The sequence below is a fragment of the Streptosporangium saharense genome (assembly GCF_014203715.1).
Lineage (GTDB): Bacteria > Actinomycetota > Actinomycetes > Streptosporangiales > Streptosporangiaceae > Streptosporangium > Streptosporangium saharense.
In genome coordinates, this window is sequence record NZ_JACHJP010000002.1 from 1,316,119 (window position 1) to 1,372,830 (window position 56,712).

General features: G+C 72.2%; 51 protein-coding genes (2 of these 51 cut by a window edge). 34 read left to right on the forward strand and 17 right to left on the reverse strand.

Going from position 1 to position 56,712, the window contains the following annotated elements; translation table 11 throughout:
* Window positions 1-564: the 5' portion of a 6-phosphofructokinase gene (locus tag FHS44_RS14840; RefSeq protein WP_184714692.1), read on the reverse strand. It extends 462 nt beyond the left edge of the window; only the first 564 of its 1,026 coding nucleotides appear in the window; its start codon is at window positions 562-564; its stop codon lies beyond the left edge, outside the window.
* Window positions 565-711: 147 nt separating this feature from the next.
* On the opposite strand from FHS44_RS14840, the gene glpK reads away from it, so the two are divergent.
* Window positions 712-2,193: a glycerol kinase GlpK gene (glpK, locus tag FHS44_RS14845; RefSeq protein ID WP_184714694.1), complete on the forward strand. Its 1,482-nt coding sequence runs from the start codon at window positions 712-714 to the stop codon at window positions 2,191-2,193.
* Here glpK and FHS44_RS14850 read toward each other — a convergent pair.
* Together FHS44_RS14850 and FHS44_RS14855 are read right to left on the reverse strand one after the other, a co-directional pair.
* Window positions 2,159-3,862, reverse strand: a complete 1,704-nt coding sequence (locus tag FHS44_RS14850) for a N,N-dimethylformamidase beta subunit family domain-containing protein (protein ID WP_184714696.1) — start codon at window positions 3,860-3,862, stop codon at window positions 2,159-2,161. The genes glpK and FHS44_RS14850 overlap by 35 nt on opposite strands.
* A 110-nt stretch (window positions 3,863-3,972) precedes the next feature.
* Complete coding sequence (locus tag FHS44_RS14855; RefSeq protein ID WP_184714698.1) at window positions 3,973-4,926, reverse strand: lactonase family protein; 954 nt, start codon at window positions 4,924-4,926, stop codon at window positions 3,973-3,975.
* A gap of 186 nt (window positions 4,927-5,112) precedes the next feature.
* Between FHS44_RS14855 and FHS44_RS14860 the strand changes: the two genes are divergently transcribed.
* The 5 genes from FHS44_RS14860 to FHS44_RS14880 all read left to right on the forward strand — a co-directional run bounded on the left by FHS44_RS14860 (window position 5,113) and on the right by FHS44_RS14880 (window position 9,836).
* Window positions 5,113-6,012: a bifunctional helix-turn-helix transcriptional regulator/GNAT family N-acetyltransferase gene (locus tag FHS44_RS14860; protein ID WP_184714700.1), complete on the forward strand. Its 900-nt coding sequence runs from the start codon at window positions 5,113-5,115 to the stop codon at window positions 6,010-6,012.
* Between the two features lie 72 nt (window positions 6,013-6,084).
* Window positions 6,085-7,167, forward strand: a complete 1,083-nt coding sequence (locus tag FHS44_RS14865; protein ID WP_184714702.1) for an LLM class flavin-dependent oxidoreductase — start codon at window positions 6,085-6,087, stop codon at window positions 7,165-7,167.
* Window positions 7,164-8,000: an ABC transporter permease gene (locus FHS44_RS14870; protein ID WP_184714704.1), complete on the forward strand. Its 837-nt coding sequence runs from the start codon at window positions 7,164-7,166 to the stop codon at window positions 7,998-8,000. The genes FHS44_RS14865 and FHS44_RS14870 overlap by 4 nt, the downstream gene beginning before the upstream one ends.
* Before the next feature lie 38 nt (window positions 8,001-8,038).
* A complete protein-coding gene (locus tag FHS44_RS14875) occupies window positions 8,039-9,082 on the forward strand; it encodes a taurine ABC transporter substrate-binding protein (protein WP_184714706.1) in 1,044 nt (347 codons plus the stop codon).
* Window positions 9,063-9,836 carry an ABC transporter ATP-binding protein gene (locus FHS44_RS14880; protein ID WP_184714708.1) on the forward strand — a complete coding sequence of 258 codons (774 nt, stop codon included), beginning with the start codon at window positions 9,063-9,065 and terminating at the stop codon, window positions 9,834-9,836. The genes FHS44_RS14875 and FHS44_RS14880 overlap by 20 nt, the downstream gene beginning before the upstream one ends.
* A gap of 3 nt (window positions 9,837-9,839) precedes the next feature.
* Here FHS44_RS14880 and FHS44_RS14885 read toward each other — a convergent pair whose 3' ends face one another.
* Window positions 9,840-10,910, reverse strand: a complete 1,071-nt coding sequence (locus tag FHS44_RS14885; protein ID WP_184714710.1) for an alkaline phosphatase PhoX — start codon at window positions 10,908-10,910, stop codon at window positions 9,840-9,842.
* Between the two features lie 199 nt (window positions 10,911-11,109).
* On the opposite strand from FHS44_RS14885, the gene FHS44_RS14890 reads away from it, so the two are divergent.
* Window positions 11,110-14,046, forward strand: a complete 2,937-nt coding sequence (locus FHS44_RS14890; RefSeq protein ID WP_184714712.1) for a KAP family P-loop NTPase fold protein — start codon at window positions 11,110-11,112, stop codon at window positions 14,044-14,046.
* A gap of 7 nt (window positions 14,047-14,053) precedes the next feature.
* Here FHS44_RS14890 and FHS44_RS14895 read toward each other — a convergent pair whose 3' ends face one another.
* Both FHS44_RS14895 and FHS44_RS14900 read right to left on the reverse strand, forming a co-directional pair.
* Entirely contained in the window at window positions 14,054-15,271 is a 1,218-nt protein-coding gene (locus FHS44_RS14895; RefSeq protein ID WP_184714714.1) for an MFS transporter, read from the reverse strand.
* A 113-nt stretch (window positions 15,272-15,384) separates the two neighbouring features.
* Window positions 15,385-15,837, reverse strand: a complete 453-nt coding sequence (locus tag FHS44_RS14900; protein ID WP_184714716.1) for a hypothetical protein — start codon at window positions 15,835-15,837, stop codon at window positions 15,385-15,387.
* 163 nt (window positions 15,838-16,000) lie between these two features.
* Here FHS44_RS14900 and FHS44_RS14905 point away from each other — a divergent pair, with 163 nt between their 5' ends.
* From FHS44_RS14905 to FHS44_RS14995, 19 genes are all read left to right on the forward strand, one after another.
* Window positions 16,001-16,564, forward strand: coding sequence for a TIGR03086 family metal-binding protein (locus FHS44_RS14905; RefSeq protein WP_184714718.1), 564 nt, complete (start codon window positions 16,001-16,003; stop codon window positions 16,562-16,564).
* A gap of 407 nt (window positions 16,565-16,971) precedes the next feature.
* Complete coding sequence (locus FHS44_RS14910) at window positions 16,972-17,163, forward strand: streptamidine-related RiPP repeat protein (RefSeq protein WP_184714720.1); 192 nt, start codon at window positions 16,972-16,974, stop codon at window positions 17,161-17,163.
* An 86-nt stretch (window positions 17,164-17,249) separates the two neighbouring features.
* Complete coding sequence (locus FHS44_RS14915; protein WP_184714722.1) at window positions 17,250-18,005, forward strand: bacteriocin biosynthesis cyclodehydratase domain-containing protein; 756 nt, start codon at window positions 17,250-17,252, stop codon at window positions 18,003-18,005.
* Complete coding sequence (locus FHS44_RS14920) at window positions 18,002-19,807, forward strand: CocE/NonD family hydrolase (RefSeq protein ID WP_184714724.1); 1,806 nt, start codon at window positions 18,002-18,004, stop codon at window positions 19,805-19,807. Before FHS44_RS14915 ends, FHS44_RS14920 begins: the two co-directional genes overlap by 4 nt.
* The gene (locus FHS44_RS14925) at window positions 19,804-21,144 is read left to right on the forward strand and encodes a YcaO-like family protein (protein WP_184714726.1); all 1,341 of its coding nucleotides are present in this window, start codon (window positions 19,804-19,806) and stop codon (window positions 21,142-21,144) included. The genes FHS44_RS14920 and FHS44_RS14925 overlap by 4 nt, the downstream gene beginning before the upstream one ends.
* Before the next feature lies 1 nt (window position 21,145).
* A complete protein-coding gene (locus FHS44_RS14930) occupies window positions 21,146-22,480 on the forward strand; it encodes a SagD/YcaO family ATP-dependent cyclodehydratase (protein ID WP_184714728.1) in 1,335 nt (444 codons plus the stop codon).
* Between the two features lie 12 nt (window positions 22,481-22,492).
* Window positions 22,493-23,530 carry a FecCD family ABC transporter permease gene (locus FHS44_RS14935; RefSeq protein WP_246435421.1) on the forward strand — a complete coding sequence of 346 codons (1,038 nt, stop codon included), beginning with the start codon at window positions 22,493-22,495 and terminating at the stop codon, window positions 23,528-23,530.
* Window positions 23,530-24,309, forward strand: a complete 780-nt coding sequence (locus FHS44_RS14940; protein ID WP_184714730.1) for an ABC transporter ATP-binding protein — start codon at window positions 23,530-23,532, stop codon at window positions 24,307-24,309. Before FHS44_RS14935 ends, FHS44_RS14940 begins: the two co-directional genes overlap by 1 nt.
* Window positions 24,306-25,292 (forward strand): ABC transporter substrate-binding protein, encoded by a 987-nt coding sequence (locus FHS44_RS14945; protein WP_184714732.1) that lies wholly within the window; start codon window positions 24,306-24,308, stop codon window positions 25,290-25,292. Before FHS44_RS14940 ends, FHS44_RS14945 begins: the two co-directional genes overlap by 4 nt.
* The gene (locus FHS44_RS14950; RefSeq protein WP_184714734.1) at window positions 25,292-26,479 is read left to right on the forward strand and encodes an MFS transporter; all 1,188 of its coding nucleotides are present in this window, start codon (window positions 25,292-25,294) and stop codon (window positions 26,477-26,479) included. The genes FHS44_RS14945 and FHS44_RS14950 overlap by 1 nt, the downstream gene beginning before the upstream one ends.
* A gap of 187 nt (window positions 26,480-26,666) precedes the next feature.
* Entirely contained in the window at window positions 26,667-27,011 is a 345-nt protein-coding gene (locus FHS44_RS14955; protein WP_184714736.1) for a CU044_2847 family protein, read from the forward strand.
* A gap of 3 nt (window positions 27,012-27,014) precedes the next feature.
* On the forward strand, window positions 27,015-28,772 hold the full coding sequence (locus tag FHS44_RS14960) for a trypsin-like peptidase domain-containing protein (protein ID WP_221460697.1): 1,758 nt from the start codon (window positions 27,015-27,017) through the stop codon (window positions 28,770-28,772).
* Window positions 28,772-30,751 carry an SPFH domain-containing protein gene (locus FHS44_RS14965; RefSeq protein WP_184714740.1) on the forward strand — a complete coding sequence of 660 codons (1,980 nt, stop codon included), beginning with the start codon at window positions 28,772-28,774 and terminating at the stop codon, window positions 30,749-30,751. Before FHS44_RS14960 ends, FHS44_RS14965 begins: the two co-directional genes overlap by 1 nt.
* Window positions 30,748-32,331, forward strand: coding sequence for an Hsp70 family protein (locus FHS44_RS14970; RefSeq protein WP_184714742.1), 1,584 nt, complete (start codon window positions 30,748-30,750; stop codon window positions 32,329-32,331). The genes FHS44_RS14965 and FHS44_RS14970 overlap by 4 nt, the downstream gene beginning before the upstream one ends.
* 9 nt (window positions 32,332-32,340) lie before the next feature.
* Complete coding sequence (locus FHS44_RS14975; RefSeq protein ID WP_184714744.1) at window positions 32,341-34,893, forward strand: hypothetical protein; 2,553 nt, start codon at window positions 32,341-32,343, stop codon at window positions 34,891-34,893.
* A 126-nt stretch (window positions 34,894-35,019) separates the two neighbouring features.
* A complete protein-coding gene (locus FHS44_RS14980) occupies window positions 35,020-36,192 on the forward strand; it encodes a hypothetical protein (protein ID WP_312863662.1) in 1,173 nt (390 codons plus the stop codon).
* 4 nt (window positions 36,193-36,196) lie between these two features.
* Window positions 36,197-38,404: a GAP1-N2 domain-containing protein gene (locus tag FHS44_RS14985; RefSeq protein ID WP_184714748.1), complete on the forward strand. Its 2,208-nt coding sequence runs from the start codon at window positions 36,197-36,199 to the stop codon at window positions 38,402-38,404.
* A 3-nt stretch (window positions 38,405-38,407) separates the two neighbouring features.
* The gene (locus tag FHS44_RS41750; protein ID WP_184714750.1) at window positions 38,408-40,084 is read left to right on the forward strand and encodes a TRAFAC clade GTPase domain-containing protein; all 1,677 of its coding nucleotides are present in this window, start codon (window positions 38,408-38,410) and stop codon (window positions 40,082-40,084) included.
* A gap of 62 nt (window positions 40,085-40,146) precedes the next feature.
* Entirely contained in the window at window positions 40,147-40,710 is a 564-nt protein-coding gene (locus tag FHS44_RS14995) for a GNAT family N-acetyltransferase (protein WP_221460698.1), read from the forward strand.
* On the opposite strand, the gene FHS44_RS15000 is transcribed toward FHS44_RS14995, so the two are convergent.
* Genes FHS44_RS15000 through FHS44_RS15015 form a run of 4 tightly spaced genes read right to left on the reverse strand, consistent with a single transcriptional unit; the run spans window position 40,667 to window position 42,513 of the window.
* Entirely contained in the window at window positions 40,667-41,209 is a 543-nt protein-coding gene (locus tag FHS44_RS15000; RefSeq protein ID WP_184714754.1) for a hypothetical protein, read from the reverse strand. The genes FHS44_RS14995 and FHS44_RS15000 overlap by 44 nt on opposite strands.
* Window positions 41,184-41,411: a DUF397 domain-containing protein gene (locus FHS44_RS15005; RefSeq protein WP_184714756.1), complete on the reverse strand. Its 228-nt coding sequence runs from the start codon at window positions 41,409-41,411 to the stop codon at window positions 41,184-41,186. The genes FHS44_RS15000 and FHS44_RS15005 overlap by 26 nt, the downstream gene beginning before the upstream one ends.
* Before the next feature lie 2 nt (window positions 41,412-41,413).
* A complete protein-coding gene (locus FHS44_RS15010) occupies window positions 41,414-41,641 on the reverse strand; it encodes a DUF397 domain-containing protein (RefSeq protein ID WP_184714758.1) in 228 nt (75 codons plus the stop codon).
* A gap of 17 nt (window positions 41,642-41,658) precedes the next feature.
* Window positions 41,659-42,513 (reverse strand): helix-turn-helix domain-containing protein, encoded by an 855-nt coding sequence (locus FHS44_RS15015; RefSeq protein ID WP_184714760.1) that lies wholly within the window; start codon window positions 42,511-42,513, stop codon window positions 41,659-41,661.
* A 227-nt stretch (window positions 42,514-42,740) separates the two neighbouring features.
* Here FHS44_RS15015 and FHS44_RS15020 point away from each other — a divergent pair, with 227 nt between their 5' ends.
* Window positions 42,741-43,052 carry a hypothetical protein gene (locus tag FHS44_RS15020; protein WP_184714762.1) on the forward strand — a complete coding sequence of 104 codons (312 nt, stop codon included), beginning with the start codon at window positions 42,741-42,743 and terminating at the stop codon, window positions 43,050-43,052.
* A 105-nt stretch (window positions 43,053-43,157) separates the two neighbouring features.
* On the opposite strand, the gene FHS44_RS15025 is transcribed toward FHS44_RS15020, so the two are convergent.
* From FHS44_RS15025 to FHS44_RS15045, 5 genes are all read right to left on the reverse strand, one after another.
* Entirely contained in the window at window positions 43,158-44,027 is an 870-nt protein-coding gene (locus FHS44_RS15025; RefSeq protein WP_184714764.1) for a bile acid:sodium symporter family protein, read from the reverse strand.
* A gap of 35 nt (window positions 44,028-44,062) precedes the next feature.
* Window positions 44,063-45,385: a Dyp-type peroxidase gene (locus FHS44_RS15030; RefSeq protein ID WP_184714766.1), complete on the reverse strand. Its 1,323-nt coding sequence runs from the start codon at window positions 45,383-45,385 to the stop codon at window positions 44,063-44,065.
* A gap of 22 nt (window positions 45,386-45,407) precedes the next feature.
* Complete coding sequence (locus FHS44_RS15035) at window positions 45,408-46,418, reverse strand: hypothetical protein (RefSeq protein WP_184714768.1); 1,011 nt, start codon at window positions 46,416-46,418, stop codon at window positions 45,408-45,410.
* A gap of 45 nt (window positions 46,419-46,463) precedes the next feature.
* Complete coding sequence (locus FHS44_RS15040) at window positions 46,464-46,997, reverse strand: hypothetical protein (RefSeq protein ID WP_184714770.1); 534 nt, start codon at window positions 46,995-46,997, stop codon at window positions 46,464-46,466.
* Window positions 46,998-47,124: 127 nt separating this feature from the next.
* Complete coding sequence (locus tag FHS44_RS15045; RefSeq protein WP_184714772.1) at window positions 47,125-47,592, reverse strand: MarR family winged helix-turn-helix transcriptional regulator; 468 nt, start codon at window positions 47,590-47,592, stop codon at window positions 47,125-47,127.
* A 90-nt stretch (window positions 47,593-47,682) separates the two neighbouring features.
* Here FHS44_RS15045 and FHS44_RS15050 point away from each other — a divergent pair, with 90 nt between their 5' ends.
* Window positions 47,683-48,522 carry an NAD(P)H-binding protein gene (locus FHS44_RS15050; protein ID WP_184714774.1) on the forward strand — a complete coding sequence of 280 codons (840 nt, stop codon included), beginning with the start codon at window positions 47,683-47,685 and terminating at the stop codon, window positions 48,520-48,522.
* A 59-nt stretch (window positions 48,523-48,581) separates the two neighbouring features.
* Here the strand turns inward: FHS44_RS15050 and FHS44_RS15055 are convergent, their stop codons facing one another.
* Entirely contained in the window at window positions 48,582-49,049 is a 468-nt protein-coding gene (locus FHS44_RS15055) for a Dps family protein (protein WP_184714776.1), read from the reverse strand.
* A 113-nt stretch (window positions 49,050-49,162) separates the two neighbouring features.
* Between FHS44_RS15055 and FHS44_RS15060 the strand changes: the two genes are divergently transcribed.
* The 4 genes from FHS44_RS15060 (at window position 49,163) to mmuM (ending at window position 54,693) form a co-directional block, all read left to right on the forward strand.
* Window positions 49,163-49,714, forward strand: coding sequence for a helix-turn-helix domain-containing protein (locus tag FHS44_RS15060; protein WP_184714778.1), 552 nt, complete (start codon window positions 49,163-49,165; stop codon window positions 49,712-49,714).
* On the forward strand, window positions 49,711-51,996 hold the full coding sequence (locus tag FHS44_RS15065) for a VIT domain-containing protein (protein ID WP_184714780.1): 2,286 nt from the start codon (window positions 49,711-49,713) through the stop codon (window positions 51,994-51,996). The genes FHS44_RS15060 and FHS44_RS15065 overlap by 4 nt, the downstream gene beginning before the upstream one ends.
* A 141-nt stretch (window positions 51,997-52,137) precedes the next feature.
* Complete coding sequence (locus FHS44_RS15070) at window positions 52,138-53,769, forward strand: DUF885 domain-containing protein (protein WP_184714782.1); 1,632 nt, start codon at window positions 52,138-52,140, stop codon at window positions 53,767-53,769.
* A 63-nt stretch (window positions 53,770-53,832) separates the two neighbouring features.
* Window positions 53,833-54,693 carry a homocysteine S-methyltransferase gene (gene mmuM / locus FHS44_RS15075; RefSeq protein ID WP_184714784.1) on the forward strand — a complete coding sequence of 287 codons (861 nt, stop codon included), beginning with the start codon at window positions 53,833-53,835 and terminating at the stop codon, window positions 54,691-54,693.
* Window positions 54,694-54,700: 7 nt separating this feature from the next.
* Here mmuM and FHS44_RS15080 read toward each other — a convergent pair whose 3' ends face one another.
* Window positions 54,701-55,420, reverse strand: a complete 720-nt coding sequence (locus FHS44_RS15080) for a lysophospholipid acyltransferase family protein (protein ID WP_184714786.1) — start codon at window positions 55,418-55,420, stop codon at window positions 54,701-54,703.
* 148 nt (window positions 55,421-55,568) lie between these two features.
* On the opposite strand from FHS44_RS15080, the gene FHS44_RS15085 reads away from it, so the two are divergent.
* Together FHS44_RS15085 and FHS44_RS15090 are read left to right on the forward strand one after the other, a co-directional pair.
* Window positions 55,569-56,333: an alpha/beta hydrolase gene (locus tag FHS44_RS15085; RefSeq protein WP_184714788.1), complete on the forward strand. Its 765-nt coding sequence runs from the start codon at window positions 55,569-55,571 to the stop codon at window positions 56,331-56,333.
* Window positions 56,334-56,379: 46 nt separating this feature from the next.
* Window positions 56,380-56,712, forward strand: the 5' portion of a protein-coding gene (locus FHS44_RS15090; protein WP_184714790.1) for a hypothetical protein. Its footprint extends 141 nt past the window's final position; only the first 333 of its 474 coding nucleotides appear in the window; the start codon lies at window positions 56,380-56,382; the stop codon falls past the right edge of the window.

Sequence of the window (56,712 nt, forward strand, 5' to 3'; positions counted from 1 at the left end):
GACGTTCGCCCCGCCCGCCATGCCCGCGTGCAGGGCGATCCAGCCCGCGTGACGGCCCATGACCTCGCAGATCAGGGCGCGATGATGGGACTCGGCGGTGGTGTGCAGCCGGTCGATCGCCTCGGTGGCGATGTTGACCGCGGTGTCGAAGCCGAAGGTGTAGTCGGTGGCGTTGAGGTCGTTGTCGATGGTCTTGGGCACGCCGACGACGTTGACGTCCTTGTCGAAGAGCTGCTTGGCCACGCCGAGGGTGTCCTCGCCGCCGATGGCGATCAGCGCGTCGACCCCGGTGGCGACCAGGTTGTCCTTGATCCTCTCGACACCGCCGTCGATCTTGATCGGGTTGGTCCGCGACGAGCCGAGGATCGTCCCGCCGCGCGGCAGGATGCCACGGACCGCCTGGACGTCCAGGGGCATGGTCTCGCCTTCGAGTGGCCCTCGCCACCCGTCGCGGAAGCCGACGAACTCGTGGCCGTAGACACTCACGCCCTTGCGCACGACGGCGCGGATAACGGCGTTGAGGCCGGGGCAGTCGCCGCCCCCGGTAAGCACTCCAATACGCATGGCATCCTCCGGTGGTGGTTCCGAGGCAAGCGGCCAGACTTTAATGGGGTGACGCGGCCGGCGATCGAGGGATTTTCGGACGCCGACGCAAGGCATTCTGCCTGTCGACAAGCCAATGGTCTAGACCAAAACGAAGGAGTCCCTCATATGTCGGTTCTCGCCATCGACGCCGGGACGACCGGGGTCACCGCGCTGGTCGTGACCGAGGACGGCCGCGTCGACTCCCGTGGCTACCAGGAGTTCCCCCAGTACTTCCCCGAACCCGGCCGGGTCGAACACGATCCCGGGGAAATCTGGCGGGCCACCCTGGCGGCCTGCCGTACGGCGTTGGAGGGGGCGGGGGCGAGGCCGAGCTGTGTGGGGATCACCAACCAGCGCGAGACCGCGGTGGTGTGGGATTCGGACACCCTCGACGCGCCGCGCCCGGCGATCGTCTGGCAGGACCGCCGCGGTTCGGCGATCTGCGCGCGGCTGCGCGAGGCCGGGCACGAGCCGCGCGTCAGCGAGTTGACCGGGCTGCGGCTCGACCCCTACTTCACCGCGACGAAGCTCACCTGGCTGGCCGAGAACGACCCCGGCACCTGGGCGCGGGTGCTGTCCGGCGAGGCCGTCGTGGGCACCGTCGACTCCTATCTGGTGGCGCGGCTGACCGGTGGGGCCCGGCACGTGACCGACGCCTCGAACGCCTCGCGCACGCTGCTGTACGACCTGGAGGCGGGCGGCTGGTCGGCGGAGCTGTGCGGGCTGTTCGGGGTGCCGCGCGAGGCTCTGCCGGAGATCGTGCCCAACCACGGGGAGATCGGGGTGACCGACCCCGACGCCTTCCTCGGCCTGGCCCTGCCGATCGGCGGCATGGCGGGCGACCAGCAGGCGGCGCTGTTCGGTCAGGCGTGCTTCTCCCCCGGCGACGTCAAGTGCACCTACGGCACGGGGTCGTTCGTGCTGATCAACACCGGGAGCGAGCCGGTACGGCCCGGCGGGGGGCTGCTGACGACGGTGGCGTGGCAGGCGCCCTCCGGGGAGATCACCTACGCCCTTGAGGGCTCGATCTTCGTCACCGGGGCCGCCGTGCAGTGGCTGCGCGACGGGCTCGGGCTGATCGGCCAGGCCGCGGAGTCGGAGGCGCTGGCCCGTACGGTCCCCGACAGCGGCGGCGTGGTCTTCGTGCCCGCGCTGACCGGGCTGGGCGCGCCGTACTGGGACCCGGACGCGCGGGGCGCGATCCTCGGCCTCACCCGGGGCACGACCGCCGCCCATCTGGCCAGGGCGACGCTTGAGGCGATCGCGTTCGAGGTGCGCGACGTCGTCGAGGTCATGACGGGCGCGGCGGGCCTGCGGATGCCCGTGCTGAAGGCGGACGGCGGGGCCAGCGGCAACGACCTGCTCATGGAAACGCAGGCCGCCCAGCTCGGCGTGCCGGTCGAGCGGCCCGCGATCCAGGAGACCACCGCGCTCGGGGCGGCCTTCCTCGCCGGGCTCGGCACCGGTGTCTGGTCGTGCGCGGACGAGCTGCGCGAGACCTGGACCCTGGACCGGCGCTTCGAGCCCGGCGGGCGGGACGAGAAGGCTGTCGAGGAGAGCTACGCCCGATGGCTCAAGGCCGTCGGCCGTGCCCGTTCCTGGGCTTGACCCGGTGCCGGTCGTGGCGGGCGCCGCGCGCCACGGGACGGTGCCCGGCCCGCTGACGCTTCCAGCGGCCCATGGGCACGCGGCTCTTGGCAGCGTCGCGGGCGCGGTCCTGGACGTGGCCCCTGACCCGCTGCAGCGGGCTCAGGCCCAGGGCGGCGAGGTTGTCCCTGGCCGGGTGCGTGAGGGCGGCGGGGCCCTCGGCGAAGACCTTCAGCACGTTCGTCGTGGCGGCGCGGACGAAGAGCGCGGCCCGGTCGGTGACGCCGTGGCCGCAGGCGGAGCCGCGCATCGCGCAGACCCAGCGCATCGTGCCCGTGCTGAACACGCCCGCGCCGCTCGGCGCGTTGTAGTAGGCGGTGTGCGCGGTCGTCGGCCGTCCGCTGCAGTCGACAGGGGATATGGACAGAACCTCCATGGGTCGTGGCAGCGGCATGGTCGGCAGCACCTCGTCGGTCTCCACCCCCGCCAGGCCGGGGAAGGAGGTGCCGCGCCGTACGCCGGTGCCCTCGAAGACCCAACTGTCGGGGGTGTGGACCACGTAGGTCGCCTCCGCCGGGAAACAGGTATACATCGGGCCGGTCAGTGAGCTCTCCGGCTCCGTCACCCGCCAGCGGTCGGTGGTCGGGTCCACCCGGCCGTCCTTGTGGCAGATCACCATACGGTTGTGGCCCAGCGGGGTGGAGGCGAAGCGGATGCGCCAGTAGACGGCGTTCGCGCCGAGGAAGGCGAGGTTGACGCCGCGGTCGCGGGCGGCCTCGACCGTACGGCGCATGCCGACCGACCAGTACTCGTCGTGCCCGAGGGAGACGAGTCCCCTGGCGCCGTCGAGGATGTGCGGGTCGTCCTCAAGTTCGAGGTTGGTGATGTAGGCCAGCGGGACACCGCTCTTCTCGGCGACCTCGATCGCGGGGCGCTCCATGTCGAGGAAGAGTCTGGCGCCCGAGGTGTCGTAGGGCCGGTCGAAGCTGACGGCCGTGGACCTGTCCTCGAAGCCGCCGGGGCCGAGGTAGAGGCTGCGCCCGCCCCAGAGGTTGTACGCCTGCCAGGTGGTGACCCCGTTGACGACGACCAGGCGGCCCTCGGTCGAGGCCGACCTGACGGTGATGGGGACGAACCTCCTGGCGCCGGTGGAGGCTTCGAGCCGGATCAGGTAGGAGCCCTCGGGCCAGTCCGCGGTCTCGACGGCGGGGCCGGGCTTCCAGTGGACGGCGGTGACCATGCGGGTCTCGGGAACCGTCCTGGCGGGCTCCTGGACGATCCCGGGCAGCTTGGGCGACTCCCAGACCTTCCTGGCCCCGGCGCCGCCGTACCAGCCCATCCTGAAGGCGGTCGCGGTGTAGTGGGCGGCCGTGGTGGACACCCGCAGCCTGAAGGTCTCGCCGGGCAGCACGCTCACCTTGTCGGCGTAGCCCTCGATCTCGTGCTCGCCGCCCCTGGGGGTGGCCTGCCAGTGCGGGTCGCCCGGTTTCGCGTTCTCGGCCTCGGTGGTGTTGGGATCCTCCTGGGGCGCCGTGACGGGCAGGGTCGCGGCGACGGGCCGCGCTCCACCGTCCAGGGTGGCGCCGGGGGCGACGGCCACGGTGCCGGTCGCCGGGGCGCACCCGGCGACCGCCGCGGCCGTGATGGTCACGGCCAGCGTGACCGTCAGATGAGTGAACGCTCGGAACATGGCCCCAGCATGATCACCGGCACCGTTCTCACCGGGGAGGCCCGTCCGTGGCTGTCCGGGGACTTGGCCGGATCTTGGTCCTCGCGCGCCTCACGACCCCAGCGGGGCTCTCAGGGCAGGGTGAGCACGCATGAAGGGGTTCCGGTGGCGAAGACCACCGGGTCCGGCTGCGGGATGCCGTCCTTGAGCACCAGTACGGCCACGCCGTCGGAGCGCTGGTTGGCCACGTACAGCCGGTCGTCGGCGATGGCGAAGTGCCTGGGCCACGATCCACCGCAGGCGACCTCGGCGACCGGCTCCAGGGTGTGGGGGGAGAGGACGGAGACGGTGTCGGGTCCCCGGTTGGCGACGTAGAGGAAGCCTCCGGCGACCTCCAGGTGCGAGGGGTAGTTCGTGCCGGGCGCCGAGCTGGCCGGGGCCGCCACGAGCTCGTTCCAGGCGTCGTCGTAGACGCGCACGGTGCCGTCGAGCTCCCCGACCACGTACCAGCGGTCCGCGAAGCGGGTCATGTGCCGGGGCCCCATGCCCGGCGCCAGCCGTACCGGACCTTCGGGGTGGGGCACGACCCTGTCGTCGGCGGGGTCTGTGAGGTAGCGGCGCACCTCGTCGGCGCCCAGGTCGGGCACGTGGAGCACGCCGTCGGGGCCGAAGACGGCCTGGTGGGCGTGGGAGCCCTTCCGGTAGGGGAAGGAGCACAGCTCGGTCAGCAGGCCCGCCTGGCTGACGTGGTGCACGCTCACCGTGCCGTCGCCGTAGTTGGCGACCGCCAGCAGGCGCCCCGTCGGATCGACGGCCAGGTGACAGGGGGATGAGCCGCCGCTGGGGCGCTGGCCCAGGGGGGTGGGGGCTCCCTCGCCGAGGGCGTAGACGCCGACCGTGCCGCGCTCGCTCTCTCCCACGGTGTAGAGCACCGGGAGCCGGGGGTGGACCGCGAGGAACGACGGCCCGCTCGCGGGCGTGGTGCCGAGCCTGGTGAGGCTGCCCAGCTCGACCACGGTGATCCCCGTGCCGGTTCCTCCGGTGTCGGGGGTGTATCCGCCGATGTACGCGACCTCAGCCATCATGCTCCCGTCCCTGGGTCGGACGGCGCGCCGCCCGAAAATCTTCAACCGTTCTCGGCCAGTCTGCGAACTTAGCGCAGTGTCCCACCCCCCGGGCACCCTCCTTTTCCCGGATCCCGCCGTGTTCACCCATGCCCCGCGCGGGGGCCTTCATTGACCTGGACAACGGGAAAGTTGATCGTGTCAACCATGGAGAACCTCGTCGCGCGGATCCGCGCGTTCAACCACTTCTACAACGAGGTCATCGGCGCTCTCCACCGGGACATGGTCAACACCCCCTACTCCCTCACGGAGGTGAGGGTCCTGTGCGAGCTCAACCTGCGGGACCGTATGGAGACCGGCGAGCTGCGGCGGCTGCTCGAACTCGACTCCGGCTACCTCAGCCGGATGCTGGGGCGCTTCGAGACCGACGGGCTGGTCATCCGCGAGCGTTCGCCCGCCGACGCCAGGCGGCAGATCGTCGCGCTGACCGAGGCGGGCAGGATCGCGTTCACCAACGTCGACGAGCGCTCGGCCGCCCAGGTGCGCGACCTGCTTGAGGGGCTGACGGAGGAGGAGCGGGAGCGGCTGGCCGCGAGCATGGCGACGGTCAGGGAGATCCTCTCCAGGAACAGGAGCGCGGCGCCGTACGTCATCCGTCCGCCCAGGACAGGGGATCTCGGCTGGGTCGTGCAGCGGCACGGGGTGCTCTACAGCCAGGAGTACGGCTGGGGCCTGTGCTTCGAGGCCAGGGTCGCCAGGCTCGTGGCCGACTACGCGGAGAAGTACGACCCCCGGCGGGAGGCGTCGTGGATCGCGGAGATCGACGGCGACCGGGTCGGCTGTGTCTTCTGCGTCCGCAGGGACGACGAGACGGCCCAGCTCAGGCTGTTGCTGGTCGAGCCGTCCGCCAGGGGGATGGGCATCGGCAGGCGACTCATCGAGGAGTGCCTGCGCTTCGCGGGGAAGACGGGCTACCGGCGGATCATGCTCTACACCAGGGACGTGCTGACCGACGCGCGGCGGATCTACCGGACGGCAGGCTTCGAGCGGGTCGAGGAGCACACCATGGGCGGCGTCGTCGAGGAGACCTGGATCATGGACCTGTAGGGTAATTCCTTCTATCTTGATAGGTATTATCTGGTTAGTATCTGAGCAACCACGAGGAAGGGGGCGGCGACGGTGCGGTTCCACTGGTTCCTGCCGACCACCGGTGACGGTCACCACGTCAGGCCCGCCACGACCACGGTCGCGGCGGGGACGGCGGCGGACCGTCCCGCGACGCTCGGCTACCTGACCCAGGTGGCCGGGGCCGCCGAGGCGTCCGGCTTCGACGCCGTGCTGACCCCCGTCGGGGCGGGCTGCATGGACCCTCTCGTGGTGTGCGGCGCGGTCGCCGCGCGGACCGAGCGGCTCAGGCTGCTGGTCGCCTTCAGGCCGGGGTTCACGCTGCCGACCCTGCTCGCCCAGCAGGCGCAGACCTTCCAGGAGATCAGCGGCGGACGGCTGCTGCTCAACGTGGTGACCGGTGGCGACCCGCTCGAACAGCGCGCCTACGGCGACTTCCTCGACCACGACGCCCGTTACACGCGCACCGGGGAGTTCCTGAGCGTGCTCCGCCGTACGTGGGAGGGCGGGCCCTTCGACCACGAGGGCGAGCACTACCGGGTCGAGGGCGGCGGGCTGGCCAAGCCGCTGGCCGACGTCCCGGAGATCTACTTCGGCGGGGCCTCCCCCGCCGCCGAACGGGTGGCCGCCGCCCAGGCCGACGTCTACCTGATGTGGGGCGAGCCCCCGGCGATGGTCGGTGAGCGGATCGCCAGGATGCGGCGGCTGGCCGCGGAGGCGGGCCGTGAGCTCCGCTTCGGCATCCGGCTGCACGTCATCGCCCGTGACACCTCCGAGGAGGCGTGGGCCTGCGCCCGGCGCCTGCTCGACGGCATGGACCCCGAGCGGATCGCCGCCGCCCAGGCGCGCTTCGCCCGGATGGACTCCGTGGGCCAGAGCCGGATGGCCGGGCTCCACGGGGGTTCCGCGGATGCGCTCGAGATATCACCCAACCTCTGGGCGGGGGTGGGACTCGTCCGCGAGGGCGCCGGCACGGCTCTGGTCGGCAGCTACGCGGAGGTCTCAGAGCGCATCCGCGGGTACGCCTCACTCGGCCTGTCCGAGTTCATCCTGTCCGGGTGGCCGCACCTGGAGGAGGCCTGGCGGGTCGGCGACTTCGTCCTGCCCCGCCTGACCGCTCCCGTCCCCGTGCCATGAGCACGATCACCGCTCCTTCGGAGAACACGACCGGCGAGCAGGCCCCGGCGCGGAGCGGGGCGCCGAGCCTGTGGCGCTCGCTCGCCCTGCGGGCCGGGGCGGTCGTCGCGCTGGTCGCGATCTGGCAGGCCGTGGCGATGGCGCGCGTCTGGCCACCGGTCTTCGTGCCGGAGCCCGCGGCCGTCTGGGAGCAGTTCCTGCGCACGACCGGCGAGGGCGTCAGCGGCTACACCCTCCAGGAGCACCTGCTCGTCAGCCTGCGCCGCATCCTTCTCGGCTGCCTGTACGGCGTGACGGGCGGGGTCGTCCTGGGGCTGCTGATCGGCATGGTCCCGACGCTGCGGGCGCTGCTCGGGCCGCTGGTGACGTTCGTGCGGACGCTGCCGCCGCTGGCCTACCTCAGCCTCCTGGTGATCTGGTTCGGCATCGACGAGGAGCCCAAGATCTGGCTCCTGCTGCTGGCCGCGCTCCCGCCCGTCGCGGTCGCCACCGCGGACGCGGTGCGCGGCGTGCACGAGGACTACCTGAACGCGGCCCGCTCCCTGGGCGCCCGGGGACACGAGCTGCCGCTCAGGGTCGTCCTGCCGAGTGCGCTGCCCGAGATCGTCACGGGTGTCAGGGTCGCCGTCGGCGTCGCCTACACCACGGTCGTCGCCGCGGAGACCGTGAACGGGGTGCCCGGGATCGGCGGCATGGTCCGTGACGCGCAGCGCTACAACCAGACCGACGTGGTGGTGCTCGGCATCCTCGTCATCGGGCTGTCCGGCCTGCTCATCGACTTCCTGCTGCAAACGCTCGACCGGCGCCTCGTTCCGTGGCGCGGCCGTACCTGAACGAGGCCCGAACGAGGCCCTGAGAGAGAGCACCACCGATGAGACGCACTACCCCCCTGTTCTCCCTGCTCCTGGCGGCCGCGCTGACGCTGACGGCGTGCGGCTCCGGCGAGCCGGAGGCCAAGCCCGCCGCGGACGGCTCCCCCGCGACCCTGCGCATCGGCTACCAGCTGATCCCCAACGGCGACCTGATCGTCAAGGACCAGAAGTGGCTGGAGACCGCGCTGCCCAACACCAAGATCGTGTGGAGCAAGTTCGACTCCGGCGGCGACGTCAACACCGCCGTGATCGCCGGTTCGCTCGACATCGGCCTGGCGGGCAGCAGCCCGGTCACCCGTGGCCTGTCGGCGCCGCTGAACATCCCCTACCGGGTGCCGTGGATCTTCGACGTGATCGGCGACAACGAGGCGCTCGTGGCGCGTGGTGGGGTGACCGACGTCAAGGGGCTGGCGGGCAAGCGGGTCGCCACGCCGTTCAGCTCGACCTCGCACTACAGCCTGCTGGCCGCGCTCAGCGAGGCCGGGCTCTCCGAGGCGGACGTGAAGATCCTCGACATGGAGCCGCCGGACATCCAGGCCGCCTGGCAGCGCGGCGACATCGACGCCGCCTACGTCTGGACGCCCAACCTGGCCGAACTGCAGAAGAACGGCGGCACGACGCTGGTCACCAGCAGGCAGCTCGCCCAGCGCGGCAAGCTGACCGCCGACCTGGCCGTGGTCCGCGACGAGTTCGCCACCAAGTACCCCAAGGCCCTGCAGACCTGGCTCCAGCAGCAGGACCGCGCCGTCAAGCTCGCCAGGAGCGACAAGGACGCCGCGGCGGCGGCGATCGGCCGTCAGCTCAACCTCGACCCCGCCGAGGCGGCCCGCCAGCTCGGTCAGCTCGTGCTGCTCGACGCCACCGAGCAACGCTCCGCCGAGTATCTCGGCACGCCCTCGGCCCCCGGGAAGTTGGCGGAGAACCTGCACAGCGCCGCCGAGTTCCTCAAGACCCAGAAGAAGGTGGACGCGGTGCCCGACCTCGGCGTCTTCCAGAAGGGCCTGGCCACCCAGGAACTGGCCGATGCCTTCCCCGGAAACTGAGCCCGCGCTGGCGCTCGCGGGCGTCTCGCACTCCTACCGGAGCCGGGGCGGTACGGTCGCCGCCCTCGGCCCCCTCGACCTGGAGATCGCCGCCGGTGAGTTCGTCACGGTCGTCGGGCCCTCCGGGTGCGGCAAGAGCACGCTGCTGCGGCTGGTGGCGGGCTTCGCGGCGCCGTCGTCGGGGAGCATCACCGCCTCGGGGACGCCGGTCACCGGTCCCGACCCCGCGAGGGGTTACGTCTTCCAGCAGCACAGGCTCTTCCCCTGGCTGACGGTCGCCGGGAACGTGGGCTTCGGGCTGCGGGGCCTGCCGAAGGCGGAACGGAAGGCCAGGGTCACCGAGCTGCTCGAACTGACCGGGCTCGGCGACGTCGGCCGGGCCAGGCCGTACGAGCTGTCGGGAGGGATGCAGCAGCGGGCGGCCATCGCCCGCGCGCTGGCCCCCGGGCCCGCGCTGCTGCTGATGGACGAGCCGTTCGCCGCGCTCGACGCCTTCACCAGGGAGCGCATGCAGGAGGAGGTGCGCGAGCTGTGGCGGCGGGCCGGGACCACTGTCGTCTTCATCACGCACAGCGTGGACGAGGCGGTCTATCTGGGCACCCGGGTGCTCGCGCTGAGCGGCAGGCCGGGCCGGGTCGTCTTCGACCGCGCCTCGGGCCTGCCGTACGAGGAGCAGCCGCGCGGCGGACAGTCCTTCGCCGCGCTGCGCGAGGAGCTGACGGAGGTCGTACGGCTGGCCGCCTCGGCGGCGTGACCGTCAGCGCGGCAGACGCGAGAAGGGGCCGGTGACCTCGTAGGTGAGGCCGCCGGTTCCTGCGGCGTCGCCCCTTCGGCCGCGCTGGGAGGAGAAGTAGAGGCGGCGGCCGTCCGGGGAGAGGGCGGGGCCGGTGATCTCCGAGCCGGGGTGTCCCTCGACCCTCAGGAAGGGGGCCGCCGTGTGGTCGGGGCCGACCAGGGCGAGCTCCATGGTGTTCCCCGCGTTGCCCGTCCCGACGGTCTCGATCCACTCCCGCTCGGCGTCGTAGGCCCAGATCCGTCCGTCGTTCCCGCCGCTGAACAGGAACACCCCGGCCGAGTGGTGGCAGGTGCCCGCCCCGTCGAACCTGTGGGCCGTCTCCACCTGGTGGCGGGTCGCCTCAAGCAGCGCGGCGGGGTTGGGCACCCGGCGCCAGGTCACCGGCCCCTCGTCCCCCGTGGCGCACAGCACCTCAAGCCTGCCGGTCGTCAGGTCGCCCCAGCAGGAGGGCACGAACCGGTAGAGGCAGCCGTCCGGCTCGTCCTCGGTCAGGTAGACCACCCTGCGGACCGGGTCGCAGACCGCGCCCGCGTGCCGAAACCTGCCCATGGCCAGGCGCGGCATCGCGGCGCGCACGCCGTACGGGTCGCACTCGAAGACCTGGCCGCGCGCGGTCTCCTCGCACGAGAGCCAGGTCCGCCACGGGGTCGCGGTCCCGGCGCGGTTGAGGTCGGTGCCCGACAGGATCCGGTAGGCGCCGTACACGCTCCCGTCCTGCCGGAACCTGATGGCGGTGGCGCCGCCGAGCAGCGGGATCTCCGAGTTGGACACGTAGATCCAGCCGTCCCCGTCGGGGAAGCAGGCGCCGTCGCCGGGGGCCGGGTGCCAGAGCACCCCGCCGACCCGGTGGCCGGTGCGGGCGACGACCCTGCTGGAGAAGCCGTCGGGCAGCGCGACCCCGTTGGCGTCAGGGGACCCCGGAGGGCCGTAGGGGCCGGACAGCACGGCCAGGCCGCCACCGGATCCGAGGGGTCCCGCGAAGGCCGTTCCCGCAGCCACGCCCCCGGTGCTCACGAACGTACGGCGAAGCATCGCTCCTCCTCGTCACCTTCACGGTAGGCGGCCAGTCGATCGGACCCACATGAACAGGGCGACTCCCCGCGCCCAAACTTTGCGGAAACCGGAGAGCAAGCGTTTCCCAAAACCGGGCGTTCCCTGCCCGATGTCCCGGGCCGTCGTCACCCGTACCCCCACAGTGGAGATCACACCGTCGTCAGGCCGGGGGGCACCGTTGGGCGAGGGACTCACGTTCGCCGATCTGAGGACCGGGACCGTCCCCGCGGAGGGCGGCCGCAGGGCGCTGGTCCTTCTCGACACGCCCGAGCCCTCCCTGCAGGAGGGCCTCCCGCGTCCTGACGCGCGGCTGGCGGGCGCGCTGCGCGCCGAGGGGTTCGCCGTGGAGGCCGAACACGGCCAAGGGGCGCAGCGGGACGGCGAGCGGGTGTGGGAGTTCCTCGACTCGGCGCGGGAGGGTGACCTGCTGGTGATCCGGCTGCCCTCCGACGGCGGCTGGACGCCGGGGCAGCTCGGCGCGATGATCGGCGCGTTCGGCAGGCGGGTCGGCGAGTCGCTGGCCACGGCCGTGCTGCTGGTCGTCGACTTCGGCTGGAGCGCCCTTGAGGGGACGGCCTCCCCGGTGCGGCAGCTCGCGGTGGCCGGGGAGCCCAGGATGGCCGCGGCGGCCCTGACGCTGACGCTGCGGGTCGGGGAGACGCCCAGGGGACCCGCGCGGAGCCTGACGGACGTGCTCGCCGAGGGACTGGCGACCAGGGCCGCCGACCTCGACGGCGACGGCGTGATCACCGTCGGCGAGCTGCACGCGTACGCGCTCGGCCACTACGCGGCCTCCCGCACCGCCCGCGTCCCCATCCTGATCGCCTACGGCGCCGTGGCGGGCGTCCCGCTGACCGGTCCCCCCGACACGTCGGCGACGGTCCCCGCGGCCCTCGCGCGGGCCGCGGCCAGGCTCGGCGGGGCCGTGGCGCCCATGTCGGGGCCCGAGGTCGTCAGGCGCGTCTACGAGCTGCACCTGAGCGAGGCGGGCAGGCAGTTGCTGCGCAGGGCCTCGCTGCTGGCCGAGGACGAGTCGGTCGAGGAGGTCTTCGGCGACGCCTCGGAACTCGGCCGGTGGGGGCTGCTCGGCGAGCACACCACCTTCTCCCACCCGGACGTGCGGGCCTTCGGCTACTCGCGCCTCACGGCCGCCGAGCGCGCCCAGACCTCCGCGCTGCTGCGCCGCAGACGGGCGGGGCTGCGGGCCGTACCGCCCAGGGCGCGGCTGACGGCCGACCGGTGGACCACGCAGGACCAGCTCGGGCACCGGCTCTACGCGGAGGCCGTGGCCGCCTTCGTCAGGCACCCGGAGACGCGTCCCCCGCTCACCATCGGCGTCAAGGGGCCGTGGGGGGCGGGCAAGACCTCCCTGATGCGGATGATCCAGGACCTGCTGGACCCGGGGGCGGCGGGAAGCGCCCCGGTGGAGATCCACCTTCCCGGCGCCGGTGTCGGCGGGACACCGACCAACGCCGAGGTGCTGGCCCGTGCCGGGCGGCGGGAGCGGGACGGCGAGGGCGGGGCGCGCGCGGTGCCCGGCGACCTTCCCGTACGGCGGGCCGACTGGCGCCCGACCGTCTGGTTCAACCCGTGGATGTACCAGAACGGCGAGCAGGTCTGGGCCGGGCTCGCCCACGAGATCATCGGCCAGGTCACCGAGCGGCTGCCGAGGGCGGAGCGGGAGCGCTTCTGGCTGCGGCTCAACCTGGCCAGGATCGACGGTGAGGCGGTACGGCGGCGCGCCTATTGGCTGGCGCTGACCCGGCTCGCGCCGCTGGCCCTCGGCCTGGTCGCCGGGCTCGTCATGACCTGCGCGCTGCTGGCGGCCTCGGCGCTGCTGCCCGCCGCCGGGGAGCTGATCCGTCTCGTCGCCGCCGCCGTCGGCACCGTGGGCTCGGCGGGCGTGCTCGGGGCGGGAGCCGTACGGCTGGCGCGCTTCTTCGGCGAGTCGGCGGACAACGCCTTCGCCGAGCTGGTGCGCAGCCCCGACGTGCTGGCCAGGGAGGCGGCCGACGGGCTCCTTCCCGAGATGGGCTACCGGTCGAGGACGGGGTTCCTGCACTTGGTGCAGACGGACATGCGGCACGTGCTCGACCTGGTCGCCACCGAGGAGCGGCCCCTGGTGGTGTTCGTCGACGACCTCGACCGGTGCTCGCCGGGGACGGTCGCGCAGGTCATCGAGGCCATCAACCTGTTCCTCGCCGGGGAGTTCCCCAACTGCGTCTTCGTGCTGGCGATGGAGCCGGAGGCGGTCGTCGCGCACGTGGAGGCCGCCTACCGGGACCTGACGGAGACGCGTCCCGGCCACGGGGCCGGGCTCGGGTGGCGCTTCCTTGAGAAGATCGTGCAACTGCCGCTGAGTGTGCCGTTGCTCGACGACGCCGACCGGCTGCCCGCCTTCGTCAGGGCCCTGCTCGGCGTGCCCGACCCGGCCGAAGGGCAGGTGCCGTATGTCGCGCCGCCCCGCTCCCCCGTCGATCTGCCGATCCCCGAGCCGCTGCCGTACCCGGCCGAGCCGCCTGACCCGGTCCAGGTGAGCCGTCTTGAGGAGGAGATCTGGGCGCTGCGGCCGACGGCGACGACCCTCGACGAGGCCGCGCGGCTGGCGCAGGAGAGGCTGGGCATCGAGAGCAGGGACACGATCGGCGGGCTGTCCTCCGCGGCGCGCGAGGCCGCCGACCGGGTCTTCGACGACCTCTACAGCGACGAGAACGCCTACCGGGCGATCGAGTTCGTGCTGCCCGCGCTGACGTTCTCCAACCCGCGGCAGATCAAGCGCTACGTGAACGTCTTCAGGTTCTACTCGTTCCTGACCTACCGCAGGGCGCTGGCGGGGGCCGAGCCCTCCTCCGACGCCGAGGTCGCCAAGCTCGCGGCGCTGACCGTCAACTGGCCGCACCTGCTGTCGCTGCTGGTCACCGAGGCGGAGGGGCCGAGCGCGCTCGACAACCTCGAACGCGCGGCGGACGCCGGTGACGACGCCGCCTGGGAGCTTGCCGTACGGCGGGCGGGCCTGACGGACCGTGGCACCTGGGACGAGACCGACCTGGGCGCCCTGCGGGGGCTGCTGTCCCGCCCGCACCCCATCGCCGGGCTGGCCCGCCACCTGCTCTGAACGGCACTCAGGACCTTCTCGCGAGCCGGGGCAGGCGGCGGATGGGCCAGGCGACGACGAGGGCCATGGCGCAGCCCAGGGCGATCACGGCGGCGGCCAGCAGCATGTCCCTGATGCCGAACAGCGCGCTCGCGGGACCGGCGATGGCCTGGCCGAACGGGACGGCCAGGATCGACCCGGCGATCTCGTAGGCCGCCACCCGGTTGAGCCGGTCGGCGGGGATGTGGGTCTGCACGGTCGTAGCCCACTGGACGCCCCAGAACGCCCAGCCGAGACCGCTGACGCCGTACCCGAGCATGAGCAGCGGCAGGGAGGGGACCAGCGCCGCCACCAGCGGCATCAGCGGGAAGAGGAACATCGCGACGCCGCCGCCGAACAGGGGGCGGGAGGGGCGCAGCCTGAGCGCGGCCAGGCCGCCCAGGACGCAGCCCGCCCCGAACGCCGCCTCGGCGAAGCCGAACGCCGCCTTGCCGTGCGCGGTGATGATGGAGGCCGCGCCGAGCGGGGTGATCGGTCCCCAGACGAACACCCCCAGCACCCACCAGATCAGGATGACCCCCCACAGCCAGGACCGGGAGCGGAACTCCTTCCAGCCGGTACGCAGGTTCTGCAGGGTCGTGGCCGACCGGTCCACCTCGAAGGCGGGCAGCCGCAGCGCGACCAGGCAGATCCCGCTGACGGCGAAGGTCGCGGCGTCGATGGCGAACACCCACCCGGCGGAGGTCACGGCCAGGAGCGTTCCGGCGATGGCGGGACCGGCCATCGTGGACAGGCCCTCGCTCACCTTCAGCACCCCGTTGGCCTGCTGCGGGTCGGCGGCGACCTGCGGCACCAGGCTGGAGACGCCCGGCTGGAACATCGCGGTCGCCATGCCGCCGAGCACCGAGGTGACGATGATGAACCACACCGGCGGGTGACCGAGCCCCAGGTAGAGCGCGAGCGAGCCCTGGATCAGGAACCGGGCCGCGTCCGAGCCGATCATCAGCGGGCGGGGGTGGAACCGGTCGGCCAGCACGCCGCCGAACACCACGAAGAGGGCGAAGGCCCCCATCCAGGCGGCCAGGGCGAACCCGGCGCCGCTCACCCCGTAGCCGAGGGAGAGCATCGCGACCGAGAGAGCGACCGGGAACATCGCGTCGCCCAGCATCGACACGATGCGGGCGACGAAGTAGAGGCGGAAGTTCCTGGTCCAGAGGCGGGCGGGGGCCGCGACGGGGGTGAGCACGCGGGCACCCTGCCAGAAACCCACTTTTCAGACAACTCTTTTTCTTGGTGACATTTCCCCCATACCCCCGGGCCGTGCCTCCCCGTACGGCGAGGCACGGCCCGACAACCGTCTCAGTCGTCCGAGGCGGTGGGCGGGGCGGTGATGTGCCGGGCGATCACCTCGTCGAGCCGGGTGATCGCGGGTCGCCAGTCGGCGGGCAGGTCGTGACAGCGGGTGGCGTGCCTGCCCTGGTACTCCAGGGTGTAGGTGAAGTGGTCGGGAACGTCACAGCCGACCGGGGACGACGACCACGTCCTGACGTAGGACAGCCCCTGCAGCAGGAAGCGGAACTCGGCCGGGGTGAGCCGGAAGGTGACGGAGGTGGTGCCCGACCTGCCGCGGGCCAGGCCGTACCGGTCGACGACGAGCGTCTGACGGATCCCGGCGAAGCCACCGGTCTTCTGGTAGAAGACCGTCCGCTGGGGAGCCTCCGGCGCGCCGTCCCCGGGGACGCCCGCCCGGGCCGTCGCCGGGCTCATCGCCGTTACGGCCAGGATCGCGACGGCGAGCAGGTGTTTCACCATGACGTCTTCCTCTCGTTGTCTGGAACGTTCCAGAAGTCACCGGACAGCGGGTCCAGGCTCGCGGCGACGGCCGCCGAAGACCATCCGCCGCGCCGGTCACCCGTGACGGAAGTTCCCCCACCTGAGATCGTGATCATGCAGTCGCCCGAACGAAGGAGATCCTTTGACCGACCTACCCGTGGAACAGCTCACCCGCGCGCTGGCCGCCGTCGATCCCCTGGTCGCCGGGGTCGAGGACGGGCAGTGGTCCGCGCCGACCCCGTGCGCCGAGTGGACCGTGCGCGACCTGGTCGCCCACCTGGTCGTGACCAACCGGATGATGACCGCCTTCCTGACCGGCCAGGCGCCCCCCGACCGCTCCGCCGACCCGCTGGGCGGCGACCCGCTCGGCGCCTACCGCGAGTCCGGTACGGCCCTGCGGGCGGCCTTCGCCCTGCCCGGCGTCCTCGAAAGGACCCATGAGGGCGCGCTGGGGGCGGCCACCGGTGCCGTACGGCTGCGCTGGCGCCTGGCCGACCTGCTGACCCACGCCTGGGACCTGTCCCGGGCCACCGGCAGGCCCGCCGAGATGCCGCAGGACCTCGTGGAGCAGGCGCTGGCCTTCGTCGGGGACGCGCTGTCCGACGAGGCCCGCCCCGGACGGTTCGCCCCGGCCCAGCCGGTCGCCGACGACGCCCCCGCCCTCGACCGGCTCGCCGCCTTCGCCGGCCGTTCCGTACGACCCTGAGCCCGTTATTCCCGTGACCGGGGAAAGACGCCTTTCCTGATGCCTTCGGGACGGTCCGCACGCCGTCACGAATGAGAGCCGGACCACCGGGGCACCCGTCACGACCTTGGAAAACGACCCGGCAACAGACCGGGAATCGGCTGCCCACAACGCCTTTCTGGCCCGGAGGAAATCCGCTCCCCGATTCGGGAAAATCCGCTTACCGGAAAGCATTCCTTCCCGACGGGAAGCGTCACCCACGAGCCTTCCAGGAAGCTTTTCCGTCACCACGGTGACTACTCACGGTCACCATTGACCAGCCGAAAGTAAGGCAAAAAGCTGCTTTTACCCCTCTTGCGCCAGCCGGATTCGGCGATCTATGGTTCTCCCCGAAAACGACAACCGTTTTCACTGTCGAAAGGAGCACCATGAACAAGGATCTCGGCTTCGAGGAGCTGACCTCCGCGGCGGCGCTGCCCGCCCTGCAGGGGCCGGGCACCAACGCCCTCGTCCACACCCCGTTCGGCTTCGAGGAGCTGGCTCCCGCCACGGCGCTGCCCGCTCTCCAGGGGCCGGGCACCAACGCCCTCGTCCACACCCCCTTCGCCTGGAACTCCTAGTTCCAGAAACGGACGGCCCGCTCCCAGTGCGGGCCGTCCGCCCATCCCATCCTTCCCCCTTTGCGAGTCGCGGAGAAGAACAGCCCATGGAGTCGATCGCCCCCGGCCACCACCTGTACGTCGGCCCGGACGGGACGTGGCGCTCGTGCGACGAGAACGAGCGGTTCACCCGCCTGACCGGCCGGGCCGACCTGCTCGAACGCATGCGTGAGCAGGCCTACCTCGGCGGGAACGCCCCCGACCTCGAACCGCTGGTCACCGCCCTGCGCGAGCGGGGCGTGCTCACCGACCCCTCCCCCGGCGGCGGCGAGCCGCTGCGGGTGTGCGTGCGCGGGGAAGGCCCGGTGGCCGCCGAGACCGTACGGCTGCTCGCCGGCACGGGGACCGCGCTCGCCGTGGACGACCCGGCCACGGCCGACGCGGTGGTCGAGTGCGCGGGCTGGCTCCCCGACGGGCACTGGCTGCGCCTCGACGACGACGGGGCCGTCAGGCACCGCTGCCACGTCGAGGGCCGCAGGCTGGTCGTCGGCCCGATGACCGTGCCCGGCCGTACCGCCTCCTACCGGGACCTGCGGGGACGCAGGCTCGCCGCGGCGGCGCTGCCCGACGAGCTGGCCGGGCTGTGGACCTACCTCGACGAGGGTGTGGCCGGTACGGTGCCGCTCCCGCCGGTGCCGTGGCCGAATCCCGGCGCGGTCGCGGTCGCCGCGGGCCTGCTGGTCAACGACCTGCTGACCTGGTGGGCCGGTGACCTGCCCGCGACCTCGGGGCTCCAGCTCGTCGTCGATCCCGCCTCGGGACGGGTCGAGCGGCACCCGGTGCTGCCGCTGCCGGTCCGATGAACCGGTTCAACCTGCGGCTTCCCGGCTGGGACGGCACCCCGCTCGCCCTCGACGTCCACCTGCCGGAACCGTCCTTGTGGCCCGTCCCCACGGTCGTCACCCGCACGCCGTACGGGCGGGGCCGTCACCTGGCGGAGGGGGCGGGGTGGGTCAGGCGCGGCTTCGGCTACGTCGTCCAGGACGTGCGGGGCCGCTATGACTCCGACGGCGTCTGGGAGTGCTACCGCAACGAGCGCGGGGACGGCGCCGCCCTGGCCGACTGGATCGCCGCCCAGGAGTGGAGCGACGGACGGCTGGTCGGATACGGCGGCTCCTACGGCGGATACACCGCCTGGGCACTGGCCGTCGAACGCCCCGAGCTGGTGCCCGCGGTGGTGAGCATGGGCCCGTCCATGGCGCTGCACCGCACCAAGTTCGAGGACGGCGTGCTGCGGCTGGCCGAGCACGCGGCCTGGTGGCTCGAACGGGCGGACAGCCGTACCAGCAGAGACGGCCTCGCCGCGCTCCTGCTCGGCGGGGAGGGCGGCGGCGCGCTGGCGCATCTGCCGGTGACCGATCTGCCCGAGCGGCTCGGGGCACGCCTGCCGGGCTGGGCCGGGGTCGTCCTGCGGGGTCCCGGCCACCGCCCAGCCGAGGAGATCACCGAGGAGGAGCTGGCCGCGCTGCCCACGGCGGGGCTGCACGTCGGCGGCTGGTACGACCTGCTGGCCGACGAGACCCTCCTGCACTGGCGGACGGTCGGCGCCGCCCGCACCCCGCGCCCGCCGCAGCGGCTGATCATGGGACCGTGGGGCCACGACCTGGCCTTCACCGGGCGGACCCGGCACATCGACCGGGAGCACGGCCCCCAGGCCCTGCTCGACCTGGGCGCGGCACAGGTCACCTGGATCCGCGCCTGCCTGGCGGGCGAGGATCCCGGTCCCGACCTGGTCCTTCCCGTCGGCGGAACCGCCTGGAGCCCCTGGCCGACCACGACCCGCGAACACGTGCTGCACGCCCACCCGGAAGGGCGGCCCGACGAGGGGACCGTGACCGGCCTGTTCGGCAAGCTTGAAGAGGTGCCCGGGGACGGGCCTGGCTTCGGAGGGACCACACCCGACGAGGTCCCCGGGGGCGGTTCTCCCTTCGCAGGACTCAAAGCGTTTCCCGCGAATGAGCTGTTCGGCGGGAGGCTCGACGAGGTTCCCGGGGACGGGCCCTGTGGGGTTTTCGTGTACGACCCGGCCGACCCGTGCCCGTCCCTGGCTCCCGGCACCGACCGGCGCTTCCTCGACGGGCGGCCCGACGTCCTGCGGTTCAGCACGCCGCCGCTGACCGCCCCGCTGTCGTTCACCTCGGCCGCCGTCCACCTTGACGTCACCGCCTCGGCCCCCGGCGCCGACTGGATCGTACGGCTCGCGGAGCACACCGCGGACGGCCGGGTGTTCGAGCTGGCCAGGGGCAGGGCCGCGGGGTCGGGGCGCCTGGCGCTCAGCCCGGTCTGGGCGAGCCTGCCCGTGGGGTCCCGGCTCCGGCTGGAGATCACCGGCAGCGACTTCCCCCGCCTGGCCCGCTCCCTCGGCACCGGGGCCGACCGCTACACGACCACCGCGACCGCCCCCGTCCGCCAACGGGTCCGCACCGCCCGCCTGGTCCTGGAGGTCCCGGAGACTCCGGATGCCCTGGCGGCCCCGGGAGCCGAAAAGCCCCAGAGAGGCTCGGCGGGCCAGGAAGACCCGACATCCCTGCCAGGCAGGAAAGCCCCAATACCCCTGCAAAACCCGAAAAATCCGGGAGACCAGGAAGGCATGGAGAGCCCGTGAACAGCCCGGAGGACCTGCTGGTCGACTCCCGTACCGGCGTGCTGACCGCGCTGGAACCCCAGCCCCGCCGTCCCGGTCTGCCCCGCTGGTGGACCGGGTACGGCGCGGCCGTCGCCGACACCCGGAGGTTCGCCCCCTGGACCGCCGACCGGCACGGGTTCGGCGCGACCCTCGGCGACCCCTCGCACGCCCGCGCCGCGGCGCTCGGTGAGGCCGTCGAACGCTACTGCGGCAACGCCGTCCCCGCCGGGCTCACGGTCTCCTCCTGGCGTGACCTGACCGAGGCGGCCCTGGACCCGGAGACGGTCCCGCTGTACTCGGCCGCCCAGTACCGCGAGCCCGGTTTCCCCTTCGTCCCGTTCACCCGGGACCTGCCGGTCGCCTGGACTCCGGCGCGGGACATGCGTGACGGCTCCCGGGTGCTGGTTCCCGCGTCCCTGGTCTGGCTCGACTACTTCCACGGTCCCCGTGCCGCCGAGCCGCCGACCCACGCGCTGCCGTACTCGGGCATCGCGACCGGGCGGAGCCGGGATCACGCGGAGCGGTCAGCCCTTGAGGAGCTGTTCGAGCGGGACGCCACCACGATCTGGTGGTCGAGCGGGGCGGCCTGCGAGGCCGTGGCCGACCCGGAGACGGTCACCGCGGCCCTCGGCGGTGGGGAACAGGAACCACGGATCCGGTTGCTGGCCGTACCGTCGCCGTTCGGGGTGCCGGTGATGGCGGCCTTCCTTGAGGATCTCGACGGCGGGATCGTGGCGTTCGGCGGCGCCTGCCGGTCCACCCCCCGTGAGGCCGCGGCCAAGGCGCTGGTCGAGGCCTTCGGCCTGTACTCCCTGACGCTCCAGCTCGCCGACCCCGCGGGCGCGGTGTGGCAGGCCGTGGCCGCCGGGGTGCTCGAAGAGCACGTGTTCCGGCCCTACCGGGCCGACCGTTCCTACCGGGACGCCTTCCGCCCCGACTACCGGGACCTGACCGACCTGCCCGCCATCGCGCAGCTCTATCTCGACCCGCGCATGCGGGGTGAGCCCCTGGAGCGGCTGCGCGCGGCCCCCGGTCCGGCCCTGGACGACCTGCCCTCGGCCGACCCGGGGAGCTACCTCGACCGCCTTGCCGGGGCCGGGCTCACCGCCTACAGCGTGGACCTGACCACCCCCGACGTGGCCGAGGCGGGGCTGTGCGTGGTGCGGGTCCTGGTGCCCGGCCTGGTGGGAAACGCCCCACCGGCCTTCCCGCTGCGCGGCGGAAGGCGCCTGTACGAGGTGCCGAAGGCCCTCGGCCTCACCTCCCACGTCCTGGACGAGGACGACCTGTTCCCCCACCCTCTCCCCCTGGCATGACATGACGACCATCCTCACCTCCCCCGAAGCGGGGCCGTACTCCTCGCTGCTCGACCCCCGCACCGGGATCGTCCGCGCCCTGGTCCGCTCCGCGACCCCCGCCCAGCTGCCCGTCTCGTTCGAGCTGGTCACCGCCGTGCTCTCGGACACCACGAGGTTCGGCCCGTGGCCCTCGGACTCGGCGGGCGCCGGATACGCCTTCGCCGACCCGGAGGCCGCCAGGGGCGCGGCGCTCGGCGAGGCCGCTGAGCGCTACTGCGGCAACCTCGTCCCTCCCCGCCTTGTCCTGGCCTCCCACGCCGACCTGACCGCCCAGGGCGCCCGCGCCCTCGACCCCGCCGACCTGGCGCTGTACTCCCCCGCCCAGCACGCCGTCCCCGGTTTCCCGCTGGCGCCGTTCACCCGTGACCTGCCGGTCGAGTGGACGGAGGCGGTCGATCTGCTCGACGGCCGGGGGACGCTCGTCCCGGCCGGGCTGGTGTGGGTGTCGTACTTCTCCGCCGACGTCGCCCCGCCGACGCCCCGCGTCAACCCGGTCATCCAGGCCGGGCTGGCGGCCGGGCCGACCCGCGAGTACGCCGTCTGGGGCGCCCTGGGTGAGATCGCCGAGCGCGACGCCATGACGCTGGCCTGGCACGGGCGGGCCGGGCTGCGCGCCCTGACCCCGCCGTCCTGGCTGGCCGCCTTCGTCCCCGGGCCGCTGCGGCGGCTGCACGTGCGCTTCCTCGGCTTCCCCACCGCGACCGGCCTGCACGTGACCGGCGCGCTGGTCCGCGACCGGGAGACCGGCCACCTCACCCTCGGCATGGGGGTACGGCGCGACGCCCAGGAGGCGATGGTCAAGGCCTACGGCGAGGCGTTGCAGTTGCAGCTCTTCGTCGCCGGGCTCGACGACCCCGCCGGGCCGTACTGTCAGGTGGCCGCCGACCCGCGCAGTCCCCTGAAGCCGTGGCGGGCCGACCGGGCCTACGGCTCGTCCTACCGGTCCGACCTGGCCGACGTCGTGGACTACGGCTGCCACCTGCAGTTGTTCCTCGACCCCGCCGTCCAGGAGGAGTTCGAGGAGGAACTCGCCGAGGCGCTGACCGAGCACGTGCCCGCCCGCGCGGTGCCACCGCCGAAGGACGCCCGTGAGCTGGCCGTACGGCTGGGCCGTCAGGCGCTGGTCGCCGAGGTGACCACCCCGGACGTGCGGGGGGCGGGCCTGCGCGTGGTGCGGGTCGTGGTGCCCGGCACCTACTCCAACACCGCGGCCGGACTGCCGTTCCTCGGCGGCACCCGGCTGGCGGAGACCCTGGGCCGCCGCCCCCGCCGCCCCCTGCCTCTCCCCCACTGAAGAGAGTCCTCCTTGACCTCCTCCCGTCTCATCTCCGGGCGGCGCTACCCGCTGGCGGTGGCGTTGCTGCTGGTCGCGGTCCCGCTCGCGATGGTGGCCGCCGTCAGCCTCGGCGCCGTCGACCTGCCCGCCGCGGACGTGTGGCACACGGTCGTCGCCCACCTGACGACCGGGCGGCGTCCCGTGGACGTCAGCGGCATCGACGACGAGATCATCTGGAACTCCCGGGCCCCGAGGACCGTCCTGGCCCTCGTCGCCGGGGCCGGGCTCGCCGTCGCCGGGGCCGTGCTGCAGGCGGTGGTGCGCAACCCGCTGGCCGACCCCTACGTCCTGGGGGTCGCCTCCGGGGCGTCGCTGGCCGCGGTCGCCGTCATCACCCTGGGCGGCATCGTGGGACTCGGCGTGCCGGGGGCGGCCTTCGTGGGGGCGTGCGCCACGCTCGCCCTGGTGCTGCTGCTCGGCAGCAGGCGCGGCACCCTGGCGCCTACCCGGCTGATCCTGGCCGGGGTCGCCCTGTCCTACCTGCTGCAGGGGGCGACCGGCTACCTCCAGCTCCGCGCCCAGCCGGGGCAGCTCTCCGGCATCCTGTTCTGGCTGCTCGGCTCGGTCTCTGGCGCGGGCTGGGACGACCTGGCCGTGCCGTGCGCGGTGGTCGTGGCCTGTACGGCGTGGCTGACGTTCCAGGGCAAGCGGCTCAACGCGATGCTGCTCGGCGACGAGACGGCCGCCATGCTCGGCGTCGCCGTACACCGGTTCCGGCTGACGCTGCTCGCCGTGTCGGCGCTGCTGACGGCTGCCGTCATCTCGGTCGCCGGGGGCATCGCGTTCGTCGGGCTGATCGTGCCGCACGCCGTACGGCTGCTCGCCGGTCCCGACCACCGCCGTGCCCTGCCGCTGATCGCGCTGGGCGGCGGCCTGTTCCTGGTCCTCGCCGACCTGGCCGCCCGCACCCTGTCGCCGCCGCTCGAACTTCCGCTCGGCATCCTGACCGCCGCGATCGGCGCGCCGTTCTTCCTGTGGCTGCTGCGCCGGGAAGGGCCGGTGTCCTGATGCGGGTGGAGATCACGGACCTGGACCTGCCGCTCGGCGGGGTCGCGGGGGTCGGGCTGCGGGTCGAGCCCGGCGAGTTCGTCGGGCTCATCGGCCCGAACGGCAGCGGCAAGTCCACGCTGCTGCGCGCGCTGTACCGGGCGCTGCGTCCGGACGACGGGGTGGTGCTGGTCGGCGGGGACGACGTGTGGCGGAGCCTGACGGCCCGCGAGTCGGCGGGGCGGATCTCCGTCGTGGCCCAGCACGGCGGGGACGGCTTCGACTTCACCGTCGCCGAGCTCGTGGCCACCGGCCGCACCCCGCACCGGACCTCCCCCTCGGCCGACCGGGAGATCGTCGCCGCGGCCCTCGAACGGGTCGGGATGACCGGGATGGCCGAGCGCCTGTACTCGACGCTGTCCGGAGGCGAGCGGCAGCGGGCGCTGCTGGCCCGCGCCGTGGCCCAGCGGGGCGCCCTGCTGGTGCTCGACGAGCCGACCAACCATCTCGACGTCAACGCGCAGTTCGAGCTGCTCGGCCTGGTCCGCTCCCTGGGCGTGACGACGCTGGCGGCGTTGCACGAGCTGAACCTCGCCGCCGCCTACTGCGACCGGCTCTACGTGCTTGAGGCGGGCCGGATCGTCGCCCACGGATCCCCCGGCGACGTGCTGACCCCGGCCCTGCTCGCCGAGGTGTTCGGGGTCCGCGCCCACGTGGGCGTCAACCCGCTCACCGGGCGGCCGAACCTCACCTTCGCGCCGCTGAAGGACACCTTCGAAGAAACTGGAGACCCCCGATGAGAACGCCACGAGCGGCCCTGTGCGCCCTGACCCTCCTCGCCCTGACGGCGGGCTGCGGCGCCGGTCCCACCACGGCCGCCGCCCCCGCCGCCCCGGGCGGTGAGGGCGCCTTCCCCGCCCAGGTCGTCAACTGCGGGCGGAGCGTTCAGGTGGACAGCCTGCCGAAGCGGATCGTGTCGTTCTTCCCGTCCAACACCGAGCTGCTGCTCGCCCTGGGGGTCAAGGACCGGCTCGCGGGCCAGGTGTGGGCCGACCAGTCGCCGCCGAAGCCCGCCTACGCCGCCGACTACGCCGGGGTCAAGGTCCTGTCCGGGGGCGAGGTGTCGAGGGAGACGCTGCTGGCCGCCCGTCCCGACTTCATCCTGGCCGACGGGGAGTACAACTTCGACGGCAAGAAGCTGCCCACCATCGCCGAACTGGCCGAGCTGGGCGTGCCCGTCTACGTGGACGCCGCGTTCTGCCCGGGAACCACCGGCTCGGCGACCCTCGCCGACGTCGGACGCGACCTCGACGCCCTCGGCGGGCTGCTCGGTGTGCCCGGCCAGGCGGCTGGCGCCAAACGCGACGTCACCAGGGCCCTCGACGGCCTGCGCCGCCGCCTCGACGGACGCGCCCCGGTGCGCACCGCCATGGTGCAGGTCTTCGACAGGCAGCTGTACGGCCTGGCGGGCGGCCTCTACTCCGACATCCTGCGCGTCGCGGGCGGCGCCAACGTGCTCGACGGGCAGGTCCCGACGGGCAAGAACTTCGACGTCGTCTCCGTCGAGGCCGTCGCCAAGGCCGACCCGGAGACGATCGTCTACCACTACACCGACGAGGCCGACCGCGCCTCGGCCGAGAAGTGGCTGCGTGAACACCTGGGCCAGACGAAGGCGGTCAGGAACGGCCGTCTGGTCGCCACGCCCGCCGCCGACTACTCGGGGCTGCGCGCGGTCGACGGCGTCCAGACGATCGCCCGCGCCCTGCACCCGGACGTGTTCTGATGCGCCGTTACCTCGCCGCCCGGATCACCTCGTGGGCCGGGTCGTCGATCACCCTCGTCGCGTTACCGGTGCTGCTCTACCAGCGCACCGGCGACGCCGCCCTGACGGGCCTGCTCACCGCCATGGAGGCGGTCCCCTACCTGCTGCTGGGCCTGCCCGCGGGGGCGCTCGCCGACCGGTGGGACCGCCGCCGCGTGCTGACCCTCACCAGCCTGCTCAGCGCGCTGCTCGTGGCGAGCGTCCCGCTGGCCGCCGCGCTCGGGCTGCTCACCACGCCGCACCTGTTCGTCGTGGCGGCGGCGACCTCCTCGTCCTTCGTGTTCTTCGACGCCGCAGCGTTCGGCGCGCTGCCCGCGCTGGTCGGGCGGGAGGGGGTGGCCAGGGCGACCGGCGTCCTGATGACCTGGAGCACCCTGGTCTCACTCGTCGGCCCGGCCCTGGCGGGGGTGCTGGTGGCCGCGACCGGCGCGGCCCCGGCGATGGGGATCGACGCGCTGAGCTACGTGGCCGCCGCGCTGCTGCTGGCCCGGCTGCCGCTGGCCAAGCCGGAGCCCCGGCCCCGCCGTGACCTGCGGGCCGAGATCCTCGACGGTGTCCGCTACATCCGCGCCCACCCGGTGGTCGGGCCGCTGACCTTCCTCGGGGTCGGCAACAGCCTCGCCGAGGGGGCCGTGATGGGGCTGCTGGTCGTCGTGGCGGTCGAGCGGCTCGGCCTCGGGTCCGCCGATCCGGCGATCGGCCTGCTGTTCGCCGCGACGGCGGTCGGCGCCATGGCGGCCGGGCTGGCCGTGCCCCGGCTGCGGCTGCGGTTCAGCACGCCCGCGATCTCCCTCACCTCGCTGACGGCCGTGGGGATCCTGCTGGTGGTGTGGGCCCTCACCGAGCACCTGGTCGCGGGGCTGGTGGTGCTGGCCGTCTGGCAGGCGGCCAACAGCCTGGTCAGTCTGAACGGCATCATCGAACGGCAGGAGCGGACCCCCGACCACCTCCAGGGCCGGGTCAACACCACCGCCAGGATGATCGCCTGGGGTGGGCAGCCCGCGGGAGCCGCCCTCGCCGGGCTCCTGGCCGAGCTGACCTCTCCCAGGACGGCTCTGCTGGCGACGGCGGCGGCCGTACTGCTGTCGCTGCTGCTGCCTCCGGCGCGTGCCCTGGCCCGGCTGACCCCCTCCGCGTCCCGGGACTGAATTCTCAGCCGGAGGAATTCCCGGTTGCTCCCATAAAGTGCAGATTTCAGGCCATAGCAGGAAAAATCAGTATCGGGTCGAGCGGTCCGTATTCCCCTTTACGGAAATATTGATCTTGTTATATTTTGATAATAAGACCGGTATTCCTCGGGGGCGGTCATCCATTGACGGATACGGACGAGGACATATGGCCAAACAGCTCGTACGGTGGGAGATCGACGGCGGAGCGGTGGTCGTCGAAACGGACGAGGACTACGTCACGGACTGGGTTCCGGTCTCCACGACCGGCGACCGGGTCATCTACGACGCGAAACAACGGTTCGAGGACGCTCTCAAGCACGTCAGGGGCGCGGCGGAGGCGGCGCTGCGGACCTTCCGCGAGGGCACGACCGGCCCGGACGAGGTCGAGGTCGAGTTCGGCGTGAAGCTGGGCACGGAGGCGGGGGCCGTCATCGCCAAGGCGTCCGTCGAGGGGAACCTCACCGTCAGGATCAAGTGGTCGGGGCCGCGGAACACCGAGCACAGCGGATGAGCCGTGCTCACCACGTGGCGGGCCCGGATCACCGGGAAAGGAGAGCGCTCCCCGGTCACGGGAGCGGGCGTCCTCGTGGACGCAAGACATCTGCTGACCTGCGCGCACGTCGTGCACGGCTGCTCGGATCTCACCGTCAGCTTCGTGCAGGCGGGCCGGGGAGACCTCCAGAACATCCCCGTTGACGTCTCACACCTCGGCCCCTGGCGATCCCCGGGAGATCCCGGAGACATCGCCGTTCTCGAACTTCCCGACAAAGTTGATCTCTCCCCGGCCAGGTTCTCCCTCAGGCCGGACATCACTGCCGAGTTGAACGCCCACGGCTTTCCTAAGGACGCGGGTCCTTTCGGTTCCGCTCTCGGATTACGGGTGACCTCCTCGCACGGCATCGGTGAATGGCTGAGCATCGAGGCCACGACCGGGCACGCGGAGTTTCCCCGTAAGGGATTCAGCGGTTCCGGCGTATACGAGGAAAACAGCGGCGAGGTCCTCGGGCTGGTCTCGGACGCCTCACCCGAGGCGAGCCGCCGTACCGGCCGCATGATTCCCGTCGAGACGATCCGCCGTCACTGGGAGGACTTCGACGACCTTCTCGACCTGCCGTGGCTGCCCAGGGAGGCGCGCATCCGCCTGCGGGCGATCGTCGGCGCCGCCGTACCGGAAACCGGGCTCGCGGAGCTGGTCGCGGGCGTCTTTCCCGGCACGCCCCGCCCGAGGGACCTCCACTCCCCCTGGGACGCCGTCAGGTTCGTCGCCGAGGAGCTCCGCGTGGAGCTTCCGCTTGACGACCGGCTCACCAGGATCGTCACCGCCCTGTCCACCCGGCTGACCGGCCCCGGCGTCCGGACCGGGCTGGCGGAGTGGCTCGGGACCACCCGGAGCGCTCCCCCCGCGAGCGCCTTCTTCCTCTCCCACTGCGAGGAGGACGCCGCCTACGCCGGGCGGCTCGGCGAGCACCTGCGCCTCCACGGCGTGCCCGTTTCGCACGACGGCATCTCCCGGGCCCTGGGCGTCATCGTGCTCGTCTCGCCCGAGGCGGAGAGGTCAGGCCGGGTGATCGGGGAGGTCCTGGAGGGCCAGCGGCACAACCGCAGGATCATCCCCGTCCTCCTGCGCGGGGAGCCCCTCTCCATCCTCGGTTCCACCCGGCACTTCGACGCCCGCGACGGCGCGCTACCCGACGAGGAATATCTGCGCGAGCCGCCGCAGGCACCGCGGCCACTACCGCGACCGCCGATCCGGAGCACGCCCGCCACCGGGACGGCCCCGATCAGGAAGCTCACCTCCCTCCTGGACGACCGCGCCCTCGAACACGCCGACCTCTGGACGACGACCCTCCTGCTCGACACGGCGGGACGGCTCGGGACCGGCTGGATGCGCAGGCTCGACGGGGAGCTTCTGCCGTACGGCCTGCTGGAGGAGGTGGACGCGGTCTGGGCGCGCGCCCTGGACGGGACGCAGGGGTTCGGGACGCAACTGGCCTGCTACGACGGCCCTCCCCCGGGCACTCCGGCCGGGCACGCCGGTGACTTCTTCGCGCTGGCCGACGCCCTCGGCTGGCGCAGGGACCGTCAGGCGACCCCGAGATACGGGGAGTTCGTGCCCGCGGGGCCGCTTCCCACGGGTTTCTTTCCCACGCTGCGCAACCCGCAGCTCGAACACCACCGAGGCTGGCACGACCAGTGGAGGCAGACGGCGATGGCGGTTCACCTACGGCTGAGGAAGAACCCACGGATGGGGACGAGGGGAGGGCGGCGATAGTGGCCGGGCTCGTCGTCAAGCTCTCCAAGGGAGAGATCGGCATCGTCCGGCGCAGGTTCGGCCGGATCCACCCGGAGGACGAGGGCCGTGAGATCCGCGTCCAGGAGACCTCCCCTGGCGTCCAGGCCGCGGTCCTGCAGTCGGACCGCATCCACGTGCTGCCGAATGCCCTGTACGAGGTCACGGTGGTCAGGCGGACCGAGGTGCCACTCGGGACGATCGGCGTCGTCGTGGCCAAGGACGGCGCCCCGCCCTCGCCCGTCAGGAACCTCGCCCCGCACGTCGAGTGCCGCGACTTCCAGGACGGCGTGGCGTTCCTGCGCGGCGGTGGGACGCGGGGCAGACAGCCCGGGGTCCTGCGCGGCGGCGCCTCCTACGCCATCAACACGGAGCTGTTCGAGGTGATCACCGTGAACACCCCCGTGGAGGCGAGGCACGGCCTCACCGACGACGACCTGAAGGAGATCACCATCCCGGAGGGCACCGCCGGGGTCGTGGTGGTCCGCGAGGGCGAGCCCGCCGGAGAGGAGGAGGGGACGCTCGGCCGCCGGGTGCCGGGGCACGCGAGCTTCCAGCTCCCCACGGTCTTCCTGGACGGCGGCGGGCAGCGGGGGGTGCAGGAGGAGACCCTCGGCGGCGGCGACTACCGCATCAACCCCTGGTTCGCCAGGGTCGTGCAGATCCCCACCCGGGTCCTCGTCCTCGAATGGAAGAGGTCGGACAAGAAGCGGCCGAGCAACCTGGACTCCTCGCTGGACCAGATCCGGATCAACGTCGAGGGCCACTGGGTGCGCTTCGACATGAGCCAGACCATCCAGATCCCGGCCAAGGCCGCCCCCGTGCTGGTCAGCCGGGTCGGCGAGCAGAAGACCGCCCAGGACGACCCCCCGGTGCGGCGGTTCATCGATCGGGTCCTGGCGCCGACAGTGGAGAGCTACTTCCAGCGCGCGGCGGCGGGCCGCCAGATCCTCGACTTCCTCGACAGTCCCGAGGCGATCCGGCTCGAACTCGCCGGGCAGGTGTGCGAAGCGCTGGAAGGCTGGCAGGTCAAGGCGGGCGAGACCTCCCTCGGCGACTTCGAGCCCGAGAAGACGACCATCCACGAACTGCGCATGGAGATCGTCGCGGCGCGTACGCGGAACCAGGAACTCCAGCACATCAACGAGAACGCGGACATCGAGGAGGAGATCAAGCGCAAGCAGCTCAGGACCGAGCGGGAACGCCGCAGGCTGGACGCCGTCATCCTTGAGGAGCACGTCCGGCTGCTGGGCGCCGACCGCGTCGCCATGGAACGGTTCATGTCCCACCTCAAGGAGGTGGACGTGCCGACCTACGTCGGCGGCAACGCCGAGGGGATCCTGCAGTACATGCCGCTCCAGGTCGCCCAGGAAATGATCAACACCGCCCTCGGCGGCCCATCACGGCGGCAGGAGATCCCCCGGGGAGCGTCGGGAGGCCGCGTCGAGACCGCGCTGAAGCGGGCACTGACCGGCCAGCGCTCGGCGCTGCTGGCCGACGTGGGCGGCGGGCCGTCCCCCGAGCAGGACGTCGTCGTCTGTCTCGGCCGGGAGGACGACCACGCCGAGGTCAGGGACGCCCTCGACCGGTTCCTCCGGTCCTGCGGCTGGACCGTCGCCGGGGAGTCGGAGCCCGTCACCGGCCCGTGGCTCCAGACGGTCACGATCAGGGCGGCGGACGCGGGCAGGGCCGCGACCTCCGAGGAGCTTGAGGACGAGCTGCGCCGCGCCACGGACCGGGAGTCCCCCGGCTCGGGCCTCGCGGCGGAGCTGGCCGAGGTCCTGGCGGGCACGCCGCTGGCCGTGCTCCTCGTCGGGCCGGTCCTGCTCACCTCCGCCAACGGGGAGCACGCCGTGCTCCGCCTGGGGCACCGGCAGCTCAGCCACCTCATCCGCAGACCGAACCGGCTGCTCACCGAGCCGCTCGCGGTCGTCGCCGAACTGCGCGGGAGCGGCGGATGACCGCCTACGGGATCGACCTCGGGACCACCTACTCGTGCATCGCCAGGGTGGACGAGACCGGCAGGCCCACGGTGCTGCGCAGCCTTGAGGGCACCGACACCGTCCCGTCCGTGGTGTTCTTCGAGTCGGCGGACAACGTGGTGGTCGGCGCCGCCGCCAAGGACGGCTCCGTCCTCGAACCCGGCCTCGCGGTCAGCCTGATCAAGCGGGAGATGGCGCACGGCACCCTCTACAGGAGGCACGGCAGGACCTACACCCCCGAGGAGATCTCGGCGTTCATCCTCAGGAAGCTGGCCGAGGACGCCCGCGTGGCGACCGGGGAGACCGTCCGCGACGTGGTGATCACCGTCCCGGCCTGCTTCGGCGCCGCCGAGCGCGACGCCACCCGCAAGGCGGGCGAGATCGCCGGGCTCACCGTCGTGGACGTCGTCTCCGAGCCCGTCGCCGCGGCCATCACCTACGGCCTGCTCACCCCGGGGCAGGACCGCACGGTCCTCGTCTACGACCTGGGCGGCGGCACCTTCGACACCACGGTCATCACGCTCAGGGGCGGGAACATCGAGGTGGTCTGCACCGACGGTCACGACGAGCTCGGCGGAGCCGACTGGGACGAGCGGCTGATGGAGCACCTCGTCGAGGAGTTCACGCTTGAGCACCCCGACGTCGACAGCCCACTGGAGGACCAGCAGGCCGAGCAGCAGCTCCGGGTGGACGCCGAGGCCCTGAAGAGGACCCTCTCGTCGAGGAACCGGCACGTCGTGCGGGTCGCGCACGAGGGCAGGGTCGCCAGGGTCGAGTTCACCCGCGAGACGCTTGAGGAGCTGACCAAGGACCTGCTCGACCGCACCGTCGAGATCACCAGGCGGACGATGCGGACGGCCGCGGCGAAGGGGGTGCGCGACTACGACCAGTTCGTCCTGGTCGGCGGCTCGACGAAGATGCCCGCGGTCGCCGAGGCGCTGCGGCGGGCGTTCGGGGTCCCGGTCCTCATCCAGGATCCCGACCTGGCGGTGGCCAAGGGGGCCGCGCTGTACGCCTTCGAGGAGACCTACCGGCGCCTGCTGCGCTCCGGCGACCACGCCGGGGCCGAGGCGGTCGCCGAGCGGGCCGGGCTGACGACGGCCCAGCGGGAGCGGATGGCGGACAGGACGATCGGCACGGTCGCCTCCCGCGCCTTCGGCATCGTCATCAGCGGAGAACCCGGCGAGGCACGGAGCGTGCTCCACCTCGTGCACGCCAACGACCCCCTCCCCGCGTCCGTGACCGAGGAGTTCTACACCGTCGTGCCCGACCAGACCGTGGTCGACGTCGAGATCGTGGAGCAGGCGGGAAGCGCCGAGTCGTCGCGCCTCGACGACAACACCAGGATCGCCGGAGGACAGCTGCCGATCCCGCGCGGCAAGCCGAAGGGCTGGCCCATCGAGGTCACCTTCGACCTCGACTCCTCCGGCCTGCTGCACGTGACCGCCAGGGAACGGGAGACCGGCGAGCATCTCGACCTGCGGGTCCAGATAGGAGGCATGTCCGAGGAGGAGGTCAGGGCGTCCCGCACCGAGCTGTCCCGGGTACGGATCGGCTAGGCGGCCCCGATGCCCTTCGACCACGACCGTTACGTCGAGGAGGTCCTCGAACCCGCCCGCCTGCCCGGTGGCGCGCTCCCCGACGATCCGCGCGTGCGCTACCGGGTCGACGAGACGATGAGCGCCGCCGAGGTCACCGAGACGGTCCGGAGAGTACGGCAGAGCTGGCGGCTGGCCAGGGGACAGCTGAAGTTCAAACGGCTCGTCAACCGGCTTGAGGCCGACGACCAGGGGAGATACCGGGAGATCTTCTCCGCTGCGGGGCGGGGGGATCTCGGCCCGTTGCACACGGCCCTGGCGGAGACGGCCGGGCACGCGGCCAGGCGGCGCGCGGACGCCGGGGAACGTCTGCGGGCCGCGGCGGGACGGCTGCGCCTGGTGCTCCCCGACGTCGTCGAGCGCATCGCGGAGGACACCGGGCTCGGGACCGAGGAGACCCTCCTGCTCTGCGCCGAGCTGGAGATCGAGCCGCGCGAGCCCGGCCGGTTGCCCGAGGCCGTGCCGTACGCGGGGTACGGCGAGGTCCGCGCGGCCCTCGACACGCTGGGCGAGCGGCACCTGGCGCGGTTCGTGTTCAGCGACGCCTGCCGGGAGATGCGGGTGCTCGGCGGCTTCGCCATGCCGGACGGCAGGCCACTCGACCAGGACGCCCTTGAGGGGGTGCGGGCGAGGTGGGCGACCGAGCCGAGGGGGGCGCTGACGACCAGGGCGGAGACCGTGCTGACCGCGCTGGCCGCCGCCACCGACCCTGCCGAGCTGGCGCGTCACGACCTCGTGGCCAGGGTGCGCGAGCGGGCCCGCGAGCACGCCGACGACGCCACCCTCGTACGGCACGCCGTCAGTCATCTCGGCCTGGCCCTCGACGAGGCGCGCGGGCTGGTCTTCGCGGTCAGGCACGAGAGCCGGTACGGCGGCCCGCCCGGCGACACGGCGGCCCGCCTCAAGGAGCTGATCGACGGCGGCGACGTCGTGGGCGCGGTAGCCCTGGCCCGGACCCTGGGCGGGGCCGCGCTCTCCGGCGAGGTCGGCGACCTGGTGGCCGAGGCCCAGACCAGGCTGGACACGGCAGTGCGGCTGCGGAACGAGGCAGTGCGGGAGGGCACGGACCCCGACCGGGCCTGGCTGATGCTCCAGGACGCGCTCAGGAGCGTGCCCGACCTGCCGGAGGCCGGGCAGCTCCAGGCCCGGCTCGCCCCGCACCCGGCGGGACCCGTCACGGCCGAGGTCCGCGAGAAGGACGTCCTGGTCGGGTGGGAGCCCTCCGCGTCGAAGGTCGGGGAGATCGGCTACGAGGTGCGCAGGAACGGCGTGCCACTGGCCGTCGTCGCCGGGTCCCCCTTCCTCGACGAGAAGCCCGCCGTCAACGTCGTCCTCCGCTACGAGGTGGTGGCCCGCCGTGGTGAGGGCGCCGCCGTACCCTCCCGCGCCGGACCGCTCGTCCTGCGGCCCGAGCCCGCCGACGTCCGGGTCACCGCGGGCGACGGCGTCGTGTCCGGCGGGTGGACGCCTCCCCCCGAGGCGTCGCGTGTCGTCGTGTCCAGGGACGGGACACCGGTCGAGGCCACCCCCACCGGGTTCCTCGACGCCGGGGTGGTCAACGGCGTCGAACACACCTACGTGGTCGCCGCCGTCTACCCGGCGCCGGAGGGCGAGGCGGTCACCCCGGGCGTGCGCAGGGCCGTCACGCCGAGGGGCCGCCCGGAGACGGTCCGCGCGTTCGACCTCGACCCCGACCCCGCAGAGCCGGGGGCGTTCCTCGTCCGCTGCGCGCCGCCCGCGACCGGCGCGCTGGAGATCGTCGCCCTGCCGGGTGAGCCGCCGTGGCCGGTGGGCACGACGGTCCCGGTGGCCGACGTGCGCGCGGCGGGCCGTACGGTGCCGTCGTCGCCGCACCGGGACGGCCTGACGGTCCGGCCAGAGGGGGTCAGCGCCGTCCTGCTCGCGGTGACGGTCTCGGGGGACCTCGCCACGGTCGGCGGCCACCGCGAACACGTGAACCTGCCGCCCGTCACCGGTCTCACCGCAGAGCGCCGGGGCGAGGAGGTCCACGTGGGGTTCGTCTGGCCCCCCGAGGTGAGCGAGGCCGTGGTCCGCTGGAACGGCCGGGAGCGGATCCTCTCCTCCGCGCTCTACCATGGCCGGGGCGGCGTCCGGCTGACCGTCCCCGAGACCGAGGACCTGACCGTCGAGGTCGCCCCGGCCCTGTTCCTGGGCGGCGGACACGTCTTCGGCCAGGCGAGCGCCGTACGGCTGCCCGCCAGGACGCCGGTCCGCTACGACCTGGCGCGCCAGGGCCCACCGTGGCGGCGCCACCTGCTGCTCACCCTCACCTGCGCGCGTCCCGTACGGCTGGCACGCCTGTCGCTGGTGCTGCGGCGGGGCCGCCTCCAGCCGATGTCCGCCGGCGACGGCGTCGTCCTCGCCGAGTGGAACGACCTGGCGGTCCCGGCCACGCTGGAGATCCCGGCCCCCGGCGTGGCGGGGCCGTACTGGCTGCGCTGCTTCGCCGACCCCGAGGCCGAACTCGTCGATCCGCCCGTGCGGCGCCTGAGGGTGGGATGAACCGTGATCACCTGCGCAAAGCCGTGTCCCCACCGAAACGAGGCGGGCCGTGACCACCTCCGCGAAACCGCGTCCCGGCCGTCGGGTTGAGGTGAGGGAGACGTGATCACCTGTCCGCACTGTTTCGTGAGGCTGCGGCCCGGTCAGGTCGAGTTCCGGTGTGTGGGGGCCTCGGGGCGCAGGGGAGGGTGTGATCCCGAGCCCGACGAGGTCCTGGCCCGTTATCTCGGGTCGGCGGGAGTCTCGCTGCCGCCCGCGTTCGCGGTGCCCAGGCGGGTGCTCCGGCCCGGCCCCAGGGCCGACTGTCCCCGCTGTCACCGTCCGACCGCGCGCCGGGTCTGCCCCCGGTGCCACAACGCGCTGCCCGCCGAGTACTGCCGGAGGCCGGGACGCATCGTCGCCCTGGTGGGGGCCAAGGGGTCGGGGAAGAGCACCTACATCACGGTCCTGCTGCACGAGCTGGCCAACCAGGTCGGCGAGGAGCTGGAGACCACCCTGATGGGCTGCGACGAGCGGACCATCAAGCGCTACGGGAGGGACTTCGCCAACCCGCTCTACCGGGAGAACCGGCTGCTCGACGCGACCCGTTCCGCGGAGACCGAACCCGGTGGGCCGCTGGTCTACCTGCTGTCCAGGACGCTGTGGTCGTTCGACCGGCCGTTCCGCGTGCTCGGGCGGGAGTTCAGGATCAGGTGGCGGTGGACGCGTTCGCTGGCGCTGGTCCTGTTCGACACGGCGGGCGAGGACCTGCGCAGCCGTGACCGCAGCGAGCTGTACCTGTCCTACGTCGGCGCGGCGGACGGCGTCGTCCTCCTCCTCGATCCGCTCGGGCTGCCGGGCGCGGGCCCCTCGGTGCGCGGCGCCACGGACCACCCGGACGACGACCCGCTCGACGTGATCGCCAGGGTCACCGAGCTGCTGCGCGAGCGGCACCGCTCGCGGCGGCTGCGGATCCCGATCGCGGTGGCGCTCAGCAAGATCGACGCGTTGCGGCCCGAACTGGGCCGTCAGTCGGCCCTGCACCGGGCCCGTCCCCGCACGGGCCGTCTCGACCTCGACGACAGGGAGGCGGTGCACGAGCAGGTGCGGGCGCTGCTCGACCGGTGGCAGGCGGGCGCGATCGACCGCTATCTGGGCCAGCACTACGCCGACCACGCGCTGTTCGGCCTCTCGGCGCTGGGTGGGGAGCCCGACGTCCGGGCCGGACGGGTCGGGCCGGGCGGCGTGCGTCCCCACCGGGTCGAGGATCCGTTGCTGTGGCTGCTGCACAGGTTCGGCATGCTGCGCGCGGGGCGGTGAGACGGTGGCCTGGCAGCTGCACTACACCTCGGTGGCGGCGGGTCCGACGGGCCGGGCGGGGTTCCAGTTCGTCGCGGAGACGCCGGGGCTGCCCCCGGGCGTGCGCTCGCGCGTCGCTCCCCTGCTGGCCTACCGGCCACCGCCCAACGCCCCACTCGCCCCGACAAATCAGGAAATATCATGTTTCCCTGTCGCCCTGACCTACGACCTCCTCGGCTCCCACCGGGTGCTGACCCGCTGCGTCTATCTGGGCCGGGACTACTCGGGGCGGTACGGCAACTTCCTCGGCCACGCCCTGGTGGTCTCCCCCGACGAGCTGACCGGCCTGAGACCGGTCGAGCTGTGGGAGGCCCCCTTCTGGAAGGACTCCCCGGACGCGGCCCTGCCCGGTCTGACGGAGATCGTCCCCGGCGCCGCGACCGATCCCGAGTCCCTGGGTGAGTGGCTCGCGCTCCAGGGGGACGGCGGTTACGCCCGGCTCGGCTTCCTGCTGGAGACGACGGTACGGTCCCTGACCGGGGGACACGGACGGCTGGTCCTGGTGGCCGGGGACGTCGAGGAGATCGTCCGCTGGATCACCGTGATCTCCTACTCGCTGCCGTGGACCGTAGCCCTCGGCCTGTCGTTCACCACCTACAGCGCCGACCCGGCGACGGCCTCGCAGACCATCGTGGGGACCACGCCGGACGTCTGGCTCCCCTCGGACCTGGACGCCGAGGTCGTCGATCTCACCGGACCGGTCACCGGCTCCGGGACGGGCCGCCTGGCCCGCACGGTCGTGGACTGCTGGCGGCGGATGGACATGGCCGCCCTGGACGGCATGGCCGAGCTGGGCCGGACAGACCCCGAGGCCGCCGCGGCGCTCGTGGCCCTCTGCGACGGCGACCCCACCGTCACCCGCGCCGAGCAGCTCGACGTGGCACGCCTGCTCGGCGCCGGTCTTCCCGCCCGGGTGTGGCGGGCCCTGGAGGGAGCGGCCGACCGGATGGAGTACGAGCTGGCCGCCGCCGCGAGCGCGACCGGCCCACCGGAAACCGCCGACCGGTATGCCGCCCGGTGCGTGGCGCTGGCCCTGCGGAACCCCGAGCTGCCGCTGCCCGCCGTACGGCTGCGCGCGGCGGCCCGGCAGGCGCTCGAACCCCGGGTGCGGGCCGCGCTGGGCGAGGCGGCGAACCTGACCGGCCTCGCCGACGTGACCCGGCTGATCACCGAGGCCGGGCTGGCCGTACCCGGGCATGATCTTGAGCGCGGGGCCGCCGCGCTCGTCCGCGCCGGGGCGGCCGACTTCCCGCGTGCCGTGGGGCGGATGCCGTACGACCTGCGTGGCAGGCTCGTCGCGGGCGTGCTGGCCGGGTTGGAGACGGCGTCGGCGCGGGTCAGGGCACGCCTGCTGACCGACGAGGTCTGCGACCTGCTCGCGCCCGCCGACCTGGCGCGCGCCCCGCGCACCGGCGCCGCCGTCGTCCACTCCCTGGTACGGCGCGACGCGCTGGGCCGGATCGACGCGACGGACCGTCTGGTACGGCTGGCGCCGGAGCCGGGGCGTGACACGGTGCTGCGGGAGATCTGGGCCGGGCCGCCGACGGCCGCCGAGTGCGGGGCGCTCGCCGAACGGCTGGGCGCGTCGGTCGGGGTCTCCCCGGTCCTGACGGAGCTGCCGGGCCGCGCGTTCCGCGCCGAGGGGCCGAAGAAGGAGACGACGGCGCTGGCGAGGCTGGTGACGGCGCGGATGCCCGTGAGGAGCGCCGAACTGGTCGTCGCCGTCGCGGAGATCACCGACGCGCCCCGGCCCCGCGACCTGGCGGGCCCGCTCGAAAGGCTCCTCGACGCCGGGGAGACGGTCACTCCCGACCTGCGCGGGGCCGTGGCGAAGGCGGTGCTGGGAGTCCTGGACGCCCGGGGGCCGGAGTTCCTGGCGAAGGTCGTCATGACCGCGTCCCGGCGCGCCGCCGCGTGGCTGGTCGACCTGTGGCTGAGGCGCGTCAGGTCGCGGGAGGAACAGGCGAGGCTCCTGGAGGTCGCGATCAGGCTGCGGATGAACGGGGCCGCCTCGGAACGGCTCGACGCGTGGGCCCGCGAGTCGCCCCTGGGCTCCATGCGGTCCAGATTCGCCCGCGATCCCGAGCTCCTGCGGGGTTACGAGGAGCTGGTGCGTCCGCGAGCCGCCCTCTGGGAGCGCGTGCGTCCCCGGCCGCCGTGGAAGCGGGAGTGAGCCGTGTCCCTCGATGTCGTGTTCGCGGTCGTGGTCGCGGTCGTCATGCTGCCCGTCCTCGTCGGCGCCGCACCCGCGCTGGCCGTCACGGTGCTCACCGCCGTCGGGCACCATCTCCTCCAGTCCTGCCGGGTGCTGCTCCCCCGTACGGCCGACGGCCCGTCCGACGTTCCCCGGCCCGGTAGAGGAGGCGGAGAACCGGCCTACCGGATCTACGCGCTGCGGCAGATCTGGCGTGACTGGGCGGTGCTGGACAGTGCGACCCGCCCGGTCGTCGTCGACAGGGTCAGGGCCATCCGGGACTGGGTCGGGCAGCGGTGGGGGGAGCGGCCGCAGGTGTACTTCCTGTTCCCGGTCTGGTTCGGCGTCGAGACGGGCGTCGTGCTGGCCGTGGTCCTGCTCACGCTGGCGCTGGCCGTGCCGCTCGCGGCATACACGCTGGTCGCGACCGTGACTTTGCTGGTGTGGCTGCCCTGCGTCCTGGTGCTGCGCGGTCTGGACCTGGCCTTCACCGTCGCCAACCGCGTCCTCCAGGTCTGTCAGAACGCCGACTGCTACGAACGGCTGACGCTCCCCGAGTACGCCTGCCCGTCCTGCGGGGCGCGTCACCGGCGGCTGCGCCCCAACGGGGACGGCGCCTTCCGGCACGTGTGCGCGTGCGGCGCCCGGCTCCCCACGACGATCCTCCTCGGCAGGCACCGGCTGACCGGCCACTGCCCCGGGTGCGGCAGGGCGCTGTCCCCGAGAACCGGGCGGGTCAGGGCCGAGCCGCTGCCGTTCGTCGGCGGCCCCGACGCGGGCAAGACGACGTTCATGACGCTGGTGGTCGCCGCGCTGCACGCGGCGGTGGAGGCGAACGGCGGGCGGGCGAGCTTCGTGACCAGGCAGGACGAACTCGCCTTCACCCGCAGCCGGGACGAGATGCGGCAGGGCGGGGTGTCCAAGACGCCCACTCCCCTGCCGACGGCCATGACGCTGGACGTCTCCGGGTTTCGCGGGGGTGACCGGATCCTGCACCTGTTCGACCCCTCGGGTGAGCACCACACCGGGGCGACCACGGTCGAGGCGCTGGGCTATCTGACGCACGGCGAACGGATGGTCCTGGTCGTGGACCCGTTCGCGCTGCCGCTCGTGCGGGGCGGCCTGACCACCGCCGAACGCGACGCGCTCTCCTCGGCCGGGGTCTCCTTCTCCATGGAGGACCCGGCCGACACCTTCCAGCGGGTGCGCGCCGAGCTGGCCTCCCGTCCCGGGGGAAGCGGGCTGCGGCGGGTCGCGGTCGTCGTCAGCAAAGCCGACCTGCTGGAGCGGACGGGGGTCGGCCGGGGATGCGGCGAGGTGTCGCGCTGGCTCGGCGAGATGGGTCTGGGAAACATGGTCAGGGAGCTGGCCGCCAGGACCGGCGAGACCCGCTATCTGGCGTCACGCCTTCCCGCCGACCCCGTCGCCGTCGCCCGGCTCGTCGCGTGGCTGGTCGAGCTGCCGCTTGCCGTACCGGACGAGCTGCCTGAGGGGCGGCCGGTCACCGCCGACTCCCGCAGGCCGTGGCGGGCGTCGCCGCGCCGGGAGGGTCTCGTGCCGGTCGGCTACGCCGTCACCCGCTGGGCCGTCCTCGCCGTCTCGGTCCTGCTGCCCGGCGCCGTGGTCGTCATCGCGATCTTGGCCCTCGTGGTCAGGTGACCCTCGTCGCCGGGCAGAAAACCAGCGGCCGAGGAAACCGCCGATCGGGAAGAATGCCCCCTATGTCCCAGGCGACCCTGCGCACCGACCGCATCCTTCTCGTCCCGCTGGCCGACGAACACCTTGAGGACGAGGTGGAACTCGACTCCGACCCCGAGGTCATGCGCTATCTCGAAGGCCGGGCCCGTACCCGCGAGGAGGTCGAGTCCTTCCACCGCAGGCGCCTCGCCGCCGCGGACCGGGTGCCGGGCCTGGGGTTCTGGGCCGGTTCCGTGGATGGCCGGTTCGTCGGCTGGTGGATCCTCGAACCCCCAGAAAACGGGACCGAGGGCGAGGCCGAACTCGGCTACCGCCTCCTGCGCCGTCACTGGCGACAGGGCCTGGCCAGCGAGGGAGCGCGGGAGCTGCTGCGGCACGGGTTCGAGGATCTCGGACTGGACCGTGTCTTCGCCGAGACGATGGCGGTCAACACCGCCTCCCGCGCGACGATGGCCTCGCTCGGCCTGCGGCACGTCCGCACGTTCCACCAGGAGTGGGACAACCCGCTTCCCGGCAGCGAACACGGCGAGGTCGAGTACGCGATCACCCGGCAGGAGTGGCTGTCCCGGGGTCCCGGAAAGGCTTGACGTCCACGACGAGGCGGAGCCGCGTGGTGCCGAGGGTGCCGGTGATCTGCCAGCAGCCCGCGTACGGCAACAGCATGCCGGTCGGCTGGAAGCCCGGCGCGTGGTAGCCGCCGGGAACGCTGCCCTCGACGCTCTCGCCGGTCCGCAGCGAGACCAGCCGGAGGGTCAGCTTCTCGTCACGGCCCCGCCACCACGGCATCTTGATCCGCAGGCCGCCCTCGTCCTGCGGGGAGGCGTACCGCGTGGCCTCAGGGAACGTCCACAGGTCGCCCGTGCCGTACCACCCGGCCGAGTCCTTCTCCCCCTGGGTGTCCAGCCAGGCGAGCAGCGGGGCGGACGGCCGCTCGGGCCGGTCCGCGACCTCGGTCACCGGGCAGGTACGGCTCCCGCCGACCGCTTCCGGTTCTCCCCCGGTGCAGGCCGAGAGCGTCCCGACCAGCGCGAGGGCCGCCACCCAGCGCCGTCCGGCCCACTCAGGAGACCGGGAAATCGAATTCACCGTCCTTGACCCCGCCAAGGAAGGCCTGCCACTCGGCCCGGGTGTAGACGATCACCTCGGCATCCCTGCGACGGCTGTGCCGTACCGCCACCCGGCCGCTACCGTCAGCCAGCGGACCGGCCTCCACGCACTGACCGTTGGTGCTGGGGCTTCGCGTGCTGATGCGCCAGGCGACGCCCGCCAGTTCCTCGGGGGTAAGCATGTTCACGAGACCGGGAAGTCGAACTCGCCGTCCTTGACCCCGCCAAGGAACGCCTGCCACTCGGCGCGGGTGTAGACGATCACCTCGGCATCCCTGCGACGGCTGTGCCGTACCGCCACCCGACCACTGCCATCCGCCAGCGGACCGGCTTCCACGCACTGACCGCCACCGTTGGCGCTTTTCGTGCTGATGTGCCAGGTGACACCCGCCAGTTCCTCGGGGGTAATCATGAGCTGCTCCCTGTGGTTCATTTGAAACGGTCAACCGCATTTCGAATAACGGTCGCGGAATCATCCGGAGTGAGCACGGTGTTCAGGAGCACATCGTATGTCTGAACGAAGTTTTCGGCACCATCTGCCTCGGTATAGACGGCACCTCCCCTGGTCTCCACATATGTCACGTCCGAGTAGGGCTCGGGCATGCGGAAAACGGTGAAAGCACCTTCCGGACTGGCGTGCGCTCCGACGGAGAACGGCAGGATATGGATGGTCACGTTCGGCCTGGAAGCGACCTCGGAAAGGTGCTTCAACTGGCCACGCATCACCTCGGGACCACCGACCGCGCGGTGGAGCACGGCCTCGTCGAGGACGACCATCAGCTTCGGCGGCGTCTCCGCGCCAAGAACGCTCTGTCGGCTGACTCGGAACTCGATCCACTGCTCGACCTGACGGGCGTTGGCTCCCACCGCTCCCGCCGTAATGACGGCCGAGGCGTAGTCGCGGGTCTGGAGAAGGCCCGGGATGACCATCGCGTCGTAGGAGTAGATGACTTTGGCGCGGGTTTCCAGCCAGGCGTGGTCGAGCATGCCGCCGAGGGAGTCGGCGGAGAAGCCGTCCCACCAGCCCTTGCGCCAGATGTCGCGGCTGAGCTGCTCCAGCCCGTCGCGGATCTGCTCGTCGTCGATCTCGTAGAGGTTGAGCAGCGCCATGACGTCGGACACCCGGGCCGGGATGATGCCCGACTCAAGACGGCTGATGGTGGCCGCGTCGCGCTGGAGATAGTCGCCCGCCTGCCTGAGCGTCAGCCCGGCGGCGTCGCGGTATTCCTTCAGGTGCTTCCCGAGCCACTGCGCCCGCAGCGTCGGCCCTCGCCTCGCGGCCATCTCATCTCCTTTGGTTTTTGTTTCCCTTACGGGTCTAATGCCGGGTAAATACGGACATTCTCAACTACCTTGTTTCGTAAGCTTGCGCTTTTATGAAGGCAATGTCACGCTACCACCGCACCAACGGTCACGCTCAGCATTGGCACGAGAGCGTAAAGAAACTTTCCCCGGCAGGGTCGCGCGCCCGATCTCCGCCCCGGATTAACCCGCGGAAGGAATTAACCGACATGGAACGCCAAAACGGATTCAACCGGTCGTCGGCCGAACCCGGAACGGACCCCAACCCCGCCCCGCACGCGACGCACCCGCTGCTCGGCGACCTGCCGCGCATGTTCGCGTTGGTCCAGGGGTTCGACGACGACGGCGACGGCGGCGAGGAGGAGGCGGACGTCGCCGTCGAGGTGGTGGCGTACGGCATCGCCCTGCCGAGCGGCCAGACGACGACCTTCGGGACCAACGGCCGGAACTTCGGCGTGTGGAACAGCCCCCGCAGCGCGGCCAAGCGCCTGCACTCCGACCTCGTCTGGCTCGGGGAGTAAGCCCCGGGGAACCGCAAAACGGACCGTCGATAAGGCGAAGCCGTACAAAAAAACAAAATGAGCGCCCGGCAGCCTGCCGGGCGCTCCAGACCCATGCGGCAGCCCTCAGGTGGTGGCGTCGTCGCGCCTGTGACCGAGCACCGCGGCGATCGGCAGGGCCGCCGCCAGCCCGCTGATCAGTACCGCGGCGAGTGCTCCCAGGATGGCCTGGCTGCCGTCGAAGGCGATCCCGACGGCGGCCAGCGGAGGCCCCGCGTTGCGCACCGCCGCGATGCTCCCCATGGTGGTACGGCGCGCGGACGGCCCGGTGGCCAGCAGGGCGCCGACGGCGAACGCGACCACGGCCAGGACGAACCCCGCGAGCAGGGTGCGTGAGCCGAGCAGCGCGGCGACGTCGTGCCAGTTGCCCAGCAGCATGCCGACCAGCACCATCATGAACGTCACGTTCGACACGAGGACGGCGACCGGGTGCCACGAGTGCGCCGTGGAGTGCGCGTAGTGGCGCACCACCAGTCCGATGCCGAACGGCACAAGCTGCAGGATGGCCACGGTCCACACCAGCGCGGCGACGTCCAGGGAGACCGTGGTTCCGACGTCGGCCACGGTGAGGATGGCGGTGCTCATCGGGCCGAAGGTGAGGCTGGCCAGGGCGGCCAGTAGCACCTGCATCGCCGTACCCGCGCTCACGTCCCCCTTCTGCACCACGCTCAGTTTCGCCCCGAACGGCCCGCCCGGGGAGGCGGCGACCAGGATCAGGGCGACGAAACCCGCGGCGGGCAGGGCGAACAGCACCGCGACGCCCCAGCCGAGCAGCGGAATGGCCACCAGATTGGCCAGCAGCGCCAGCACGGGCAACCGCAGGTCGGTGAAGACCGCACGCAGCGCGGACACCGTGGTCGCCAGTCCCGCGGCGAACATGGTGACCGCGATGAAGATCACGGTGATCGCGTTGAACAGCGACTGCAGCGCGTTCATGGAACCTCCAGCCCGGCGGACCCCGGCACCGTGTGTCAGTCTTCGAGGTCGCCCAGCCAGCGCAGGGCACTCAGCGAGGGCATGAAGCAGTACTCACCACCGCGTGTGACCACGAACCGCGGCAGCCCCCGCAGGCACCGCCGCAGTGGCCTGCGGGGAATCGTGAAGTCACCGGAGCCGGTGACCGGGTCGCGCGCGTCGCCCGCGCCGAAGAAGACGCCGTCGTTCATCCACTCGGACTGGACGAACTCGAACTGCCTGCCGAGATGCGCTCCGACGAAGGCGAACATCAGCCCGCGGTCGGCTCCGTCGTCCTCCAGTGTCCCTTCGGGCAGCGGCGGGCCGTAGGCGGTGCCGCGCCGGATCATCCGGTGCAGCCTCGGCACGCCCGCCACCGCCGCGTCGCGGGGGTTGCCCCTGCGGATGTGGCAGCCGCCGGGGGTGGTGAATCCGGCCGGATCGTCCCGCTCGTAGCCGAAGCCGTTGTTACGGTACGGATCGGCGCCAAGGCCGGGATCGTCGTGGTCCGGGCTGAGCGCCAGAGGGGCGCCGCTGCGCCAGCGACCCATGATCTTCGCTGCCAGCCACTCCTCGTCCGCCGGATCGGTGGCGTTGTCGCGCAGGTAACGCCGGAAGGCGGCGACGCGCTGGTGGAGCTTACGGAAGACCACGTAGCTGCCGTTACGGCCCAGCACCTCCGGCTCCAGCCTCTGGAGGCCGCCGAGTTCGTCGGGATAGCCGAGCACGAACTCCCCGGCCCTGAGTGGCGTCTCCAGCTTGTTGGACCCGGCGATGCCGCTACCCTCGACGGCCGGGTGGCTGATGCCGTCGCGGTAGCCGAACGGCTCGGTCTCGGTGGGCAGCGCGTGGCAGTCCTGCCGCCAGATCGCCGTGATGCCTGGCAGAGCGTGGTAGGCGGGCCGGGCGCGGTCGACGGCCGCCTCCAGCTGTGCGCCATCAGGGGCGAGGGCCACCAGCACCACGTGGACCTCGGGTGTGCCCAGCGGAGCCTCCCAGTTCGCCGGAGCGCTCTCGCCGACGTCGCCAAGCGCTGGGGCCCGGGCGGCCATCCCCTGCCGGAACTCCCAGGAGAAGGTGTCCAGCGACTCTCTCGGCACCCCCAACGCCCCCAGCCCGTGGTAGGTGAGTGCGACGCTGACCCAGGTCTCCCCCAGGGGACTGGTCGTGTCGGCGGCCGAGGTGACCACCGCGCTGAGACGCCGCATCAGTTCTCGTCCGTGTGCGCGCTCGTCGACGCGGAACAGGATGTAGGTCGCCGCGTACGGGCTCGGCCTGGGGCTGAGCGCCCCGCGCTGGATGTCGTCGAGTTCGAGTACGGCCCGTGCCTGTCCGATCATCGGTGCCCACCTCCTTTGGGTGCTACCTGGACGTGACGAGGTTTCTCCAGAAGGCGCGCAGGCTCTCGTCGCCGCCGAACAGCGAGCTGAAGACCGTGGAGTCGGCCAGCAGCACGTCACCGGCCCGTTCCCCGCCCGGAGGCATCCACAGGAACACATCGAACTCGGTGTTGCCCGCCTCGGTGAAGGGGTGCGAGGGCCGTGACAGGTCGATCGGCTGCCTGCCCAGCACGTGGACGACGTCCGGGTCGTCGGTCGTCACGGCGTAGTGCGGCAGATGCATGTGGAAGTTGAAGGTGGTCACCCCCTCCAGCCATCCCCTGGTGTCCAGGTCCCTGGCGATGGACAGTGGCGCGATCTGCTTGGGCCCGCTCACCGCGGGGCGCAGGCCGTAGCGGTTCTCCACCGGCACGCCGAGCTCTCGCATCAGGGAACGCAGGTACCGGGCGAAGCGTTGCTGCCGGGGCACCAGGGGGTCGCCGTGGTGGCGGTGCTCCCTGTCGCGCACGGCCAGGTCGTCCGTGGCCCCGACGTCGTGGTGCGGCCCCAGCACCAGGCGGGTTCCCTCCCTGGCGAGGAAGGCCCGCACCGCCTCGACCTCCTCGGGCGCCGGTTCCTGTCCGGTGATCATGTGGTCCAGTCCGAACACCAGCAGGGTGTCGGTGTCGGCCAGTACCCGCTCGTCCAGCGGGGTGGGGAAACCCGCCTGGTCGATGCGCTGGTACACCGGCACGGGGTGGCCGGTGGTCTCCTGGACGAACTGCTGGAACGGCAGCCAGCCCCAGAAGAACAGTTCCAGCGACCCGGCGACGCCCTGCTGGAAGCGCAGCGGGTCGGACCACTTCGGGTCCTCGTAGGCGGGCCAGGCAGTCCGCCGGACCTCGGTCATCGTGGAGAAGCGGTTGTCGAGCTCGGCCGGGTTCCTGCCCGCCTCCGCCGGATAACTCCACGCGACGTAGATGCTCACCCGCTGCCCGCCGGGGGTGTACGGGCGCGGCACGTGGTTCTGGTTGTAGGTGCGTGCGGTCGTCATCTCGTCTCCCCTGGACGGCGGGCCATGCGTGCGCGGGGCCCGCTCTCACTGCATCTGGTCGAGCATCTCCGACAGGGCACTCTTGATCCGCAGCGCCTTCTTGATCTCGTCGGCGGTGACGTAGGGGTACTCCCCGTACTCGATGAAGCTCGGGCAGTGGTGGTCGCGGACGAACCTGACGAACGCCTCGGGGTTGGTCCTCCAGTCCTCGGGAAAGCCTTCGAGGTTCTCGAAGGCCGTGCTCACCCCCGACCTGGTGAACAGCGCGACGGCGTCCTCGGTGTACTTGTCGAAGTCGGTGTCGAAGATCCCCTGGTACATGAAGCGTGTGTCCTCGTCGAAGAGCACCCAGCGCAGATAGTGCAGCTTGAGCGGAGCCAGAAGGTACGGGTCGGCCTCCAGCGCCCTGGCCAGGGTGTGACCGTGGTTCCTGATCGCCTCGGCCCGCCCCGGTTTGACGTCGGCGATGATGGTGAACCCGTAGCACGCCGGGGTCCTCGGGAAAACAGGGCCGTACTTGCCCTGTTCGAGGTGGTCGGTCTCCTTGGGAATGACGACCGCCCGAGGGATGATGTCCATACCCGCTCCCCCTTTCACTTGGTCAGGGGGAGACAGGTGAGGCTGCCTGACCTGCAGAATTATCCCACATCCCGATTCGGTCGAGTCCGCGGGCCGGGCATCGTGGCGATCTCCGCCGACCGGCCGGTTACGACAGCTCTTCGACCGCGCGTTCGTAGGCGTCCAGGGTGTCGAGGAACATCCGGCGCTGTTCGGGGGTGAGCGGTTCGAGCACCCTGCGCCAGGCGACGGCGCCCCTGGCCAGCCAGTCGTCGATCACCGGACGGCTGGACTCGGCGATGCTGATGATCCTGCGGCGCCGGTCCTCGTCGTCCTCGCGCCGGTCGAGGACGCCCTTGCGGCTCAGCTCGCCGACCAGCAGGCTCGCCGTCGTCGGCGCGACCTCAAGGCGCGCGGCCAGTTCGTTCACCGTCATCGGCCCGTCGAACAGCAGGTAGGACAGCAGCGACAGGTGCCGTGGCCCCAGCGAGAGCGACTGGAGCCGCTCGGGAACGGGCAGCCGTTTCGCCCGCCCGACCATGCGTGGCATGAGCAGCAGCAACGCCCGGATCGCGTCGTCAACGTCCAGTCCGGACTCCCGGCCTCCGCTTGACATCTCCTGCCCTCCAGGCAATACCTTTGCCATCAAAGATGTTTTGCTTGCAAAGCAAATCAGTTGTGTCACTCATCGTAGCCGGGAGCAACCATGACCATTCTCGTCACCGGCGCCAGGGGCAACATCGGCGGCCGTCTCGTCAGCCTGCTCGCCGAGGGCGGCCACCGGGTGCGCGGCTCGGCCAGGGACGCCGCGACCCTGCGGCTGCCCGAGGGCGTCGAGACCGCCGAGCTGGACCTCACCGACCCGCACGGGGCCGAACGGGCCCTGCGGGACGTCGAGACGATGTTCCTCTATCCCACCCGGGGCGATCTCGGCCCCCTGCTGAAGATCGCCCACGGGACAGGTGTGCGGTACGTCGTGCTGCTGTCCTCCCCCGCCGCCTACGACGCCGGGGAGTACGACCAGCCCATCGGACTCGTCCACCGGGAGGCGGAACGGGCCGTCGAGGAGTCCGGCCTGCCGTACACCGTGCTGTATCCGAGCTGGCTGGCCAGCAACACGCGCCGTGACTGGGCCGAGCAGATCCGCTCCCTCGGCCGGGTCGGCGTCGCCCATCCCGAGGCGCAGGTCAACCCGATCCACCTCGACGACGTCGCCGAGGTGGCCGCGCACCTGCTGACCGACGACAGGCACCGGGGGCGGATGCAGGTGCTCACCGGCCCCCGGTCGATGCGCCTGCGCGACGTCGTCACGGTTCTGGGAGACGTCCTGGGCAGATCCATAACGCTGGACGAGCTGACCGAGGAGCAGGCGATCGAACAGCGCGCCCCCTGGATGCCCGAGGCGATCCTGCGGACGCTGCTCGCGGTGACCGCCCTGGGCGTCGGCGTTCTCGCGCCCGTCACCAACAACGTCGAGCGGATCACGGGCCACCCGGCCCGCGAGTTCGCCGAGTGGGCGAGAACCCACCGCGCCGACTTCGAGTGACACGCGAGGCGCCCCGGCCACAACGGGCCGGGGCGCCTCCGAGCACGGTGAAGGACGATCTAGCGCTGGGCTTCCATCATCCAGTGCTGTTCCTCCAGTTTCTGGGTGATCTCGATGAAGATGTCCTGGGTCACCGGATCCGGCTTGTCGGTCGCCTCGATGCGCTCACGCATCCTGCGGATGATCGATCCGAGGATGTCCGTCATCGCGGCGACGACCTTGCCGTCGTTGAGGTAACCGGCCTCCAGCTCCGGAAGCTCGCTGGTCTTGGCGAGCGTGGAGGCGCGCCCATCCGGGTTGCCTCCGATCGCGACCTCCCGCTCGGCGACGGTGTCGGCGTACTTCCTGGCCGATGTGACGATCTCGTCGAGCTGCAGGTGCAGTGAGCGGAAGTGGTGGCCGATCACGTTCCAGTGGGCCTGCTTGCCCAGGAGCGACAGCTCCAGAAGATCCACGAGTGCGCCCTGGAGCGCGGTGGTGACGACCTTCTTGTCCTCGCCCTTGAGCGAACTGGTGATCGCGGACATGTGGTGTCCTCCCCCTGCTTTCAGGATCGGTTCCGTTTTGTACGGAAATGCCCCTACCCATCAATCCCGCTCTTATGTTGACACTGTCATCGTTACAGTGTCACTATCGCCGTATGGAATGGACCATCGGTGAGCTGGCGGAGCGGGCCTCCGCGGCACTCTCCCCGACCGCCCAGCTCAACGGGCGGGTCAGGGACGTGCCCAACGAGCGCCTCATCCGGTGGTACGCCACGATCGGCCTGCTCGACCCGCCCACCTCCCGCAGGGGACGCGTCGCCCTGTACGGCAGGCGCCACCTGCTCCAGCTCGTCGCCGTCAAGCGCCGTCAGGCCGAGGGGCTGACCATCGCCGAGATCCAGGCGGAGCTGGCCGGGGCGAGCGACCAGGCCCTTGAGACCATCGCCGACCTCCCCTCTCCCCCACCCGCGCCTCCCGCCGCGAAAAGCGAGAGCACCCGTCCGAGGTTCTGGGCGAAGCCGCCCAGGACGCCACATCCCACCCAGGTCAACGGCGTACGGCTGGCCCCCGGGGTGACGCTGATGCTCGACGGCGGCCGTCCCCTCTCCCCCGCCGCGCTCGCCGACATCGGCACCGCCGCCGAGGCGCTCCTGGCGGTCCTGCGCGAACACGACCTCGTCCCCGATCACGAAGGGAACCAATCATGATCACCGAGATCACGGCGCTACGCCCCGAGGAGTGCGAGCCGGTCCCCGGCGCCGGTCTCGGGGCCCTCGTCACCGACCGGGGCAACCTGCCGCTGGAGAGCGTCGAGGTGACCGCGGGCGTCTGCGGCCTCGCCGCGGGGGTCGAGGTCGTCCAGACCTTCCGCAACCCGCACGAGGTGGCGCTTGAGGCGACCTACGTCTTCCCGCTGCCCGACCGGGCAGCCGTCACCTCCTTCACGATGGAGGCGGACGGCAGGGTCGTCGAGGGCGTCCTGAAGGAGCGGGGCCAGGCCAGGGCCGACTACGACCAGGCCCTCGCCGAGGGCAGGCGGGCCGCCATCGCCGAGGAGGACCGTCCCGACGTCTTCACGATCAGGGTCGGCAACCTCGTGCCCGGCGAGCGGGTCACCGTACGTCTCGGGCTCGACCAGCCACTCCCCTACGAGGACGGCGCCGCGACCTTCCGCTTCCCGCTGGTCGTCGCGCCCCGATACATCCCCGGTGTCCCGCTCGACGGGGACAGGGCGGGCGACGGCTGGGCCGACGACACCGACGCGGTGCCCGACGCCTCCCGGATCACGCCCCCGGTGCTGCTGCCCGGCTTCCCCAACCCGGTGCGCCTTTCGCTGGCCGTCTCCATCGACCCGGCCGGTCTCGACCTGCGCGAGATCCGCTCAAGCCTGCACGTGGTCCAGGAGGAGGGCCACACCGTACGGCTGCGCCCCGACGAGCGGCTCGACCGTGACTTCGTGCTCCGCCTGACCTTCGACGCCTCGACCTCGCTCGCCCTGGTCCCCGACCCGGAGGACGGCTCCCAGGAGGGCACGTTCGCGCTGACCGTCGTGCCCGATCCCGCCCAGGTCACGGGCAGGGCGAAAGACGTCGTGCTGGTGCTCGACCGCTCGGGGAGCATGACCGGCTGGAAGATGGTCGCGGCCCGGCGGGCGGCGGCCCGCATCGTCGACACGCTCACCGGCGGCGACCGGTTCGCGGTGCTGTCCTTCGACACCGTGGTCGAGTGGCCCGAGGGGCTCGGCGAGGGGCTGTCCGAGGCGGGCGACCGCAACCGCTACCGCGCGGTCGAGCACCTGGCCCGCCTTGAGGCCCGGGGCGGCACCGAGATGCTGGCCCCCCTTGAGAAGGCCGCCGCCCTGCTCACCTCCGACAAGAGGGATCGGGTGCTGGTGCTCGTCACCGACGGCCAGGTCGGCAACGAGGACCAGATCCTGGAACGGCTCGCTCCCCGCCTCACCGGGACGCGGGTGCACACGGTCGGCATCGACAGGGCCGTCAACGCCGGGTTCCTGAGCAGGCTGGCCGGGCTCGGCGCGGGCCGGTGCGAGCTGGTCGAGTCCGAGGACAGGCTCGACGAGGCCATGGAGCACATCCACCGCAGGATCGGCTCCCCCCTGGTCACCGACCTGACCCTGGAGGCCGACGGACTCGACCCGGTCCCGGAGACCGTGAGCCGCCCGGGCTCGCTCTACCCGGGGGTCCCGCTCGTCGTCAGGGGACGCTACCGGGGCGCCGCCGAAGGTTCGCTGGCCGTGCGGGGAACGGACGCCTCTGGCCACGCCTGGGAGCGCCGGGTCGCGGGGAGCCTCACAGACAGCCCGGCGACCAGGGCGATCTGGGCACGGGAGCGCCTGCGGACGCTTGAGGACCGCTACGCGACCGGGGACCACTTACTGGAGGAGGAGATCGTCGCGGTCTCTTTGAGGTACGGCGTGCTGTGCCGGTTCACCGCGTTCGTCGCGATCGACAGCCGGGTGGTGGCCGAGGGCGGTCCCGGGCACCACGTGGTCCAGCCGGTCGAACAGCCCAGCGGGTGGGGGTATCCGGTTCCTGCGGCGGCGCCGATGATGCTGGCCGGGATGGCGGCCCCCGCGAGTTATGGGGGTGCCCCCCTCCCGCCGCCCGCGCCCGTCGCCGCCGCCCCGCGCGCCGCGGCCCCCGGCGCCTTCCCCAAACGCGCCAGGGCCGCCAAGCCCGCTCCCGCTGCTCCCCCGGCGTCCCCGCAGCTTGGGGACCTGGTCGCCGAGGAGCTGCGTGGGCTGCGCGCCGCGGCCTCGCTGCCCGCCGCAGACCGGCGGCGTCACCTGGAGGACCTGGCGGGCAGGCTCGCCGTGTTCGCGCTCTCCCTGGGCGGTCACGCCGGGCTTGAGGCCCTGGTCGCGCGGCTGCGGGCGGGCGGCGACCTGGAAATCCTGTGGCGCGAGACGCTGGAGGGACTGGAGGCGCTGGGCCGTACCGGAAAACGCCGCTCTTTCTGGAGGCGATAAGGCCCATTTCTCGGAAGATATAACCCATTTCATATGGAGGGCATAACGCCCCATCTCCACAGGGGATAGCTTCCTCTTATAAGGGTCAGGACGTTATGCGATGAGTGATTAGTTGCAGGTCAGGTTGGTTACAGTTCCCGCGTGACCAGTCCCATTTTTTCCCTTTGCAATGAATATGTTTCGCGTTCGGCGGCGCTCGACCCGGTCGCCGCCGGAGCGGCGGGCATCGCCGTCGAGTTCGCCGCCGCGTCGGACTACGGACCCGACGGCCACGCCGCGCGGGCCGCTCTGATCAGCGAGACATTGACCAGGCTCTCCGCCCTGACCCCCGAAGGTGAGGCGGACGTGCGGGCCGCCGCCCACCTGCGCGAACGCCTTGAGGCCGAACGCGCCTGGCACGAGCTTGGCGAGCCGCTGCGCGCGGTGCAGGCGCCGTTCGGGCTCGTCAACGACCTGCGTGACAGCGTGGACCTGCTGCCGAACGCCACCGACGACGAGTGGCGGGACGTGGCGGCCAGGCTGGCGGCGATGCCCGAGATGCTGGACGGCTGGCGGGCGAGCCTGGAGACCGGCCTGTCCAGGGGGCTGCGGGCGGCCCGCCGCCAGGCGCTGGAGTCGGCGGCCCAGGCCAGGCTCCTGGCCGAGGTCGGCACCCACGACTCGCTGCTCGCCCGCTACGGCGACGGGCCGGTGCGCGAGGAGCTGTCCAGGGGGATCGCCGCCGCGCACGGCGCCTACGCGCGGATCTCCCGCTACCTGCGCGAGGACTACGCGCCCAGGGCCGGGGAGCGCGACGCGGTCGGCGCGGAGCGCTACGCGGTCGCCGCCAGGCTCAACCTGGGCGCCGACATCGACCTGGTCGACGCCTACGAGTGGGGCTGGTCGGAACTCGAACGCATCGAGGCCGAACTCACCGTCGAGGCCGACCGGATCAAGGCGGGCGCCTCGATCGACGAGGCGACCGAGATCCTCAACGACACCCAGTACGTCGTGGGCCGCGACGCCTACCGCGACTGGCTCCAGGAGCGTCACGACAGGGCCATCGAGCAGCTCCACGGCACCCACTTCGACATCGCCGAGCCGCTGCGCCGGGTGGACGTCACCCTGGCCGTCGGCTCCTCCTCGGGGGCGCCCTACTACACCTCGCCGAGCGAGGACCTGTCGCGGCCCGGCCGTACATGGTGGCCCGTCAGCGAGGACAGGAACCGCTTCGAGACCTGGCCCGAGCTGACCACGGTCTTCCACGAGGGCGTCCCCGGGCACCACCTGCAGTTCGGCGCTACCAAGGTCGCCGGGGAGAGCCTGTCGCGCTTCGGCAGGAACTCCTGGGTGAGCGGACACGGGGAGGGCTGGGCGCTGTACGCCGAGCGGCTGGCCGACGAGCTCGGCTGGTTCACCGAGCCCGGCACCCGTCTCGGCATGCTCGCCGGGTCGGCGTTGCGGGCGGCCAGGGTCGTCGTGGACATCGGCGTCCACCTGGACCTGCCGCTGCCGGACGGCTCGCGCTGGACCTTCGCCAGGGCGTGCGAGGTGCTGGGCGAGCGGGGCAGGTGCGAGCCGCACCGGATCCACGCCGAGATCGTCCGCTACTTCGGCTGGCCGGGGCAGGCGATCTCCTACAAGCTCGGCGAACGGGCGTGGCTGGCCGCCAGGCAGGAGGCCAGGACGCGCCTCGGCGCCGCCTTCGACCTGCGCCGCTGGCACACCGCCGCCCTCGAACTGGGCCCGGTCGGCCTGTCCAGTCTGGCCGAGGCCCTGCGCAGGATCGACTGAACGCCGGGCGGCCGGGGAACCATCCCTTTTCCCGGCCGCCCGTTACGCCCGTAAAGTGAGGAGATGACGGTTCTTGACGGTGGGCTGGCCACACATCTCGAAGCGCTCGGCGCTGACCTGCGTGACGAGCTGTGGTCGGCGAAACTCCTGGTCGAGGACCCCTCGGTGATCCGTCAGGCGCACCTCGACTACTTCGCCGCCGGGGCCGAGGTGGCCACGACCGCCAGCTACCAGGCGAGCATCCCGGCCTTCACCCGGCGCGGGCTGGACGCCGCCCAGGCCGAGCGGCTGATCCTGCTTTCCGTACGGCTCGCCGCCGAGGCCAGGGACGCCAGCGGCGGGGGCACGGTCGCCGCCAGTGTCGGGCCGTACGGCGCGGCCCTGGCCAACGGCGCCGAGTACACCGGTGACTACGACCTCGACGAGGACGGCCTGTTCGCCTGGCACCGGGACCGCTGGCACATCCTGGCGGGCTCCGGGGCCGACCTGCTGGCCTGCGAGACCATCCCGTCCCACGCGGAGGCGCGGGCGCTGCGGCGGCTGCTGGACGAGACGCCGGGGACCAGGGTGTGGGTGAGCTTCTCCTGTCGTGACGGGGAGCGCATCAGCGACGGCACCCCCCTGCGTGAGGTCGCCGCGCTGTTCGCCGGTCATCCGGGGGTGGTCGCGGTCGGCGTCAACTGCGTCGCGCCCCGCCACGTCCCCTCCCTCATCAAGGAGGTCACGGACGTCCCGGTGGTGGTCTACCCCAACTCCGGCGAGTTCTGGAACGCCGCCGAACACCGGTGGGAGGGGCTGGCCGATCCCGTGGAGTACGGCGCCGCGGCGGCCGAGTGGCACGCGGCCGGGGCGACCCTGGTGGGGGGCTGCTGCCGTACGACACCCGAGCACATCCGCCGGGTCCGTGAGCACCTGCCTGGCTGAGCGGCGCTCAGTCCCGCCGGGGCTTCCCCTTGGCGGCCTCCCTGGCCGCGCGGGCGGCCTCGACCTTGGCGCTCGCGGCGTACTTGTCGACGTACTCCTGACCGGACAGCTCCATCAGCGCGTACATGATCTCGTCGGTGACCGCGCGCAGGACCAGGCGGTCCTCCTCCATCCCGTAGTAGCGGGAGAAGTCGAGCGGCTTGCCGAACTTGACCCCGGGGCGGATGCCGAGCTTGGGAAGGGGCCGTCCCGGCGGCATCATCTCGAAGGTGTTGACCATCGCCCACGGGATGACCGGGACCCGCGCCTCAAGCGCCAGCCTCGCCACGCCGGTCTTGCCCTTGTAGAGACGCCCGTCGTGGGAACGGGTCCCCTCGGGGTAGATGGCCAGGACCTGGCCCTCACCCAGGATGCGCTTGCCGGTGCGCAGCGCCGCCTCGCTGGCCTTGCCACCGGAGCGGTCGATCGGGACGGTGCCGACGCCGCTGAAGAAGGCCCGGCTGAGCGCGCCCTTGATCCCGCGTCCCGTGAAGTAGTCGGACTTGCCGAGGGAGATGACCTTGCGGGGCAGGAAAAGCGCCCCGAAGAAGTGGTCGGCGAACGACAGGTGGTTACCGGCCAGGATCACCGGCCCCTTCCTCGGCACGTTGTCCACCCCCTCCGCCCAGGGGCGGAAGACGAAATGGAGGAAGGGCCAGAGGATGGCCTTCACCACCCAGTAGAACACGCGAGGCTCCTTCGGTCGGCAGGGGGGACCTGGAGCAATCCTCCCACTTCCCGGACGGACGACCTACATCGCCAAACCACACATATCGACCTCTCGCAAAACACGCCCCAGTCGTGCGACGATCGGGCGAACCTTACAAGGAGCTGCGATGCCAGTCATGCCCGGCGCGGAGCCGTACCACCACAGAGGGGGGCGGGTCGGGGTCCTGCTCTGTCACGGATTCACCGGGTCGCCGCAGTCGCTGCGCCCCTGGGCGGAGCACCTGGCCGCCGCGGGCCTGAGCGTCGAGCTTCCCCGGCTTCCCGGCCACGGCACCACCTGGCAGGAGATGAGCCACACCCGCTGGGAAGACTGGTACGCCGAGCTGGACAGGACGCTGGCCAACCTGCGCGGCCACTGTGACGAGGTCTTCACCGCCGGGCTCTCCCTGGGCGGCTGCATGGCGCTGCGGCTGGCCGAGGTGCACGGGACGGGCATCAGGGGGGTGGTGGTCGTCAACCCGTCGATCGCCAACGACGTCCCCCTGCTCGCCCTGGCGCCTCTGCTCGGACTGTTCGTGTCCTCGGTGAAGGGCGTGGCCGGGGACATCAAGAAGGAGGGGGCGTGGGAACTCGGCTACAGCCGTACCCCTGTCAAGGCCGCCGCCACCCTCCCCCGGCTGTGGGCGCTGACCCAGTCGGAACTGCACAAGGTCACCCAACCGGTACTGGCTTTTCACAGCCCGCAGGACCATGTGGTGAAACCAACTAGTTTGCGCATTTTGCGTGAAAAGCTGACCGGGGGGAACCTTGATGTTGTGGAGCTCAATGACAGTTACCACGTCGCCACCCTCGACAACGACGCGGACCGGATCTTTGCGGGGAGCCTGGAGTTCATCAACGCGAACGCCTCTGTACCCTTGCAGGGAGACTGAAGGCAGGCGGGGAATGCGTGGTCTCCGGGAGGGACGGGCCAGCTAAGTGACACCCCAGAGCGATGAGGACGAGGTCTGGCGCCAGATCGTCGCCTCCTTCAACGACACCTCCGAGCTCGACTCGGCCGACCAGCCATGGCCGGACAGCGAGAACCTCCCCGCCGAGCCGCCCAGGAGGGTCGTCAAGGCGCCGGAGGAGGTGCGCCACCCGCTGCCCGAGGAGTTCGCGAACCTCGGCCAGGAGAGCGAGACCGAGGCCGCGACGGAGGACGACGAGGGGCACTACGTCCCCCCGCCGCCGCCCCCGCTGCCCAAGACCGACACCGCCACCAAGCTCGCGTGGCTGGCCCTGTTCGGCGGCCCCGCCTACCTGCTGCTG

Bases quoted from the DNA above. Each gene is read 5' to 3' on its own strand.
- FHS44_RS14955 (WP_184714736.1), top strand. From the start codon at position 26,667: ATGGCCAAACAGCTCGTACGGTGGGAGATCGACGGCGGAGCGGTGGTC.
- FHS44_RS14940 (WP_184714730.1), top strand. From the start codon at position 23,530: ATGCGGGTGGAGATCACGGACCTGGACCTGCCGCTCGGCGGGGTCGCG.
- FHS44_RS15065 (WP_184714780.1), top strand. From the start codon at position 49,711: ATGATCACCGAGATCACGGCGCTACGCCCCGAGGAGTGCGAGCCGGTC.
- FHS44_RS14885 (WP_184714710.1), bottom strand. From the start codon at position 10,910: ATGCTTCGCCGTACGTTCGTGAGCACCGGGGGCGTGGCTGCGGGAACG.
- FHS44_RS15055 (WP_184714776.1), bottom strand. From the start codon at position 49,049: ATGTCCGCGATCACCAGTTCGCTCAAGGGCGAGGACAAGAAGGTCGTC.
- FHS44_RS15020 (WP_184714762.1), top strand. From the start codon at position 42,741: ATGGAACGCCAAAACGGATTCAACCGGTCGTCGGCCGAACCCGGAACG.
- FHS44_RS14870 (WP_184714704.1), top strand. From the start codon at position 7,164: ATGAGCACGATCACCGCTCCTTCGGAGAACACGACCGGCGAGCAGGCC.
- FHS44_RS14950 (WP_184714734.1), top strand. From the start codon at position 25,292: ATGCGCCGTTACCTCGCCGCCCGGATCACCTCGTGGGCCGGGTCGTCG.
- FHS44_RS15050 (WP_184714774.1), top strand. From the start codon at position 47,683: ATGACCATTCTCGTCACCGGCGCCAGGGGCAACATCGGCGGCCGTCTC.
- FHS44_RS15045 (WP_184714772.1), bottom strand. From the start codon at position 47,592: ATGTCAAGCGGAGGCCGGGAGTCCGGACTGGACGTTGACGACGCGATC.
- FHS44_RS14860 (WP_184714700.1), top strand. From the start codon at position 5,113: ATGGAGAACCTCGTCGCGCGGATCCGCGCGTTCAACCACTTCTACAAC.
- FHS44_RS14970 (WP_184714742.1), top strand. From the start codon at position 30,748: ATGACCGCCTACGGGATCGACCTCGGGACCACCTACTCGTGCATCGCC.
- FHS44_RS15005 (WP_184714756.1), bottom strand. From the start codon at position 41,411: ATGCTTACCCCCGAGGAACTGGCGGGCGTCGCCTGGCGCATCAGCACG.
- FHS44_RS15015 (WP_184714760.1), bottom strand. From the start codon at position 42,513: ATGGCCGCGAGGCGAGGGCCGACGCTGCGGGCGCAGTGGCTCGGGAAG.
- FHS44_RS15035 (WP_184714768.1), bottom strand. From the start codon at position 46,418: ATGACGACCGCACGCACCTACAACCAGAACCACGTGCCGCGCCCGTAC.
- FHS44_RS14910 (WP_184714720.1), top strand. From the start codon at position 16,972: ATGAACAAGGATCTCGGCTTCGAGGAGCTGACCTCCGCGGCGGCGCTG.
- FHS44_RS14945 (WP_184714732.1), top strand. From the start codon at position 24,306: ATGAGAACGCCACGAGCGGCCCTGTGCGCCCTGACCCTCCTCGCCCTG.
- FHS44_RS14855 (WP_184714698.1), bottom strand. From the start codon at position 4,926: ATGATGGCTGAGGTCGCGTACATCGGCGGATACACCCCCGACACCGGA.
- FHS44_RS14875 (WP_184714706.1), top strand. From the start codon at position 8,039: ATGAGACGCACTACCCCCCTGTTCTCCCTGCTCCTGGCGGCCGCGCTG.
- FHS44_RS14920 (WP_184714724.1), top strand. From the start codon at position 18,002: ATGAACCGGTTCAACCTGCGGCTTCCCGGCTGGGACGGCACCCCGCTC.
- FHS44_RS15040 (WP_184714770.1), bottom strand. From the start codon at position 46,997: ATGGACATCATCCCTCGGGCGGTCGTCATTCCCAAGGAGACCGACCAC.
- FHS44_RS14915 (WP_184714722.1), top strand. From the start codon at position 17,250: ATGGAGTCGATCGCCCCCGGCCACCACCTGTACGTCGGCCCGGACGGG.
- FHS44_RS15010 (WP_184714758.1), bottom strand. From the start codon at position 41,641: ATGATTACCCCCGAGGAACTGGCGGGTGTCACCTGGCACATCAGCACG.
- FHS44_RS14900 (WP_184714716.1), bottom strand. From the start codon at position 15,837: ATGGTGAAACACCTGCTCGCCGTCGCGATCCTGGCCGTAACGGCGATG.
- FHS44_RS15030 (WP_184714766.1), bottom strand. From the start codon at position 45,385: ATGATCGGACAGGCACGGGCCGTACTCGAACTCGACGACATCCAGCGC.
- FHS44_RS14995 (WP_221460698.1), top strand. From the start codon at position 40,147: ATGTCCCAGGCGACCCTGCGCACCGACCGCATCCTTCTCGTCCCGCTG.
- FHS44_RS15085 (WP_184714788.1), top strand. From the start codon at position 55,569: ATGCCAGTCATGCCCGGCGCGGAGCCGTACCACCACAGAGGGGGGCGG.
- FHS44_RS14850 (WP_184714696.1), bottom strand. From the start codon at position 3,862: ATGTTCCGAGCGTTCACTCATCTGACGGTCACGCTGGCCGTGACCATC.
- FHS44_RS14975 (WP_184714744.1), top strand. From the start codon at position 32,341: ATGCCCTTCGACCACGACCGTTACGTCGAGGAGGTCCTCGAACCCGCC.
- FHS44_RS15060 (WP_184714778.1), top strand. From the start codon at position 49,163: ATGGAATGGACCATCGGTGAGCTGGCGGAGCGGGCCTCCGCGGCACTC.
- FHS44_RS14880 (WP_184714708.1), top strand. From the start codon at position 9,063: ATGCCTTCCCCGGAAACTGAGCCCGCGCTGGCGCTCGCGGGCGTCTCG.
- FHS44_RS15025 (WP_184714764.1), bottom strand. From the start codon at position 44,027: ATGAACGCGCTGCAGTCGCTGTTCAACGCGATCACCGTGATCTTCATC.
- mmuM (WP_184714784.1), top strand. From the start codon at position 53,833: ATGACGGTTCTTGACGGTGGGCTGGCCACACATCTCGAAGCGCTCGGC.
- glpK (WP_184714694.1), top strand. From the start codon at position 712: ATGTCGGTTCTCGCCATCGACGCCGGGACGACCGGGGTCACCGCGCTG.
- FHS44_RS14930 (WP_184714728.1), top strand. From the start codon at position 21,146: ATGACGACCATCCTCACCTCCCCCGAAGCGGGGCCGTACTCCTCGCTG.